Below are 57,496 nucleotides of genomic sequence, written 5' to 3' on the forward strand. Positions count from 1 at the left end.
GAGTGCCGTAAAAATCGAGATAAGCCTTGTCCAGATCTGCCCGTGGAGAGAACTGCAGTCGCGCCCGTAAATGCTCAGCTTCGTCGCCCTCCAGATGGGTGGTCACAGTAAGCGATGCTGGCAACCCCACCCCCTGGCGAGTATCAAGCACGGCATGCACCTTCTTCTTCCAAGTCGCTTCCTGACCGTTGCGCATTGACACAAGTGCCGCTGTCTGCGGTGCAAGCACCAACGCAAAGCCGTAGTCCGGCTGATACACCCTGTCCAACGTACCGAATTGGGTGTTGCGCGTTGGATCCAGCCAGTAGACCTTGCCTCCCAGGGTTACGCGAACCAGCACATGATCGAACGCGCCTGGAGCGGGCAACAAGGTCTCGATGCCGCGCTTGAGCCGCGTATTGACGAGCGCAGCTTCGGCCTTGATCCCCAAACGGTTGAGCATCGTCAGCATCAGCAAGGTCTTGTCCTTGCAGTCTCCAAAGCGTCGCCGAAGCACTAGATCAGGATGGTTGGGAACGTAAGAGCCCGCGCCGACCTCAACGCCAAGGTAGCGGATCCGGGACTGAACGAATCGCAGCACTTCCATCAAGCGCAACTCGGGTTCGGTAAACCTGGAGGCGATATCGGCAACTTCCTTCTCGAGCAATTCCCCAGACCCGGACGGCACCTGATAGTAGGGAATGGCCCATCGCACCAGTTCTGCCCAATCCTGATACTCGGACCACTGCACCATCGAAAACGGAAGATGCCATTCAGGAACATGGTCCTCCACCGGGAATGGAGCAACGTCAAATTGCTCCCAACGGTATTCAACCCATTCGCCTCGAACCTGAACAACCGGGGGCCTGGCGCCGTTGGTATGCGCGGTCTGCAGACTGCGAGCCTCGGGCAGCAGCAGTCTCAACACATGATGACGCAAAGGTACCGCCCACTGCAGCTGCTCGCGACCAAACTGCCTGCCGTCGAACACAGGATTTCGCCCCCGGATACTGTAGGCGTACTCAATCACGTCGCCGACACGAACGTCGTCCAGAACGACATCAATGGTTTTTCTGCCGTCATAGATGCGATGTTCGAGCGACTGCTCTCGATGCAAGACCTTGACGATTGCGCTCCCGAGCCGGGAAGTCCTCCGCCCCTCGCGGACGAGATCAATACCATGCAGGAACACCCTTTCGAAGGACGGATCAAAATCCACTGACAGACGCGAACCCACATCCAACCCCTGCTCGTTCACCACTTTGGCAGCAGAGCGACGAAAACTGACCGTATCGGGCTGGCCAACGTGGATCTGAGTTTCACTCAGCAGATAGTGCAAGCCGTTTCGTATCTCGTCGTGCGGAATGCGCGCATCGAGATCGATTGAGTGTCGCTCGACCCAGGCAGGGACCGGCTCGACGGAGTAACCCTCCGCAGACACTCCACCAGCCACAAGTGCCGCAGATACAAACATCATGAACCGTAGCGCCAACAGCCGGCACCCCGCCCCCCAACCCTGGCCCCAGGCAGCGGCACCAAGAAGATCAACACCCCATTTAAAAATCATGAATGCATACTCATTTTAAGTTTGTCGCATCATACCGACGAATTGTTTCCCTGCGCGACTTGAACCAACCCTTCTCGCTCAGCATTTCCCTCACACACCTGCGCTCGCCCCCCTGCCGAGGGGAACACCGGAACCTGGACCACCAACTGGGCTTCTCCCCCTCCGTATCGGCTAAAATGCTTACTTTGATCGCGCACCCTACTTGATGACCGACCTTGTTTCACGCCCGGCCCGCTCCACCTCCACTCTGCTCTGGATCGTGCTACCCGCGGCAACCTGCGCCCTGATGGCAGGCGTATTGGCCGTCGGCGACCTGAATGAGGCGTGGCTACTGGCCTGGAATCACCTCGCGACGACGCTGCTCCCACCAGCGGCCTGGGCCGGCATCACCAATCTTGGCTCCACCCTTGGCGCATTCGCCCTGCTGACGCCGGCACTGGCCTGGCGTCCACGCTGGGTGGCTGCGGCGCTGCTTGCCGCACCTGCTGCATCGCTATACACCCATGGACTCAAGACCTTGTTTTCCGAGCCCAGACCTGCAGCCGTGATACCGCTCGATCAATTCAACGTGATTGGCCTGCCCTTGCGCACCGACTCCTTCCCCTCCGGCCATAGCCTGACGGCCTTCGTCGTCGCTGGCGTGCTGCTGCTGTCGGCCCCGCTTGAGCAGCGCATGCGAGTGGGCATGCTGGTGCTGGCAGCAGCCTCCTTGATTGCCTTCTCGCGAGTCGCGGTCGGTGCACATTGGCCACTTGACCTGTTTGCAGGCGCAGCCGGAGGATGGCTGTGTGCGGCAATCGGCCATGCGTGGTCGGCACACTGGCGCTTCTGGGAGAGGAAACGAGGTCAGCAAGTGCTTTGCCTGCTGATGATGCTATTCGCTGTGGCCTTTGCATTCGAAGACCTCGGCTATCCGGAAGGGCTGTGGATGCAGTACCTGCTCGTGCTCAGCGGGCTGACCGGCGCTGCCTTTGCGCTGAGCCGCAAGCTGCCGGTGCGGATGCCCGCATGAAAAAACTGCTCGCCATCCTGCTCAGCCTGGCATTGCTTGGCTGGTTTCTGAGCGGCGACCGCTGGCGCACGCTGGGTGAAGCCTTTGCACAGCTCGGCCCAGGTGTGCTTGCTTGGGCAGTGGCGGGGTTCTTTCTCAGTTACCTGTTACGCACATTGCGCGTCTACGAGGAGTTCCGCCACGACACCGGCGGCCGTTTTCTCACCTGCCTGCGCATCGTCCTGATCCACAACGCGATGGTCAATGTCATTCCCTTTCGTGGGGGTGAGGCGGCCTTTCCCTTATTGTTGCAACGCCATTTCGGAACACCTCTGGCACGTGCAATGGCGTCGCTGTTCTGGTTCCGGCTGCAGGATGCGCTTGTTGTCGGCACGGTCGCCATCCTGGTCTGGCCCAGCCTGCCGGTTGTGCTTCGGATCGCGGGGATACTTGCATTGATCGGGCTGGCCTGGGGCTTGCCGCGGTGGGCACGACAACCCCACAACTGGGTAGAGCGCGGCGCCCTGGCCGGAAAACTCGGCAAGCTGCGCGACGCGTTTGCGCAATCCACCCGCCATGCGCGCTTTGGCTGGTTATGGACAATCTCCAACTGGTCGGTGAAACTCGCCGCCCAGGCCTGGCTGCTTGGCGCCGTGCTCGGTGCCGGCATGGCCCTGGGCGCTGCAGGTGCCTTGGGTGCCGAGTTGGCAGCCATCCTGCCCATTCAGGGCGTTGCCGGCTTTGGTACCTACGAGGCGGGTGCTGCCGCAGCATTGCTGCCTGGGGGCATCGCCTTTTCCGAAGGCTTGCGCGCAGCGCTCGTCCTACATCTTTTCGTCATCGCCTGCGCCCTGGGCGCCGGCACGCTGGCGTGGCTGCTGCCCGTCAAGACGCTGCCCGAAACGGCCGCCCCGGACACTGAATCCTCAAAGAGCCTGACCCATTCATGAACAAGTCCCCGCTTCCCCACGCCGAGCCACAGATTCCAGACGGTCTGCCAGAACATACACTTTCGGTCGTCGTACCGATGTACAACGAAGCTGAAAACGTCGAACCCCTGCTCGACCGCATCCATCTGGCGCTCGGCCCCTACCCCTGGCCATGGGAGGTGGTGCTGGTCGACGACGGCAGTTCGGACGCCACGCCGGCAGAGCTTGCACGCTGCGCGACTCAGTTCGGACCGCACGTCCGCGTCGTCGAACTGATGCGCAACTTCAAGCAGACCGCAGCCATGCAAGCCGGCCTGGATGCCGCACGCGGCAGCGTCATCGTGACCATGGATGGTGACCTGCAGAACGACCCAATCGATATCCCGCGCATGGTCAAACGCCTGCTGACCGAAGATCTCGATCTGGTGGCCGGCTGGCGCAAGGATCGCCAGGACGGGCTGCTGTTGCGCAAGATCCCGTCTCGCATTGCCAATCGGCTGATTGCCCGCCTCACCGGCGTGCACTTACGCGACTACGGCTGCAGCCTCAAGGTGTTCCGCGGCAGCGCGATCAAGAACGTACGCCTGTATGGCGAGATGCATCGCTTCATTCCCGCCTGGCTGGCCACGGTCACGACGCCCCGGCGTATCGCACAGGAGGTGGTCACCCACCATGCCCGCGTCTTTGGCCAATCGAAGTACGGTATTTCGCGTACCTTCCGTGTCGTGCTGGACCTGATCTTCGTGTATTTCTTCATGCGTTTCCGCACCCGTCCGGGCCACTTCTTTGGTGGTATTGGCATCGGTCTGGGAGCCATGGGCGGCCTGATCCTGACCTACCTTGCGGCAGTCAAGCTCTTCCTGGGTGAATCCATCGGCACTCGGCCTTTGTTGTTCGGGGGCTTCTTCCTGGTAATTGCGGGCGTGCAGATGGTTACCTCCGGTGTATTGGCCGAGTTGCTGGCCCGGGTGTACTACGAATCCGGCACTTCCCGCCCTTACCTGGCCCGTCCGGTCGCTGATCTCGCCGAGGACGATGGCTGGCGCAAGCCCGGAACATCGACATGAGCAACACGCTGACGCGCAATCCTGCGCTGGTCTTCCTGATCCTGCTATTGCCGCTGGCGAGCTTCTTTCTTCGCCTTGGGGGAGCGCCCCTGTTCGACGTCGACGAGGGCGCCTTCTCGGAAGCCACCCGGGAGATGTTCGAACGCGGCGACTTTCTGTCCACATATCTGAACGGTGAGCACCGCTTCGACAAGCCCATCCTGGTGTATTGGCTGCAGGCAATCGGCTTCCTGCTGTTTGGCGCCACCGAATGGGCCTTCCGTCTCCCCTCGGCGGTGGCTGCTGCAGCCTGGTGTTACGCAACCTGGTACTTTGCCCGCGAGCGTTTCGGCCCGGATACCGCACTTGCGGCACTTGCCATCGCCGCTACCGCTATCGGACCATTCGCCATAGGCCGCGCAGCCACCGCCGACGCCTTGCTCAACCTGTTGCTGGCCCTGGCGCTGTTCGATGCCTGGCGTCACCTCGAATCCGGCCGCCGTGCGCCGCTGCTGCGCAGCTTCGTCTGGATTGGCCTGGGCGCGCTGACCAAAGGGCCGATTGCATTGATCGTGCCCGGTACAGTCAGTTTCCTGTACTGCATCAGCCGCGGTGAATGGCGCCTCTGGCTCCGTACGGTGTTTGATCCGACCGGCTGGATCATCCTCGCCGTACTCGTTGTCCCCTGGTACGCAACTGCGCTGATCATTCACGGCCAGAACTTCATTGACGGCTTCATCCTCAAGCACAACGTCGAGCGCTTTACCGGCACGCTGGAGGGTCATGCCGGTAGCCTGTTCTACTACATCTTTGCCGTGCCGCTGCTGATGCTGCCCTGGACCGCTCCGCTCCTTGCCAGCTTGCGCAACATCCGCACTGACGTGGCAACGGGTGTTCGTCGTTTTCTGTGGATCTGGGCTGGCTTTGTGGTGGTGTTCTTCTCACTGTCGGGCACCAAACTGCCGCATTACGTGCTTTATGGCTCGACACCGCTGTTCCTGCTGGTCGCCGCACACCGCGAACAGTTGCAGCGCGCCTGGTTGCACCTTGCACCGCCTACCGTGCTGCTTGCCGCACTGCCCTTGCTGCCGCTCGTGTTCATGGCGCTTTCTGCCAGCGATGCAGGCAATCCGTACTATCGAGCGCAGCTGGGTGAAGCACTGACGCAGGCCGATGCCCTGTACTACGCGGTGACCATAGGTGGCCTGCTCATCTGGCTGGCGATTGCGCTGCGCCTGTCAGCCACCCCATGGACCAAGCTGCTGTGTGCGGCGGGCATCCAGGTCGGAGTACTGACGACCGTCGTCGTGCCCTGGGTCGGAAATGTGCTGCAAGGCCCGGTCAAGGCAGCCGCAGAGTTTGTCTCACAACGCACGGAGCCGGTCGTCATGTGGCGTATCGCCGTGCCCAGCGTCAGCGTCTATCGCCAGGCCGTGACCCCCGCACGAGCCCCCGAGCCGGGAGAACTCGCCATCACCCGTTACGATCGCGTTCCCGATACCGGCTACGAAACGCTGTTCCGTCAAGGCGGCATCGCTGTGGTACGCCGCCTGCAGGACAACTGACATGACCACCCTCCAGACCATGCAGGAAACGCGTAGCTCACGACACATCAGCCCACTCACTCTGGCCATGCTGTTCAGCATGATCTCCTGTGGCCTGATTTTCTCCCTATGGCCAGGGCTCGACCTCTGGGTCACGAGTCAGTTCTACGACCCCGCGACGGGCTTTTCCGGCGAACGCAGTGCATTTGTGATTGCGCTTTACCGAGGCATTCCGATGATGTCCAAGGCCATCATCCTGGGCCTGTTCATCGCCATGTTTGCCTACGCCTTTCAACGCGGCGCTCAAGGCTTGAAACGCAGGATCCAGGTGGGTTACCTCATTACCGCGCTGGTCCTGGGTCCTGGCCTGCTGATCGATGTCCTGCTAAAGGATTTCTGGGGGCGCGCCCGGCCTGCAAAGGTGGCTGAATTTGGGGGTAGCGCCGTTTTCACTCCTGCGCTGGTGCCCGCCAAACAGTGTGACAACAACTGCTCCTTCGTCAGCGGACATGCGTCGGCCGGCTTCTACGCAGTCAGCCTGGGTTTTCTCGGCGGCGCCGCGGCACGTCGCCGGTGGACATTGATCGGCTTCGCACTTGGCGGTATCGCAGGTTATGGCCGGATTGCCCAAGGCGGACATTTTCTCAGCGATGTCCTGTTCAGCTTCTTTGCCACGTGGTTCGCGGCCTGGTTCGCCTGGGTGATATTCCGTCGTCTGGGATGGCTGACCGAGCCCACAACAGAAAAGAACTGAAGCCAGGACGGTTTACTGTCGCACAGTTTCGGCGCCGCGCGACTTGAGGAACTCCAGCTCAGCCTTGCGCTTCTTTAGCTGGTCATTGATGTCGGCCAGTTGCCGCTCCAGCTCCAACCGGGTTGCACGTTCCACATCCAGTGCAAGCCGGGCTACGCTCAGCTCTTCAACAGCGCGCCGGCTCTCAGCCTGGTTATCTGCCAATTGCTGCTCCAGGTTGCGCGAAGCCTTCTGCATGCCAAAACCATATGCAGCAAGCGCGAACAGCACCAAAACGCCAATACCGCCAAGCAACCAGCGCTTGTGCCGCACACCCGCATCACGGTCACTCACCGCATCCTCGCCCAGACGACTGGGGCGGTAACCACCAAGCCATCTCATCGCGCGCGACCGAACGCTCAGGAGCGCGCAAGATAGCGCGTCGGGTTCACGAACGCACCATTCTTGAGCACTTCGAAATGCAGGTGCGGACCCGTCGACCGCCCGGTCGAGCCGACTGCAGCAATGCGCTGTGACGGCGTCACCAGATCGCCAACCTTGACCAGCAAGCGCGAACAATGCGCGTAACGCGTGCGCAAGCCGTTTCCATGATCGATTTCGACCATGTAACCGTATTCCTTGTGGTAGCCGGAGAACACCACCTTGCCGCCGCCACTGGCATGAATGGGCGTGCCATGGGGCGCCTGAAAATCCAGACCGGAGTGGAAGGCGCTGCGACCGTTGAAGGGGTCAAACCGTGACCCGAACGACGAGTTGCGCTTACCAGCAGGTACCGGGTTGCGGCTTGGGAAAGCCATCAAGGCAAGATCAAGTTCAGTTGCAGCCCGATCCACCTCGAACAATACCCCGCTCAGACGCTCAAGCTCATATTCCAGATCGGACAGGCCTGTGCCCTGATCGTCGAACACTGACGCCCCGACATCAAGCGACACATCCGGTAGTGAAAGTGGAAACATGGGGCCGCCACTCGAACCCGTCTTCTCCGGGGGCGCTGCAGGTTGGAGCGCTGGCGGTTTGACGAATTCCTCTGCCGCAGGAGCCGCCGGGGTTCGCAAAACACCGACACGCTTGGCCAGAGTCAAAGCTTCGCTCTCGAGGCGTGCGAGCTTGCCCGAGATTTCACCCAGACGGTCGGCCAGGAAACGCCCCTCCGGATGATCGACGCTCAGCGGCGCCGGCACCACCTCTGCACCGCTGCGGCCCACCCCCACCCCAATCACAAACGCGCCCGCCGCGACAGTGACCAAACCACCGGCGGCCAGCACGAGCAACGCCCGCGTACTGAGCGTACGCACCTTGGAGCGACCAAACCGCTGCATGGAAAGAATGACGAGCGCCATCCACTTCCTCCACTTGCAACGGGCGACCTCTGGAGGATCGCCCGTCGAATGCATTATCAGGAGCTTCAACCCCGGGGCAACGCTTACACCCCGATACATTGGGTCAAACACAAGGCACGCAGTGTATCATCATTCGACAGAATTGGAAGATTTACGACAATCCGAAAGTCAAGATGTATCCGCATCGATCATCCGATTTCGTCACAATCCCATCGCACCTCGTCGCAGAAACGCAACAGTCAGGACATTAACAGATCGACGCCAGATCAAAAGCGCAAAAAGGGCGGCAACTGCCGCCCTTTTTGGCCATCAAGGCCGGGGTTACCCCGCCTCGAAAATCGCAAGACTCAAGCCTTGCTGTGCGAAGCCAGCTTCAGCCAGGTTGCCACCACGGTATCCGGGTTCAGCGAAATGGTCTGAATTCCCTCGTCCATCAGCCACTCGGCAAAGTCGGCATGGTCCGACGGCCCCTGGCCGCAGATACCCACATACTTGCCCAGACGATTGGCCGACTTGATCGCCATCGACAACAAGGCCTGAACAGCCGGATCGCGCTCGTCAAATGCATGCGCGACCAGTCCGGAATCGCGATCCAGACCCAGGGTGAGCTGGGTCAGGTCGTTGGAGCCGATCGAGAACCCATCGAAATGCTCGAGGAACTGATCCGCCAGTAGTGCGTTGGAAGGAATCTCGCACATCATGATCAGCTTGAGATCGTTGTCGCCACGCTTCAGGCCGTGCTGAGCCAGAAGCTCGACCACACCGGAAGCCTCTTCGACATTACGCACGAACGGAATCATGATCTGGACGTTGGTCAGCCCCAGTTCATTGCGCACCTTGCGCATCGCAGCACATTCCATCTCGAAGCAATCACGGAACGAGTGAGCGATGTAACGCGACGCACCGCGGAAGCCCAGCATCGGGTTTTCTTCCTCCGGCTCGTAGATGTCTCCGCCAAGCAGTTTGCGGTACTCATTGGACTTGAAGTCCGACATGCGCACGATGACGGGCTTCGGATAGAAGGCCGCAGCGATGGTGGCAATCCCTTCGACCAGCTTCTCGATGAAGAACTGCTTGGGCGTGGCATAGCCACGCGAACGACGGGTGATTTCGTCGCGCAGGCTGGCAGGTACTTGCGACAGCTCGAGAATGGCCTTCGGGTGGATGCCAATCATGTTGTTGATGACGAACTCGACACGGGCCAGACCAACGCCGCCATTCGGAATCTGGGCAAATTCGAAGGCGAGTTCCGGATTGCCGACGTTCATCATGATCTTGACCGGAATATCGGGCAGGTTGCCCATATCGGTGGTGATCACTTCAAACTCGAGCTTGCCGCGATACACGTAACCGGTGTCGCCCTCGGCGCAGGACACGGTGACCGAATCACCCTCTTCCAGCACATCGGTGGCATTGCCGCAGCCAACGATGGCAGGGATACCCAGCTCGCGCGCGATGATGGCCGCATGGCAGGTACGACCGCCGCGGTTGGTGACAATGGCACTGGCGCGCTTCATGACCGGCTCCCAGTTGGGGTCGGTCATGTCGGTGACGAGAATGTCGCCAGCCTGTACGCGGTTCATCTCCGACGCATCCTTGACCACGCGCACCGTACCCGCACCAATCTTCTGGCCAATTGCACGACCGTGGGTCAGCGCCTTGCCGTACTGCTTGAGGCGGTACTTTTCCATCACCAAGCCACTGTCCTGGCTCTTCACCGTTTCCGGGCGGGCCTGCAGGATGTAAAGCTTGCCGTCGTTGCCATCCTTGCCCCACTCGATGTCCATCGGGCGGCCGTAGTGCTGCTCGATGATCACCGCGTAGCGGGCCAGTTCCAGCACATCTTCATCGGTCAGGGAGAAGCGGTTGCGGTCGGCTTCCGGCACATCGACGGTACGCACCGAACGGCCAGCCTCTGCCTTGTCGGCAAACACCATCTTGATCAACTTGGAACCGAGGTTGCGGCGCACCACCGACGGACGGCCCTGTGCCAGCGTGGGCTTGTGTACGTAGAACTCGTCCGGATTCACCGCCCCCTGCACCACGGTCTCACCCAGGCCGTAGGACGCAGTGATGAAAACCACATCCTTGAAGCCGGATTCGGTATCGATGGTAAACATCACGCCCGATGCACCAGTATCGGAGCGCACCATGCGCTGCACACCGGCCGACAGGGCGACTTCAGCGTGAGTAAATCCCTTGTGCACGCGGTAAGCGATGGCGCGGTCGTTGTACAGGGAAGCAAACACTTCCTTCATCGCATGAAGGATGTTCTCGTAGCCATGGATGTTCAGGAAGGTTTCCTGCTGGCCGGCAAAAGAGGCATCCGGAAGGTCTTCGGCGGTCGCGGACGAACGCACTGCGAAGCTGCCCTCACCTTCCGAGGTAATCTGCTCGTAAGCGGCCTTGATGTCGGCCTCGAGCTGGGCCGGGAACGGGGTATCGACGATCCATTGACGGATCTCGGCACCGACCTTGAGCAGCGCGTCGACATTGTCAACGTCGAGGGTCTCCAGCGCCTTCTCGATTCGCGCAGCCAATCCGTTGTGGGCGAGGAACTCGCGATAGGCATCTGCCGTGGTGGCAAAGCCGCCCGGGACGCGGACACTGGAGGGCAACTGGCTGATCATCTCGCCAAGCGAGGCGTTCTTGCCGCCGACCTTGTCGACATCGGACATGCGAAGTTCAGCGAAGGGAATGACGTAACGGGTCATGAGTGGCTTCCGGAAACGATAAAGAGAACGCAAAATACAAATTCAGACCGAATTCTATCCAACAATGGTGCCCTGCCGCACGACAGGGTTTGCCCCAATATCCGTAAGCCATAGCCAAGCGAGCCGTCCCACATGAGCAATCTGCCTACGCGTACCGTGTTCTTCATCTCCGACGGTACGGGCATCACCGCGGAAACCCTGGGCCATAGCCTGCTTGCCCAGTTTCCCGACGCGCGCTTCCGCCAGGTGCGGATCCCTTTCGTCGACGACCTGGACAAGGCCATCGACTGCGCCGCGCAGATCCGTGATGCGTTCCGTACCGACGGCACCCGCCCGATCGTGTTCAGCACCCTGGTCAATCCGGACACGGTTGGTGCACTGCGCAAGGCCGATGCATTGTTCCTGGATCTGTTCGAGCGCTTCATCGGCCCGCTGGAAACCGAGCTCGGGCAGCGCTCCACCCACGCCGTCGGTCGTTTTCACGGTATCGCCGACAGCAACGACTACAAGAACCGCATCGAAGCGATCAACTTTGCCATGGCACACGACGACGGCGTCTCCAACGACGGCGAACTGGCCGAGGCCGATGTCGTGCTGGTGGGCGTATCGCGCTCGGGCAAGACACCGACCAGTCTATACCTTGCGATGCAGTTCGGCGTGAAAGCAGCCAACTACCCGCTGATTCCGGAAGATTTCGAGCGCAACAAGCTGCCTGGCGAACTGCATCGCTATCGCGGCAAGTTGTTTGGTCTCACCATTGCCCCGGAGCGTCTGTCGCAGATCCGTCAGGAGCGCCGCCCCAACAGCCGTTACGCCTCGCTGGAGAACTGCAAGTACGAGATCGATGCAGCCCAGAAACTGATGCGTCGTGAAAACATCCGTTGGCTGGACTCCACCACCAAGTCCATCGAAGAAATCTCGGCCACCATCCTCCAGACCGTACGCCTGAACCGCCCCGCATACTGAGTTGGGGCGCCTCCAGCTTTTGTCTGGGCTAGAATTGAATCACGTGACCGGCACAATGCCGGGTCGCAAAACGCATCAACAGGACATCAGATGACAAGACCGCGCATCAAGCGCCGCGGTGGCATTGGCCGCCTCGCCGAACAACTCGTCTGGCTCGCATCGGGCCTGGCCGAATCCGGCAGCCGTGTCGAGGATCGCTATTGGGAAAAGCGCCTGGCTGCGAGCATCGACAGCACGCTGCAAAGCGAGGACGAAAACACGCTCAACGCCGCGCTCGACCAGTTGTTTGCCAACGACACCCCCGGCTATGACGAACTTGCCGACATGATCGAATCGCGCACCGAATCGGTCGCCGGCCTGGCGGAAGACCACGACGTCCTGCTGATCGCAGCGCCGGTGCTGGCGTGGTCACGTTTCCGCATTCCCGCAACCACCCTGCCGCCTGCGGTGCTGACCAATCTGCGGGTGCACCTGCAGGCCCACGTACTGGCCGATGGGGCACGCCTTGCCTTGGCCGATTTTCTGTTCAGTCCGGATCAGCTCCCTCAGGGGTACTGCGCCACGGCCGACTTTGGCCGCACCATGTGCCGGGCCTCACTCGACGGTCAGGACGTCCATATCGAGACCAACGGCTTGCCGGAAACCTCGCAGTTTCTGTCCGACACCCGTTATCTGCTGGCAGCCGTCGCCGCGCCCAAGGGGAACGCATTGTTCCGCTGGCAGGAGCTCGACGGCAGCCGCGAACACGCGCTGTCCCAATGGCGCGCCCAGGGTGGAGCCTGCCTGGCACCACTGCTGCCTGGCTGCACACTGGAGTTCGTGCTGCCCGAAGCGTATTTCGCCGCCTGCCGTGCCGCCGACAAGGCCAGCCGGCCCTACTCCATCCGTGCATCGGTCGCCTTTCTCGGCACTGCGCTCGACGCACCGGCGACCAGCTTGCGCGCCGTGATCGCCCCCTTCTCGGACAATCAGGTCGAGGAGTATCGCATCGGTTTCACGCTGAGCGGGCGGGACGAGGTGGTACATGGGGTGGTCTGGCCATTGCTTGGGGACGAAGGAGATGCGGTGGATACCCCCAGCGAAATCGAAACCGTGCTGCGGGAGTGCGGCGTCACCGACGTCCTGATCCACGAACATCGCTTTCCGCTCGAATACTGTGATGACTGCGGCGCGCCGATGTATCCCTCACCCGAGGGCGAAGTGGCCCATGCCGAGATGCCCGAGACGCACACTGAACAAGTGCCGCGCCACTTGCATTGAACCCGACGTCGTTACCATGAACCGGAGCGCATCATGAGCCGCAGCATTGAGAAATCCGATGCCGAATGGCAGACCCTGCTGACCTCCATCCAGTTTCACGTCACCCGGGAGAAGGGCACCGAGCGGCCCTTTTCCGGTGAATACTGGGACTTCTGGAGTCCCGGTGAATACCACTGCGTTTGTTGTGACGCGCCCCTGTTCGATGCCGAGCACAAGTTCGACGCGGGCTGTGGCTGGCCCAGCTTCTGGACGGCCGCAGCGCCCGAGAACGTCGAGTCAAGGGACGACCACAGTCACTTCATGCACCGTACCGAAGTGCTTTGCCAGCACTGTGGCGCCCACCTTGGCCATGTATTCGAAGATGGTCCCCCACCTACCGGACTGCGCTACTGCATCAATTCCGCCTCAATCCGCCATGTCGCCAGAACAACGGACGACTGAGCCGCCCCGCGACTGGCTGATATTCTGCCTAAAGTAATGCCAGGGCGCTGCCGTTACCCATACATCGAATAGTGCTTGCCGATCTGCGCGCCGACGACGCGCGCAGACGCGGATGACCAAGCATGCAAAGGGGGAGACGCATCATGAACGGGTTTCACAATCTCAGCTTGCGAGGCAAGCTGCTGGTCAACTTCGCCGTATCCGGCGGCATCTTCATTCTGGCGCTGATCTTTCTCAATCTGCAGATTGCCCGCGTTGGCAGCCTGGCCAACGAGGTATCGGACAATGCTCTGCCATCGATCGTTCAGGCAGGCAAGATTGGCGAGTTCCGTTTGCGTTACCGCATCCGCAGTCTCGAGTACATGCTCGAGCAACGGCCCGGCGAGCGCGAGAAACTCGAAGCCTCGATGGCATCGCTCAACAAGAGCCTGATCGAATCCATCGACGCCTATGTTCCACTGATCTCCAGCGACACCGACCGTGCCATTCTTGGCCGGGTCAGGGAAAAAGCGGCCGCCTACGAGGAAAGCGTGCTGCGTGCGGTGGCACTGCTCAAGCAAGGCAGGGGGGACGAGGCGACACAGTTGCAGAACAGTGAGTGGGTGTCGCGAGCCAACCAATTGCGTGACGAAGTCAATGCATTGGTCAAGTTCAACGAGGACGCCGCAGCAGCGCTCAGTACCGAATCCAAAGCTGCGAGGGATCAGGCCACACTTGCCGGCTGGAGTGCCGTAGTCCTTGGGCCGGTGTTGGCGCTTGGCATGTCCATATGGGTTGCCGGCCTGATCAGCAGCCGGCTGCAACAACTGGTGTCGGCTGCCGGCAAGATATCGTCGGGCAATCTTGCCGATGACTCCCTGCCTGAAGCCAGCCGGGACGAAGTCGGACAGTTGGTCGGCGCCATGAAGCAGATGCAGCAAGCGCTGCGCGATACCATTCGTGCCACCCGCGACAACGCCAATGCCCTGATCAGCACCGGGCGCGAACTGGGTGATGGCGTGCAGCAGATGGAGCGCAGTGTCGCGGTTCAAAGCAGCGCCTCATCGGCGATTGCAGCCAACGTCGAAGAGTTGACGGTTTCGATCAATCACGTCTCCGACAACACGGGTGATGCCAGCCGACTCGCTCAGGACTCCGACCGTCAGGCGCGAGAAGGGCGTCGGACGGTCGACCAACTCATCGATGAGATCAATCAGGTCTCCGGCGTCGTCACCACCGCATCCGAGCGCATCGGTGGACTGGCAATCGAATCGGAAAAAATCTCCAACATCGTCCAGGTCATCAAGGACATTGCCGAGCAGACCAACCTGCTTGCCCTCAATGCCGCAATTGAAGCGGCACGTGCAGGGGAACACGGCCGCGGTTTTGCGGTGGTAGCGGATGAGGTTCGCAAGCTGTCCGAACGCACCGCACAATCGACGCGCGAGATCACCGCCATGGTCGAGTCGATCCAGAACTCGACCCAGCAAGTGGTTACCGAAATCGATCGTGGCGTGGGTGCCGTGCAGAACAGCGTCGATCATGCCCGGCAGGCCGGCGACACCATCGGTACGCTGCAGGACATCGCCCGCCAGGTTGCCGAACTGGTCAGCGAAGTCGATGTGGCACTACGCGAACAATCGGCGGCCTCGTCCGAGGTTGCCAAGCGCATAGAAGAGATTGCCACCCATGCTGAAGAAACCAGCGCCGCCACTGCCGAAGCTGCCCGCTCGGCCCAGACGCTCAACAATGTGGCCAGCCAGATGCAGAGTAGCGTCAGCCACTTCCGCATCTGATCGAGCAGCGGGACTCAAACCTCCAGCAGGAAGTCCCGCACGGTTGCGATCTGGCCGGCATCCATCAGCATGGGGGCATGACCGATGCCAGCGAACTCCACCGTACGCGCACAAGGTCCGCGCTTTCCCATCGCCTCGAGCGTGACCTGCTCCAGCAGGTCGGATTCCGCGCCGCGCAGGGCCAGCGTCGGACAGCGGATGCGGTCATAGGTATCCCATAGATCGACATCCATCAGGATGGGCGTCTGCCGGAAGACATCGCCGATACCCGGGTCGTAGACCATGGCAAAGCCGCCCTCGACGGGGCGTACGGTGTACTGGGTCAGATGACGCCACTGTGCATCGGTCAATGGCCCAAAGGGTGCGCTGACTTCACGAATATAGGCTTCGGCATCGGCCATGCTCGCGAACCGCGGTGCAGTGCCCACATACTGGCCGATACGGCGCAAGGATGCCGCAGTGATCACCGGCCCGACGTCATTGAGGACCAGACGACTGATCGGAGCATGTGGTTGACTGGCGATCAGCATGCCGATCAGTCCGCCCATGGATGTCCCGACCCAATGCACCGTCTCGACATCAAGCCGCGCAATCAGCGTGATCATGTCCGCAACGTACACCGGAAACCCGTAGTCACTCTTGACCCCAAGCCAGTCGCTGCGACCACGCCCGACCACATCCGGGCAGATCACCCGGTAGTCTTGTGCCAGCGCCCGGGCCAGATCGTCAAAATCCCGACCGTTGCGCGTCAGCCCATGGACGCAGATGACCACCCGCGGATTGTCCTGCTCGCCCCACTCGGTGTACGCCATCCGGTGCAGGCCATGCGGCCCCAGGCACTGTACGGATCGCTCTCGCAAGCCCTGATAGGGCCGGGCGGGCACCGGCGGCGCCTTGAACAGATTTCGCAGGGCATCGAACAGACTCATTGCGACTCACCGGGATGGAATACGCCGAGTCTAGCACCGACCGGACATTGCCTTCCGATCCGATGACACGGATCAGATCGGATCGAGCCTCAACACCGCGCCATCGGTCTCATCCAGCACCCACAGCTTTCCGTCCGGGCCTTGCCGGACATCGCGGATCCGCTTGCCGGCATCCTGCAGCAGGCGTTCGCGCTCCACCAACTTGTCACCCTGCTCGCTCAGACGTGACACGAGTCGAAACTTCAGCGCCCCGACAAACAGATCCCCCTGCCAGCCCGGATAGACCGACGAGGTACTGAACGCCATACCAGACGGTGCGATGGACGGCGTCCATTGCAATTTGGGTGGCTGCACATCGGCGCGCTCCGTCCCTTCGCCAATCTTCGTCCCGATCACATACTCACGCCCATACGTAATCACCGGCCAGCCGTAATTGCGCCCCGGCAACACCTCATTGACCTCATCGCCCCCCTGCGGACCGTGCTCGTGCGCCCACAGGTTTCCCGTGACCGGATGCAGGGCCGCCCCCTGCACATTCCGATGCCCATACGACCAGATCTCGGGTAGCGCACCAGGTTTAGCGACAAAGGGGTTGTCCGGCGGAACGGAACCATCCGGCGCAATACGGACGATCTTGCCCAGGTGGCTGGACAGATCCTGAGCCTTGTCACGCCCGCTGAAACGGTCACCCAAGGTGACGAAAAGCATACCGTGGCGATCGAACACCAGTCGCGACCCCCAGTGATGTCCTCCCGATGGCTCATCCTTCTGCGCAAAGATGACCTTGACCTCGTTCAAGCGCAGGCCCTGCAGATCGAGCACAGCACGGGCCACTGCGGTACGCGCGCCACCCTCGGTCGGCTGTGCAAACGAGAAGAAGATCGTGCGATCGCGCTCGAACGACGGACTGAGCACCACATCCAGCAAACCACCCTGCCCGCGCGCCTGCACTTCGGGCAGTCCGGCAATCGGCGCAGAGAGCGTGCCATCGGCGGAAACAACACGCATCCGCCCGGGCCGCTCCGTGACCAGCAGACGCCCATCCGGCAAGAAGGCCAGCGCCCACGGCGTATCCAGTCCGCGAGCCACCTGCACGACCCTGACTCCATCGGCTGCAGCAACTGGCATGCCGCCCACCACTCCGGCAATCAATGCAAGCGCCGCAACGGCACCCGACACCCTGCGACGCACCCTGGCGCCTCGCATCATTTCACCCTTGAATCCCGTCAGACGCATGCTGCTGCCTCCATGATCGACAACGATAACTGCAAGCTCTTCCAAGGCTCAGGCAATATGCGACACAATTCGTTCAAGTAAAACGCATTCAAGGCTATTCAAGCCTTCACCGCCCAAAGACCTGCCCCTAACTCCATGCCGAAGCCATCCTCCATGCTCAGCACCGCACCTGACGCCATCTCAACCGAGCATCCTGCCAGTGAAAAGGCCGATCGCCGCGGTATCCAGTCCATCGAAGTTGGGGGCACCCTGCTGCAGGCCCTGGTGCGCAACGGCACGCCGATGATGCTGAAGGACCTCGCCCGCGAGGCCGGAATGCCGCCGGCCAAGGCACACCCCTATCTCGTCAGCTTCGGCAAGCTTGGCCTGATCGAACAGGATGGGCTCACCGGTCGTTATGGCCTGGGGCCGTTCTCCCTGCAGATGGGGCTTACCGCACTTCACGCACTGGATCCTCTGAAAGCTGCCATGCCCGAGGTGGCGAACTTGGCCGACGATATCCAGTTGAATGTGGCGATTGCGGTCTGGGGCAACCAGGGGCCCACCATCATCCGTATCGAGGAATGCCGCAGGCCCATCCACGTCAACATGCGGCCTGGCACCGTCATGACCCCGCTGATGCTGACTGCCACCGGCCGGGTCTTCGCAGCATTCCTGCCAACGCGCATCACCCGTCCACTGGTCGAGGAAGAACTGGCACGACTGACCAGTGGCGAGCAGCCCGCGCTTCGTATGTCACAACGCCATGTCGACGAAACCCTGGAAGAGGTTCGCCAGCATGGTCTGGCGCGCGCACTCGGTCACCCGATTCCCGGTATCAACGCGTTCTCGGCGCCGGTATTCGATAACAGCGGAGCACTGGCACTGGCCATCACCGCGATGGGCCCCGCCGGCGCATTCGACACGGACTGGAACGGCGATACCGCAAGAAAAGTGCTCAACTGCGCCCGGGCCATTTCCGGGCGCCTGGGCCACACGCAGCACACTTGAAAGCGCCTGGACGAAGGTCTCTGCAGACACCTGTTCTGCCAAGCTCGAGACCTCGTCTGGACAAATACCTGGCGACAGCCAGGCCGTGCCGTCCGGCAGGAATCACTTGTTACCGAAGCGACCGCTCAGATAGGCCGAAAAGGCTTCGCCGATTTCATGGTGACGCAGACCCAGCTCGACCGTTGCCTGCAGGTAACCCAGCTTGGAGCCGCAGTCGTAGCGCACGCCATCGAACTGATAGGACAACACGGCCTCCTCCTTGAGCAGCGAGGCAATCGCATCGGTGAGCTGCAACTCGCCACCGGCACCAGGCTTGAGCGCACGGATATGGTCAAAGATGCGCGGGGTCAGGATGTAGCGACCGACGACGGCCTGGGTCGTGGGTGCATCCTCAGGCTTGGGTTTTTCGATGATGCCGGTCACGCGCTGGACGTTGCCACTTTGCCCCTCTGTGCTGACGATACCGTACTGGCGGGTTTCTTCGCGTGGAACGTTCATGGTGCCCAGCACCGAGCAACGGTGATAGTTGTAGACACCCACCATCTGCTCCATGATCGGTGCAGCACCATGGTTGTCCAGCAGGTCGTCGGCCAGAATGACGGCGAAGGCCTCGTCGCTGACGACGTGGCTGGCGCACAACACCGCATGCCCCAGACCCAACGCCTCAGGCTGACGGATGTAGATGCAGTTAACGCCCTTGGGTACGGTCTTCTTGACGATTTCCAGCAGTTCCTTCTTGCCACGGGCTTCGAGTTCGGTCTCGAGTTCGTAGGCCTTGTCGAAGTGATCCTCGATCGAGCGCTTGGTACGTCCGGTGATGAAGATCATGTCGGTGATGCCTGCAGCAACGGCCTCCTCCACCGCATACTGAATCAAGGGCTTGTCGACGATGGGCAGCATTTCCTTCGGGCTGGCCTTGGTCGCGGGCAGGAAGCGAGTACCCATGCCTGCGACAGGGAATACCGCCTTGGTGACTTTCTTCATGTGTTCGACTCCGCTGTTGTTCTGCTCTTTCGAGTAAAAGGGATGCGATGACGCTCAGGCGACCGTTTGCAGCAGGGCTTGCAGGCCAGCCTCGTCGACGATGGTGATACCGAGCTCCTCGGCTTTCACCAGTTTGGAGCCAGCCTCTTCGCCAGCCACCACATAATCGGTCTTCTTCGATACCGAACCGGCCACCTTGCCGCCCTGGGCTTCGATCAGGGCCTTGGCCTGATCCCGGCTCAAGGTGGGCAGCGTACCGGTCAGTACGAAAGTCTTGCCAGCGAGCTCGCCCGACGGGGCCCGGACGGGTTCGCCCTCATCCCAATGCACGCCGGCGGCACGCAGTTGCTCGATGACTTCCCGGTTGTGATCTTCGCCAAAGAACTCGATGATGCTGCGCGCGACGATCGGACCGACATCCGGCACCTGCAGCAAGGCTTCGGCATCGGCGTCGAGCAAGGCGTCGAGTTTGCCGAAATGCCGAGCCAGATCGCGGGCGGTGGTCTCGCCGACATTGCGTATGCCCAATGCAAAGATGAAGCGTGCCAGCGTCGTGTGACGACTCTTGTGGATCGCTGCGAGCAGGTTCTGCGCCGACTTCTCGCCCATGCGCTCGAGGTTGGCCAGCGCCAGGATACCCAGCTTGTAGATGTCGACCGGCGACTTCACGATCCCGACGTCGACCAGCTGATCAACCAGCTTGTCGCCCAGGCCATCAATATCCATGGCCTTGCGCCCGGCAAAATGCAGCAAGGCCTGCTTGCGCTGGGCGGGGCAGTACAAGCCGCCGGTACAGCGGGCCACCGCCTCGTCCTCGCCGCGTACGACGTGGGAGCCACACACCGGACAGTGCGGAAAACGTTCGATCAGATTGAAACGCGGTAGCTCGCCGGTGCGCCGCTCGACCACCGGTGCCACAACCTCGGGGATCACATCGCCGGCACGCCGGACGATCACCCAGTCGCCAATGCGTACGTCCTTGCGGTCTATCTCGTCCTGATTGTGCAGGGTGGCGTTGGTCACGGTGACGCCCCCCACAAACACCGGCTCCAGCCGGGCAACCGGGGTCAGCGCACCGGTACGGCCGACCTGAACCTCGATGTCTCGCAGCTGGGTGACGGCCTCTTGCGCCGGATACTTGTGTGCCACCGCCCAGCGTGGCTCACGGGTGACAAAGCCAAGTTGTGCCTGCAGGGCACGACGGTTGACCTTGTACACCACACCGTCGATATCGAAGGGCAAGCGCTCGCGCAGAACACCGACCTGGGCGTGAAACTGGGCGAGGCCTTCGGCACCACGCAGCACCGCGCGATGCTCGCACACCGGCAGACCAAAGGCCGCCAGCGCATCAAGCACACCCGCGTGGGTATCCGGCACGGCCCAATCGACGGTTTCACCCAACCCATAGGCAAAGAACGACAAGGGGCGCTGTCGCGCGATGGCCGGATCAAGCTGGCGGATGCTGCCAGCCGCCGCATTACGCGGATTGACGAACACCTTCTCGCCTGCAGCCTGCTGCCTGCGGTTGAGTTGTTCGAAGTCGTCGCGGCGCATGTAGACCTCTCCACGCACCTCAAGCACCGGCGGCGCAATGCCGAGCAGACGAAGCGGAATCGCCCGTACCGTTCGGATGTTGTGGGTGACATCCTCGCCGGTTTCGCCATCACCGCGGGTCGCGGCCTGTATCAGCACGCCGTGTTCATAGCGCAGGTTGATCGCCAGGCCGTCGAACTTCAACTCGGCTGCGTACTCGACTGCCGCATCGCCCTCATCCAGACCCAGTTCGCGCCGCACCCGTGCGTCAAACGCCACCGCACCACTGGCTTCGGTATCAGTCTCGGTGCGTATGGACAGCATCGGTACGCGATGACGCACCGAGGCGAACTGCGGCAATGGCTTGCCACCCACCCTCAGCGTGGGCGAATCGGGCTCGCGAAGTTCGGGGTGGTCCCGCTCGAGCGTCTGCAGCTCCCGGAACAGACGGTCATATTCAGCGTCCGGCACCGTCGGCGCATCAAGCACGTAGTAGGCATGATCGTGCCGCACCAGCTCGGCACGCAGTTCTGCCGCACGTGCGGCCAGGGCTCCGTCTGCTGTCATCATGCCGAGAACAGTCGACGCGCCAGCGGGCCTCCCGCGGGAATGCGCTGACTGGCCATATGGTCCTGGAACTGCAGGATCTGCGCCTTGATCAGACCCGCCGCATCCGGCCCGAAGGCCGCACGGTTGTCATCGACCACCACACCGTTGAGCGCACCAGCCAGCTGATTGGCAAAGGTCATCATGCGTTCGAACACGGTGGCGCCATTGGCCACGCAAGGCACGTCGATGACCAGGGTCAGGCCACTGGTCTGCAGATGGCGCATCTCATCCTGCACGAACAAGCCCGGCTCCATGTTGCACAGCGTAAACAGGCTCTTGCCTTCTTCATCGACTGCATGGAAGGCACCATCGCCATTGAGCACCAGACCTTCAACTTCAGCCAGTCCGCGGATCTTGGTACCCGCAAAGGGCTGGCCGTTGGCGGTCACGACGTTGATGCCGATCTGTACATCGACATCTGCGCAGAAGCGGTCGAGTTCAGTCGCATTGCCGAGCGCCTCGGTGCGCGACGGCAACCCTGCCGGCACCGCCAGGAACTGCTCGGCCACACGCTGCACGCCACCGGAGAAACGCAGGTAGTCCGCTTCACCGATCGGACCGCGGCGATCAACCAGTTGCAGCGCGGCGCAGAACCAATGATGGGTACCCGCCGAATGCGCATTCAACGGCTGCCACAGATTGGCCGCATCATCAAAGGCAAACCAGCGCACCGTCTTGCTCAGCCCGTCCAGCGCACCGCGCTGCGCCTCCCACAGCTTTGGAGCGTCCAGCGGTTCGATGGCCTCGATGCGGATGATGCAATCCGCACGCTCATCCAGCACCTCGGGCAGGTCCGGCAAGACCCTGCGCGGCGCAGCAGCGGCAAAAGAGGGTGCCGTGTCGCCGATCACCGGTTCGCGCTCGCCGGGCTCCTTGCGGTCTGCCTTGCGGGCCTCTGCCGGTGCTTCGCCCGGCTCGAGCAACACATCGCGATGGTCGGACTTGAATGCCTTTTCCGCCTGTCTGCGATGCTTGCGCTCCTGCCATTTGTTATAGGCCACGATGGCAACGAAGGCTGCCACGCCGGCCCCGATCAATCCCATCTGCAGTTCGCTGTCCATAAGTCTTCCTGTTGTTACGCTGCGGCCGACTCGGCCAGTCGCAACGCCTCTTCAATATCCACTTCCACAACGCGCGAGACGCCTTGCTCCTGCATGGTCACGCCGACCAGCTGCTGGGCAATCTCCATCGTGATCTTGCTATGGCTGATGAAAATGAATTGCGTCTGCGATGACATACGCTTCACCATCTGCCCATAGCGTTCGGTATTCGTATCGTCCAGCGGTGCGTCGACCTCGTCAAGCATGCAGAATGGTGCCGGATTGAGCTGGAACATCGCAAACACCAGCGCGATCGCTGTCAATGCCTTCTCACCACCAGACAAAAGCTGGATCGACGCGTTCTTCTTGCCTGGCGGCTGTGCCACGATCTGGATACCGGCATCGAGGATTTCGTCGCCGGTCAGCACCAGCTCGGCCCGCCCGCCCCCGAACAACTGCGGGAACAAGGTCGAGAACTGCCGATTGACCGTATTGTAGGTCTCTTGCAGTTGTTCGCGGGTTTCCCGGTCGATGCGCCGGATGGCATCCTCCAGCGTGGAAATCGCCTGCAGCAGGTCATCGGTCTGGGCATCGAGATAGCCCTTGCGCTCGCTCGCCGCACGCAGTTCGTCCAGCGCCGCAAGGTTGACCGCGCCAAGCTCGGCAATCTCGCGCGCCAGTCGGGCCACCTCGCGCTGCAGCGTGGTTTCCTTGGGGTCGGTCGCCAGCAGCGGCGCCAGTGCGTTCTCGTCTGCCCCAGCCTCGACCAGCCGCTCGTCGAACTGGGCCGATGCCATCTCGGCCGCCTGCACCGCAAGCCGCAGCTCGGCCACCCGATTGCGGATCGGCACGGCTTCCTGCTCGGTACGCATGCGCAGCTCTTCCGTCTGGCGCAGGCTGGCGGTGATTTGTTCGAGCGCATCGCGCCGGGCGGCCAGCGCGGTTTCGCGACTGGCGCGCAGACCAAGGGCGGTCTGCAAGGCATCGTGGCTGCGCCCCTCGTCAGTGGCTTCGAGTTCCTGCTCGCGGGCACGACGCTCAGTCTCGATACGCTCCAGCTGCTCGATCGCCAGTTGCAGGTTGCGTGCGATATCGTCGAGCTTGCCCGCGCATTCCCGCTCGGAGAACCGCGCCTCCTGCAGCTCACGCGCGCACGCCTGCTCCAGCGCACGCAACTCACGCAGCGACTGCTCGCGCTCGCGCATCACCTCCATCGCTGCATCGAGTCGATGAGCCTGCAATTCGGCCAATTCAGCGGCACGTCCGTGCTCAAGCTCAGCCCGGGTCTGGTGTTCGCGCTCAGTGGCTTCGAGATGCACCAGATCGCCCAGATCGTGCTCCAGCTGGGCACAGCGTTCATCGGCGCGGCTGCGGGCCTGGCTGAGCTTGAGCACCTCGACCTGCTCGGCATGCACCTGTGCCTGCGCCGTCTGCACTTCACGGCGGAGATGATTGATGCGGTCCTGAAGTTCCGTAGCGGCGGCTTCCGCTACCGTCAACGCTTCATGAGCACGCGCCGCTTCCTCGTCAAGCGCGACGTGTTGTTCGGTCAGCTGATCGATGTCGCGCTGACGCTCCATCACGCCATGGGTACGACTGTCGGGCACGAAGTGCGTCAAGGAGTGGCGGGTCAATACCTGGCCTTGCTGGCTGACAAGGCAAACGCCGACCTGAAGCTGCTCCCGGACAGGCAAATGCTCGTCCAGCCGATCGACCACGAAGCACCCGCTCAGCCAGCCCTCCAGCAGCGGACGCAGCGTCACATCGGTCAGCGTGACCTTGTCGATCAGCGCCTGCGCACTCGCCGGTGCGACGAAGGCGGCAGCCCCATTGGTGCCGTCAATGAAACCCAGCGCCAGCGAGTCGGGCGGCAGCTCATCGAGCATGCTGCGGGCAACACCGTCAGCCTGCGCGCCCTCGACGGTCAGCGCGGCCAGACGCTCGCGCAACACGGCTTCGACGGCCGACTCCCAGCCGGGCGCCACCCGCAGCGCACGCCAGAGCGGTGGAAGGCTGTCGAAGCCCAGGCGTTTGAGCCAGTCACCCAGCTTGCCCTGTGACTGCACCTTGGCCTGAAGCTGCATCAGTGCGTCCCGGCGCGCGCGCAACTCGGTGAGCCGGCGCTGAACCGCGCGCTCAGACTCCATCGCGGCCTTGAGCGCAGCCTGCGCCTCAGGCTGACGCGCCTGCAACACCATCAGTTCATGCTGTTGTGCCTCGAGCGCATCCTTCATGGCTTCGAGTCTGGCCTCGCGTTCGGCCACCATCACTGCGTCCGGCCCCTGGATAGCGCCTCGTTCGGCTTCAAGCCGCGCCCTGCGTTGTTGCAGGGCATCGAGCGCACGGGCCGCACTTGCACGGTTGGCTTCCTCTACCCGCAACTGCTGCTCGGTTTGCGCCAGCTCACGCCGGGCAGTGGTCACCGTCGCCTCGGCGGACTGGCGGGCAGATTCAGCGTCGGGCAAGCGGTCGGCGATCTCGACATGCCGCCCGTCGGCCTGCTCGACCCTCATCGCGGCGTTTTCGGCCAGTTCGTGCCAGCGCGTACGCTCTTCGGTCAGGGAAGACTGTCGTGCCTGCCAGTGCGTCCGATCGATTTCCAGCTGGGTCAGGCGGGCTTCCAGACGTCGCCGCGCCTCGCCCAGGTGCTGCAGCTCGGTTTCCAGACGGGCCACTTCGGCACTGACCGCGAACAGGTCACTTTGCGCACCATGAACGGCCTCTGACGCGCCCAGATGCGCCTCGCGCGCCTGTTCGACCGCAGCCTCGAGCTCCTGCAGACGGGCGCTGTCGGTTTCGATGCGTGAGGTATTGCGGTTAAGCTCGTCCGCCAGGCGCATCTGCTCGGCACGTGCCTCGTTGCGCTTGATCAGCCACAACAGTTGCTGCTTCTCGACGTGCGCGTTGTTCAGCGCATGGAAACGCTCGGCAACTGCAGCCTGGGCCTCGAGATGACCGATGCGCTCACCCAGTTCCATCCGGATGTCGTCAAGCCTGGCCAGGTTGTCACGGGCATCCGACAGGCGGCCTTCGGTTTCCTTACGGCGCTCGCGGTATTTGGTGACGCCCGCAGCCTCCTCCAGGAAACCGCGAATCTCTTCAGGTCGCGCCTCGATGATGCGCGAAATCATGCCCTGCTCGATAATGGCGTAAGCACGCGGCCCCAGCCCGGTACCGAGAAACAGGTCAATCACGTCCTTGCGACGGACGTGGACGTTGTTGATGTAGTAGGTGGACTCACCACTGCGGTCGAGCACGCGCTTGACCGAGATCTCGGCATAACGCGACCACTGTCCGGCCGCACGCCCCTCCTGATTGTCGAACACCAGCTCCACGCTGGCACGCGACACCGGTTTGCGCGTGGTCGACCCATTGAAGATCACGTCCTGCATCGACTCGCCACGCAAGGCGGATGCGCGCGTCTCGCCCAACACCCAGCGCACGGCGTCGATGATGTTCGACTTGCCGCAGCCATTGGGGCCCACCACGCCGACCAGATTGCCTGGCATCTGCACGGTGGTTGGATCGACGAAGGTTTTGAATCCGGCGAGTTTGAGCTTGGAAAGCCGCACGTCAGAGCGCTTGATCGGTAAGGAATACAGATGGAATGCCTGCTGCACCGGGTGATCCGGAGCCGCCGGCAAGGCGTCGCATGATAACATCTTCGGCCTTCATGACCCGTCCGCCGCTTCCGGCAAAAAGTGTTCCAAAGTGAATCCGAACCTGACCCGTCTGCATTCCTATCCGTTCGAGAAATTGCGCCACCTGTTTGATGGCCTGACCCCGCCCGCCGGTTTCAGCCCCATCCGGCTGTCGATCGGCGAACCCCAGCACCCGACACCGGCCTTCATCCGGCAAGCCATCGCTGATCAGCTGGACGGGTTGGCCACCTATCCCACCACCTTGGGGGGTATCGAGGTCCGCCAGGCCATTGCAAGCTGGCTTCAGCGCCGCTACGCACTGCCCGCAATCAATCCCGCGACCCAGGTTTTGCCGGTCAATGGCTCACGCGAAGCCTTGTTTGCCTTCGCCCAATGTGTGGTCGACCCCAGCCGCAACGGCGCCAAGGTACTGTGTCCCAACCCTTTCTACCAGATCTACGAAGGGGCGGCTTTTCTGGCAGGCGCAGAGCCGGTATTCATCAATAATGTTGCGGATAACAACTTCGGCTCCGATTTCGCCGCGGTCACCGAGGACGTCTGGCGCGACGTGCAACTTGTCTATGTCTGCTCGCCCGGCAACCCGACCGGCCGGGTGCTGTCGCTCGACGAGTGGCAGCATCTGTTCGAACTATCGGACCGACATGATTTCGTCATCGCTGCCGACGAATGCTATTCCGAGATTTACTTCGACGATGCGGCACCGCCGATTGGCGCGCTCGAAGCCGCAAGCCGGCTGGGCCGCAGCGACTTCCGCAACATCGTGATGTTCTCCAGCCTGTCCAAACGCTCGAACGTACCCGGACTGCGCTCAGGCTTTGTCGCCGGCGATGCACGCATCCTGAAGGACTTCCTGCTCTACCGCACATACCACGGCTGCGCGATGAGCACCACCGTGCAAGCCGCCTCGGCGCTGGCATGGAACGACGAAGCGCATGTCGTCGAAAACCGCCGCCTCTACCGTGAAAAATTCGCCCGTGTCACCCCGATGCTGGCGCGCTGGCTGGATGTATCCCTGCCCGACGCCGGCTTCTACCTGTGGGCGCGGACACCGATTGCCGACACCGAATTCGCTCGCCGGCTGCAGGCCGAATATAATGTAACCGTCCTGCCCGGCAGCTATCTCGCCCGTGAATCCGGGGGCATCAACCCCGGCGCGGGCTTCGTGCGCATCGCGCTGGTTGCCGACACCCCCGAGTGCGTCGAAGCGGCCGAGCGCATTGTCGCCTTCTGTCAAAAACTGTAAGAGAGTCCCCAATGCAAGACTTGCAAGCCATCATCGATACCGCCTTCGACACCCGCGCCAGCCTGTCGCCCTCTTCCGCCCCCGCCGAAGTACGCAATGCGGTGGAAGCCGTCATTGCCGGCCTCGATGCCGGCACCCTGCGCGTCGCCGAGAAGAAGGACGGCCAGTGGGTGGTGAACCAGTGGATCAAGAAGGCCGTGCTGATCTCCTTCCGCCTGCGTGATAACGAAATCATGCCGGCCGGCAGCCTCAACTTCTTCGACAAGGTGCAAACCAAGTTCGGTGACTACACCCCGGAGCAGTTCCAGCAGGGTGGTTTCCGCGTCGTGCCACCTGCCGTGGCACGCAAGGGCAGCTTCATTGGCAAGAACGTGGTGCTGATGCCGTCCTATGTCAACATCGGCGCTTATGTCGATGAGGGCACCATGGTGGACACCTGGGCTACCGTCGGCTCCTGCGCCCAGATCGGCAAAAATGTGCACCTCTCCGGCGGTGTCGGTATCGGCGGCGTGCTCGAGCCCGTTCAGGCCGGTCCGGTCATCATCGAGGACAACGTCTTCGTCGGTGCCCGCTCGGAAGTGGTCGAAGGCGTGATCATCGAGGAAAACGCCGTGCTGTCGATGGGCGTGTACATCGGCCAGAGCACCAAGATCTACGACCGCGAAACGGGCGAAGTCCACTACGGTCGCGTACCTGCCGGCTCGGTGGTGGTGCCGGGCAGCCTGCCCTCCGCCGATGGCAAGTACAGCCTGTACTGCGCCGTCATCGTCAAGAAGGTTGACGCCCAGACCCGCGCCAAGACCGCGATCAACGACCTGCTGCGCGCCTGATCCTCAACCGCGCCAATGCGGGGCCTTGGCCCCGCCTCATCCTCTCGTAGATGGAGTTCGTCCCGATGATTTTCGACAAGCTGTTCCAGCTCATGGCCGAAAAGGTGGCCTCGGACATCTTCATCACCGCTGGCGCCCCGATCCACATCAAGATCCAGGGGCACACCATGCCGATCAATCAGCAGATCATGGAACCGGCCATGATTCAGAAGATGATCTACGAGATGATGTCGCCCGAACAGATCGAGCGTTTCGAACGCGACAAGGAACTGAACCTGTCCTTCGGGCGCCGGGATGTGGGCAACTTTCGCGTCAACGTGTTCTGGCAGCGCAACTCGGTCGCCATCGTGGTGCGCTTCATCCAGGGCGATATTCCGTCCGTCGCCGAGCTGGGCCTACCGTCCACGCTCAGCGATGTGGTGATGGAAAAGCGCGGTCTGGTGCTGGTCGTCGGTGCCACCGGTTCGGGCAAATCCACCACGCTGGCGTCGATGATCGACCACCGGGTGCGCAATCGCTCGGGACACATCCTGACCGTCGAAGACCCGATCGAATACCTGTTCAAGCATCGCAAATCCATCGTCAACCAGCGCGAGGTCGGCATCGACACGCTGAGCTGGCATGAGGCCCTGCGCAACGCGATGCGGCAAGCACCTGACTGCATCCTGATCGGCGAAATCCGCGATCGCGAAACCATGCAGGCCGCCCTCGCCTATTCGCAGACCGGCCACCTGTGCCTGGCCACCCTGCACGCCAACAATGCCTATCATGCATTGAACCGCATCGTTAACTTCTTCCCGCTGGAAAACCGGCCGCTGCTGTATCTCGACCTCTCGGTCGCCCTGCGCTGCATCATTTCGCAGCGTCTGGTGCGCAAGCCCGATGGCAAACGCACGCCCGCGGTCGAAACCCTGATGAATACCCGCCACATCTCCGAGCTGATCGAGCGTGGCGAGCTCAATGAAATCAAGGAGGCCATGGAACAAAGCCTGGCGCCAGGGTCACAGACCTTCGAACAGGACCTGTTCCGGCTTTACCACGAGAAGATCATCACGCTGGACGAAGCCCTGGCCAATGCCGACTCGCCGACCAATCTGTCGTGGTTGATCAATAATGCCCAACTGGGCAACGACTCGAAGGCAGCAGCCGACACGCGTAACAAACCCACACTCGATTTCGAGAACACCGATCCGGAAGGCGCATCCTTCCGCGAATTTACCTTGCACATCGACGATCACCCACAACGGTGATCCGCTTCCAGAACAAGATGACACCCATCCCCGACACCCCTACCTTCAAGCTTGCCTGCGAGTTGATCGCACGCCATTCGGTGACCCCGGAGGACGCCGGCTGCCTTGATTTGATCGCTTCCCGTCTGGCACCACTGGGTTTCAAGCTCGAGCGTATTGACACTGGCGGCGTCTGCAACCTTTGGGCACGGCGTGGCGATACAGCACCGGTACTGTGCTTCGCCGGTCATACCGACGTCGTTCCCACCGGCCCTGTCGAACGCTGGGATTCCGCTCCTTTCGAGCCGACCGTCCGCGACGGCAGGCTTTATGGACGCGGAGCCGCCGACATGAAGACCTCGCTGGCCGCCTTCGTCACCTCGATCGAGCGCTTCATTGCCGCACACCCCGACCACACCGGCAGCATCGCATTGTTGCTGACCTCCGACGAGGAAGGCATCGCGACCCACGGCACGGTCAAGGTTGTCGAAGCACTCGCGGCTCGCGGCGAGTTGCTCGATTACTGCGTGGTCGGCGAACCGACCTCGGTCGACCGACTGGGCGACATGATCAAGAACGGCCGGCGGGGGTCCTTGTCCGGTACCTTGCGGGTCAAGGGTGTACAAGGCCATGTTGCCTACCCGCATCTGGCACGCAACCCCATTCACGAGCTGGTACCGGCACTGGCCGAACTTGCGGCCGAATGCTGGGACGAAGGCAATGAATTTTTCCCGCCGACCACCTGGCAGGTGTCCAATATCCACGCAGGCACCGGCGCCAATAACATCATCCCTGGTGAATGCGAGGTGTTGTTCAATTTCCGCTTTGGTTCGGTCAGCAGTGCCGACGAACTCAAGGCCCGTGCCGAGGCCATTCTCGACAAACACGGTCTGAACTACGACCTGAGCTGGCACCTGTCGGGCAAGCCGTTCATCACCGGCCGGGGACAACTTGTGGGTGCGTTGAGCACTGCCATCCAGGACACGCTGGGTGTCGAGACCGAGCTGTCCACGACTGGCGGCACCTCTGACGGGCGTTTCATTGCCGACATCTGCAAGGAAGTCGTCGAGTTCGGCCCGGTCAATGCCAGCATTCACAAGATCAACGAGTGTGTCGCGGTTGACGCCGTCGAGCCCCTGTCCGAAATCTATTTCCGCACCCTGCGTACCCTTCTTGCCGCCTGAGGCCCCATGACCCATCACGACCACGAACACCACGAAGACGAGCACGAACACGAGAGCGGCCCACTGGCCGAACTCGTCACCGTGCGCGACTGGCTACGCTATGCCGTAACGCGATTCAATCGTGCCGGCATCTTCTGCGGCCATGGGGTTACCGACGTATTTGACGAAGCTGCCTGGCTGATCCTGTCCTCCCTCGCCCTGCCGCTGGAACGACTGGACCCCTTCCTTGATGCCTGCATTCCCTCGGACGAACGCCAGGCCCTGTTCGACAATATCGAACGGCGAGCCGTTGAGCGCATCCCCACCGCTTATCTTGTCAACGAGGCCTGGCTGGGACAGTATCGTTTTCATGTTGATGAACGCGTGATCGTGCCCAGGTCGTTCTTTGCCGAGCTGCTGGATGACGGTTTTTCGCCCTGGGTCGAAGATCCCCAGACCGTCACCAGTGCCCTGGACCTCTGCACCGGTTCGGGCTGCCTCGCAATCCTGATGGCCCAAGCCTTTCCCAATGCCGATGTGGTCGCCGTCGATCTGTCGGAGGACGCGCTGGCGGTCGCCCGCCGCAATGTCGATGACTACGGGTTGAACGATCAGATTGAACTGGTGCACAGTGATCTGTTCGACGCAATTGGCGACCGTCGTTTTGACCTGATCATCAGCAATCCACCATACGTCACCGCAGACGCAATGGCCGCCTTGCCACCCGAATACCTGCATGAGCCACACATGGCGCTGGCGGCAGGTGAAGACGGGCTGGATATCGTCCGCCGCCTGATTGCCGAAGCCGCGACGCACTTACATCCTGAAGGCATACTTGCGGTCGAAATCGGGCACAATCGCGACCTTGTCGAAAACGCCTTCCCCGATCTACCCTTCAGTTGGCTGTCCACCGAAGGTGGTGAAGACATGGTTTTTCTGCTCAAACGGGAAGACCTGCCGGGCGGCAAGGCTTGAGAAGCGGCGGGCTGATGGCTGCCGCGGTAATAAGAAACTAGCGGACTGAATCAAGAAATGGCCATGGACCGCCCCATCCTGCTCATCGAAGACAACCCCGACGACGAAGCCCTGACACTCAGAGCCTTCGGTAAGAATGGGATCACCAACCCGGTGGTCATCGCGCGTGACGGCGTGGAGGCCATCGACTACCTGAACGGCACCGGTACCCACGCAGGTCGAGACCTGACGGTGATGCCGGTGTTGATCCTGCTCGATCTCAAACTTCCCAGAATCGATGGACTTGAGGTACTCAGGCGGATTCGTGCCGGCGAACATACGGCGTTGCTGCCCGTGGTGGTGTTGACCACCTCACGAGAAACACGCGATCTGCAACAGGCTTATCGCTTGGGTGCGAACAGCTATATCCGCAAGCCGGTTGATTACGAGCGCTTCATCCAGGTGGTTGGGCAGCTGGGGGTGTATTGGCTGACCATCAACGAAACCACTGAAACAGCCGCCCACGGTCCATACTGAAACATTGAGGGGCGCCTCGGCGCCCCTCGGTGGCCCGGGTCTGCACTGGCCGCCTTCCCTTGTGAGCCGCTGGCACGTTCAGGAAACCTCGTCAATCCAGGCTTGCTGGATGGCCTCAAGAATGCGCTCGCCACAATGCTTGGGATCGTCGTCAAACTCGGGCAAGGCCATCACCCATTGCATCAGATCGACAAAATTGAGCTTGAGCGGATCCACCTCAGGATGAGCTTCGCTCAGTTGAATCGCGATTTCCTGCACTTCGGTCCATTTCATCAGTGCTTGCCCTCCCGCGCCATGTTGATGGTGTAGCGTGGGATCTCGACCACCAGCGGCGTCTCTGCCACCAGAGCCTGGCAGGATAGCCGCGATTGAGGCTCCAGCCCCCACGCCTTGTCCAGCAGATCTTCCTCTTCTTCCTCTGCCTCGTTAAGGCTGTCGATACCTTCCCGCACGATCACATGACAGGTGGTGCACGCACAGGACTTCTCGCAGGCGTGCTCAATTTCGATGCCGTTCTCGAGCAAGGCATCACAGATCGAGGTGCCGGCAGCGGCCTCGATCACCGTGCCATCCGGGCACAGCTCGACATGGGGCAGTACTATGATCTGGGTCATACCTGAATCTCGTCTATCTTCTGGCCAGCCAACGCCGCGCGGATGGAGTTGTCCATACGGCGGGCAGCAAATTCGTCGGTTTCGCGCGCAAGCGTCTCGATGCCGGTCTTGAGCGCACGATGATCCTTGCCGTCACGCAATTTGCGCAGCGTGTCGATGGCAGCATCAATTTGCGCACGCTCGCCAGCATCAAGCAAATGTCCGTCGCTTGCCAACGCCTGCTCGGTCGCCTCGATGACCCGATCAGCCTCCACCTGCTGTTCGCGCAAGGCACGCGCCAGCATGTCGTCCTCGGCACGTTCGACGCCCGCCTTCAGCATGCCGGCAATCTCGTCATCCGACAGCCCATAGGACGGCTTGACCAGCACACTGGCCTCAACCCCGGATGACATCTCGCGGGCAGAAACCGACAACAAACCATCGGCGTCAACCTGGAAGGTCACACGAATCCGCGCGGCACCGGCCACCATGGGCGGAATGCCACGCAACTCGAAACGCGCCAGCGAACGACAGTCGGCAACCAGTTCGCGCTCGCCCTGAACCACGTGGAAGGCCATTGCAGTCTGGCCGTCCTTGAACGTGGTGAATTCCTGGGCGCGGGCGATCGGCAGTGTGGCGTTGCGCGGCACCACTTTTTCCACCAGGCCTCCCATGGTCTCGAGTCCCAGCGACAGCGGGATGACGTCCAGCAACAACCAGTCGTCCTCATCCGCCGCCCGGTTGCCGACCAGGGCATTGGCCTGCATCGCGGCACCAAGCGCAACAACCTTGTCGGGGTCGAGATTGGTCAGTGGCTCCTGGCCGAAGTACTCGGCCACCGCACGCTGAATGTGCGGCATCCGGGTGGCACCACCCACCATCACCACACCCTTGATGTCTTCTGGGGCCAGACCCGCGTCGCGCAGGGCCTTGCGCACCGGGCCCAAGGTCTTCTGCACCAGATGCCGGGTCATCTCCGCGAACTGGTCGCGAGTGACGACCAGGTCCACCACTTCGCCAGAGCCAAGCTTCACGTGAATCGGTGCTTCCTCGCAGGAGGTGAGCAACTCCTTGGCTTCCCGCGCCTTGATCTGCAATCGACGACCATCTTCAGAGGAAGGCGGATCAATTGCAGCCTGGTCGAGCATCCAGCAAAACAGGCGATGATCGAAATCATCGCCGCCCAATGCGGCATCGCCATTGGTAGACAGGACTTCGAACACGCCGCGGGTCAGTTTCAGGATCGAGAGGTCGAAGGTCCCTCCGCCCAGGTCGTAGACCGCATAAACACCCTCCGCTGCGTTGTCCAGACCATAGGCCACAGCCGCAGCCGTCGGCTCATTGAGCAGACGCAGTACTTCAAGGCCGGCCAGTCGGGCCGCATCCTTGGTGGCTTGACGCTGGGCCTCATCGAAATAAGCCGGTACGGTGATCACGGCACCCGTCAAGGTGCCGCCCAGGCTGGCCTCGGCACGTTCGCGCAGCGCGCGCAGGATTTCGGCAGACACCTCGACCGGGCTTTTCACCCCCTGAATGGTGCGAAGACGCACCATACCGGGGCTGTCTTCGAAGTCGTAGGGCATGGTCTCGACATGCGCCACATCCTTCAGACCCCGGCCCATGAAACGCTTGACCGAGACAATGGTGTTCTTGGGGTCGGTAGCCTGAGCTTTGGCTGCGGCCAGGCCGACATCGACACTGCCGTCGGCACGATAGCGGACGATGGATGGCAGCATGGCGCGACCAGTGTCATCGGCCAGACAGACAGCGATGCTGTTGCGCACCGTCGCCACCAGCGAATTCGTAGTGCCAAGGTCGATGCCGACGGCAAGCCGGTGCTGGTGCGGCTCGGTCGACATCCCGGGTTCAGCGATCTGCAACAAGGCCATCAGGGCTTTCCAGGTTCAGGTCTCGAGCGCCTCTAGGGCGTCGTCGATCTCGTGTTGTAGTTTCTCGATGAACATCAGGCGGCGCACGGTATCGGCTGCAGCGTCAAAGTCGGCCTTGTCGTCAAGTGCATGTCCAAGTCCGGCCATGACCTCTTTCGAGTGCGTCCGCAGGCGGACATGCAGGCTTTCCAGTGCATCGACATCACCCGCCTGGCGCGCCTCCTCAACGGCTTCACGCCACTCCATCTGCTCCATCAGAAACGCAGGGGACATGGCAGTGTTGGTTTCCAGCCCCGCATCCACACCCGCGAGCTCCAGCAGGTATTGCGCCCTGGGCAAGGGCTTGCGCAAGGTGCGATAGCCCTCGTTCACCCGCGTGGCCCACTGCATCGAAGCGCGCTTTTCGGCATCGGACAGATGGGCGTGACGGTCAGGATGCACCCTGGCCTGCAACTCGTGCCAAGCTTGATCGAGCTTGGCCTCGTCGATTGCGAAGGCGCGCGGCAAGCCGAAAAGACCAAAGAAATCCTGCTTGAGGTCGATGCTCATGCCAGCTTAAACCTGCGCACAGGGATCAGACATTGAAGCTTTCGCCACAACCGCATTGATCCTTGACGTTCGGGTTGTTGAACTTGAAACCTTCGTTCAAGCCCTCGCGGACAAAGTCCAGCTCGGTGCCTTCAAGATAGGGCAAGCTCTTCGGGTCGATGATCACCTTGACGCCATGGCTGTCGAAAACCAGATCTTCGTCCTGCGTTTCGTCGACGAATTCGAGCTTGTAAGCCATCCCGGAACAACCCGACGTCTTCACGCCCAGTCGAATTCCGACACCCTTGCCCCGTTTAGCGATGAAACCGGCAACATGCTTTGCAGCGCTGGCGGACAGCGTAACGCCCATGATCATTCCCCTCGTTCAGAGCTCGTGTTTCTTGCGGTAATCAGCCACCGCCGCCTTGATCGCATCCTCTGCAAGGATGGAGCAATGGATTTTAACCGGCGGCAGTGCCAGTTCTTCGGCAATCTGTGTGTTCTTGATCTCGAGTGCCTGATCCAGGGTCTTGCCCTTGACCCACTCGGTCACCAGCGAGCTGGAAGCAATTGCCGAGCCACAACCATAGGTTTTGAACTTGGCGTCTTCGATCACACCATCCTTGCCGACCTTGATCTGCAGCTTCATCACATCGCCACAGGCCGGGGCGCCCACCATGCCGGTGGCGACGGTATCGTCATCCTTGGCAAAGGCGCCGACGTTGCGGGGATTCTCGTAGTGATCCAGAACTTTTTCGCTGTAAGCCATGATGTTTCTCCTGCCAGATGTTTAGTGAGCCGCCCACTGCACCGTATCGAGATCGATGCCGTCCTTGAACATCTCCCACAGCGGGGACAGTTCGCGCAGCTTGCCGATCTTCTTGTGCAACAGGTCGATGGTGAAGTCGATCTCTTCTTCGGTGGTGAAGCGGCCGATGGTGAAGCGGATCGAGCTGTGTGCAAGTTCGTCGTTGCGGCCCAGGGCGCGCAGCACATAAGAAGGCTCAAGGCTGGCCGAGGTACATGCCGAACCCGACGACACCGCAATATCCTTGATCGCCATGATCAGCGACTCGCCCTCGACGTAAGCGAAGGAGATGTTGAGATTGTGCGGCACGCGATGCTCGAGGTCGCCGTTGATATAGGTGGCCTCGATATCGGTCAAGCCTTTCAGCAGCTTGTCACGCAGACCCCGGACACGCTCGTTCTCGCTCGCCATCTCTTCACGAGCGATGCGGAAGGCCTCGCCCATACCAACGATCTGGTGGGTTGCCAGCGTACCCGAACGCAAGCCGCGCTCGTGACCGCCACCATGCATCTGCGCCTCCAGGCGGACGCGCGGTTTGCGCCGCACATACAGCGCGCCGATGCCCTTGGGACCGTAGGTCTTGTGCGCAGAGAAGCTCATCAGATCGACCTTGAGCTTCTCCAGATCAATTTCGACCTTGCCAGTTGCCTGTGCCGCGTCGACATGGAAGATGATGCCGCGCTCACGGCACAACTCACCGATCTCGGCGATGGGCTGGACCACACCGACTTCGTTGTTGACGAACATCACCGACACCAGGATGGTGTCCGGACGCAAGGCAGCCTTGAACGCTTCGAGGTCGACGAGGCCGTTCTCCTGCACATCGAGGTAAGTCGCTTCGAAGCCCTCACGCTCAAGTTCGCGCACGGTATCGAGTACTGCCTTGTGCTCGGTCTTCAGCGTGATGACGTGCTTGCCCTTCCCCTTGTAGAAGTGCGCAGCACCCTTGATCGCAAGGTTGTTCGACTCGGTCGCGCCGGAGGTCCAGATGATCTCCTTCGAATCGGCATTGACCAACGCGGCGACCTGCTCCCGGGCATCCTCCACGGCTTTTTCCGCCGCCCAGCCAAAGGCATGCGAACGGCTGGCCGGGTTGCCGAACTGCTCGGTCAGCCAGGGAATCATGGCCTGCGCAACGCGCGGATCAACCGGCGTAGTGGCCGAATAATCGAGATAGATCGGAAACTTCAGCATTACGTTTCTCCGCAGATTCGTCGTATCGGTTCAGACTGCCATCGCAGCCAGGTTCTTCAGTTCAGCAACCGTGTGCACCAGCACATCGGCAAAGTGTTCAATCTGTTCGGCGGTGGTATCCCGGCCAAAACTGACCCGGACCGCACCACGGGCAAAATCCGGCTCAACCCCCATCGCAAGCAAGGCATGCGAGGGCTCTGGATTGGCACTCGAGCACGCCGAGCCGCTGGCGCAGGCAAAGCCGGCCCGGTCGAGTTTGCCCACCAGGGTTTCACCATCGATCCCCTCGAAGGCGAAAAAGCTGGTGTTGGGCAGGCGCTCGGCACGTGCCGAAAACACGCAAGCGCCCTCAGCCAGCAGTCGCCCCTCGAGATTCTGCCTTAATTCGCTCAGGCGCTCAGCTTCACTCGCCTGACGGATCACTGCACGCTCGCAGGCAATACCGAAGCCGACGATCGCAGCAATATTCTCGGTACCGGAACGCAAACCGCGCTCCTGCCCGCCACCTGCAATCAAAGGCGCCAACTCCACACGCTTGTCCACAATCAAGGCACCTGCACCGACCGGCCCACCGATCTTGTGAGCCGACAGTGTGATCGCGTTGACACCCAGTGTACGGAAGTCAATCGGCACCTTGCCCAGCGCCTGGACCGCATCGCTGTGCATCCACGCTCCACCCTGGCGGACTTGCGCGGCCAGCGTCGCGACATCCTGCATCACGCCAGTTTCGTTGTTGGCCAACATCACCGACACCAGCGAAGGCCGAGCCTCCAGTGTGGCGCGCCAGTCCGCCTGCTGCAGGCGTCCTTCCTGATCCACCGCGATCTCACGCATCACCCAACCGGAGCGACGCAACTGACGTGCCGGCTCTCGGACACAGGGATGCTCGATCGCGCTGATCGCAATCAACCCCTGCTTCATTGCGGCAGCTGCACCCTTGATGAAAAGGTTGTTGGCTTCCGAGCCGCCGCTGGTAAAGATCACTTCAGTCGGATGCGCGCCGACTGCCGCCGCCACCCGACCACGTGCGTCGTCGACTGCAGCCCGTGCCTGGCGCCCGTACTCATGACGACTGGAGGCATTGCCAAAGCGCGTACCCAGCCAGGGCAACATGGCTTCCAGCACTTCCGGATCAAGCGGTGTGCTGGCATTCCAGTCGAGGTAGATCGGCGCAAACATGGCGTTCATCCGCTCAGGCCGCCGCTGCCTCACGCAGCGAAATGGCTGCACGACGACGTACATCCTTGAGCACATTGACATCCGGATCCGGCTTCACTTCGCGCTCGACCAGCGCACCCAACGTGACCGAGTCGAGATAGGCGTACATGCGCTTGTTGAGATTGGTCCACAGATCGTGTGTCATGCAGCGATGTTCGTCGTGGCAGTTCTGCTTGCCGCCGCACAGCGTGGCATCGAGCGGCTCATCAACGGCAATGATGATGTCGGTCACCGTGATGTCGCGCATGTCACGCGCCAGGCGATAACCACCACCCGGGCCGCGCACGCTGGTCACCAGCTTGTAGCGCCGCAACTTGCCGAACAGCTGCTCCAGATAGGAAAGGGAGATCTTCTGGCGTTCGGCGATACCGGCCAGCGTCACCGGCCCCTCAGCCTGTCGCGAGGCCAGATCGATCATCGCCGTCACGGCGAAACGTCCCTTAGTCGTCAGTCTCATGATGCATCCTCGCAGCAAAGTTGGGGCGCCCAGGCCAATACCCGAACGTTTCACTCAACTATACATATCCCGACAAAAACGGTCAACTAAAGGCCTGATAGCCGTGCCTAATCAACCATTTTCGACAGACGAGAGGCATCAAAGTCATCACTCGACTCGACTGCGGGATCGAGCTTGAAGCCCGCAGCCTCCAGACGCTCGACAATGATCTGGAAGCGCCGGTCAGTCTCCACCGCGTGGTCGAGCAAACCATGCAGCGCTTTTGCGACCGGATCATCCATGTCGCGGGTGACGCCATACGCAGAAAACCCCATCTGTTCGGCTTTCTGCGCCCGTTCGGCGTCGCGCTCCGGATCGAGGATGCGAGCCGGATTGCCCACCGCCGTCGCCCCGGCTGGCACCGGTTTGACAACGACTGCATTGGAGCCGATCTTGGCACCGTCACCCACCTCGAAACCGCCCAGCACCTTGGCACCGGCACCAACCACGACCCCTTTGCCCAATGTCGGGTGACGCTTGGTGCCTCGATACAGCGAGGTCCCCCCCAGCGTCACCGCCTGGTAGATGGTGCAGTCGTCGCCGACCACCGCAGTCTCACCGATCACGACACCCATACCATGATCGATGAACACCCGCCGGCCAATCACCGCCCCCGGGTGAATCTCGATACCGGTCAGGAACCGGCCAACATGACTGATGAAACGCCCCAGCCAGAACAGCTGTCGACGCCAGGCGCCATGAGCAAGACGGTGAAACATCAGCGCATGCACGCCCGGGTAACAGGTCAGCACCTCCAGTGTCGAACGGGCTGCCGGATCGCGCTCACGCACGCTGGCCAGGTCCTCACGAAGATGCTGGAACATGAGATCAAGACTCCTGAAACAAATGAAAAAGGACATTGCCCGCGTCTGGTTCGACACGGGCAATGTCCGAGTATTTTAATCAACTTTACGCTGAAAGCTAGTGAGCATGCCGCGCAGGATGCCGATCTCCTCCTTCTCGAGGCGGACGCGGCCAAACAGGCGACGCAGGCGCGGCATCAAGCGTCGCGGATTGTCGGGCTCGTGAAAGCCACTCTCGGTCACCGCCCGCTCGAGATGCCCGAGAAAACCCTCGACCTCGTCATGCGTCGCCGGCTGTGGTCGCGGATCGTCGTACGCTTCTGCAGGTTCCAACGCTGCCATGCGCATCTCGTAGCACAGCAGTTGCACCGCGGCGCCCAGGTTCAGCGACGAAAAATCCGGGTTGGTCGGAATGGTGACCGGCATCGCGCACAGGCCGACCTCCTCGTTGCTGAGCCCACTGGTCTCGTTACCGAACACCAGCGCAACCTCGCCGCTTCGCCCCCAATCCACCATTTCGACAGCCGCCGCCCGCGCAGACCGCCGTGGTAACGACAGCTCACGCCGACGCGCAGTGACTGCAGCGGCAAGCACCGTGCCCGCAAGCGCATCCTCGAGTCGTTCGACCACGCGCGCGCCGGCAAGAACGTCGCCCGCACCCGAGGCCCGGGCATCGGCTACCGGATCTGGAAAGGAGGCCGGCGAAACCAGCCAGAGTTGCGATAGACCCATGGTCTTCATCGCACGTGCAGCCGCACCAATATTGCCGGGGTGGCTGGGTCGTGACAACACGACACGGATACGGTCAAGCGCAAAGGCGCCGTTCATATTAAAATTCGTCGTTTTTCGTATTTGATCGTGACGGGGCGCACTGCCCTGGACCGCTCCATCTTCCGAGACCGATCCGCATGCATCCCATCCTGAATATCGCCATCAAGGCAGCCCGCCGCGCCGCAACCGTCATCAACCGGGCCTCGACGCAGATTGACCTGCTCACTGTCGAGTCCAAGTCGCCGAACGACTTCGTCACCGAAGTCGACCGCGCCGCCGAAAAAGCCATCATCGAGGTTCTGCAGGAAGCCTATCCGGGGTACGGGATTCTAGCAGAGGAGTCCGGCGAGTCTGGCGCAGACAGCGAATTCGTCTGGATCATTGATCCACTCGACGGCACCACCAACTTCATCCACGGTTTTCCGCAGTACGCCATCTCGATCGCCCTGGCCAAGAACGGCGTGCCCGAGCATGGCCTGGTCTACGATCCGATCCGCAACGAGATGTTCACTGCCTCTCGCGGTGGCGGCGCCTACCTCAACGATCGTCGCATCCGTGTCTCGCGTCGCGTGCGCCTGTCGGATGCCCTGCTGGGTACCGGCTTTCCCTATCGCCAGTTCGACAACGTGGACGCCTATCTCGGAATGTTCCGCGAGCTGACGCAAAAGAGCGCCGGCATCCGGCGCCCTGGTGCTGCTGCACTCGACCTGGCCTATGTCGCGACAGGTCGCCTGGACGGCTTCTGGGAAATCGGCCTGGCGCCCTGGGATATGGCAGCCGGCGTACTGATGATCCAGGAAGCCGGCGGCCTGGTGTCCGATCTGGCAGGTGAGGCCAACTACCTGACCACCGGGAATGTGGTGGCCGGCACGCCCAAGGTGTTCGGCCAGCTACTTCCCATCATTCAGGCCTACCGTGGAGACAAACTGCAGGCCTGATTGATCAACGTGCCGGCGCAAATAAACGCACCGGCACGTCGCTACATTTCGAGTTGGAGAGGCGTGTCAGCCACTACCACGATTCAGCTTGCCCCCTGACAGACGCGAATCGCCTTCACGGTTAACCTGAAAGCCTAATTCCTAATCTGATAAACGTCTCTCCAGGACAAAACGCACTGCGGAGTCAGCGGTCTGCGCGCTTGCCATCCACAGCGTCACCTCAATACGACCTGCCACGAAAGTGGCCGAATAGTGATGAGTACGTGGCTGCGTTGCTCCGTTACTCAGCATCTCCGTGCTACCCACCTTGAAACTGATCCTTCCATCCTCCAGGCTCCCCCCCTCGATCAGTCGCGGTACCCCCAGGAATCCAGCATACCCATCCAGGCGAGAGCCGTTGGTTTCAAACTGGAAGCGCTCATCCACGGTAATCCCCCAGGGGTAGGTCACCTGGCCATGCCACTCGCCGTCGATCACGAAATCTGACGAATCCAGCCAGACCATCCATCCAGCCGCCAGCAGCACAAACAGCGCGGCCACGACACTCAAACCCAGCGTCAAGCGGCGCCTGCCGGCAAGCGCAGGCAAACCGGCACGGTCGGCACTGCGCAAGACCGACCTCACGCCACACTGGCGCTCCAGCGCCTGCTGCAGACGATCGATATCGGCATGCCACGACACATCGCGCAGCGTCGCCGCATGGCGGGCACTCAGCCCCTTGATCGACGGTGGCAGCGCCTTCTCGTCGGGCATCACCGCATCGCCAATCAAGATGGGGAATACCGGCTTTCCGGACGCCAACGCCCACTCGATCTCGCGACGGACAAAGTCATCCGCACGATCCAGGCGTCGATCCTCACCGCCCGCCTCCAGCCAGCCCGGCCCGATCAGTACCAGAACCGCGGCGACTTCCTCCAGCCGGTCGGTGATGACCTGTCCAAAATCCTCCCCGGGCACGATGTCATCCACATCGCGAAAAACCGAATCGTGGCCGAAACGGGTCTCCAGCGCATCGGTCAGCCGTCCGGCATGGCCTGCGCTGTCCTCTCTTCGGTAAGAGACAAAGAACAATGGCACGGATCGCCCTGCTCAGACTTGGTCGATGATCTTCATATCCCCTTCATTCAAGCATGCTGCCCGATGCATCGCCAGCGGACAACGCAGCACGCACGCGCCCACCATTTCCGACAAATCCGCCTCGACACCATGGATATAATGGTGACTCGACAAACCGCAGACGGAATGCCGCCAGATGGCCGAAGAAAACCAGTTTTTCCGCGCAGTCAGGGATTTCTGCCAACGCCAGGTGTTCACCTGCGCACCAGGCGACAAGCTGGTCGACACCGTTGCGGCAATGAGCGAACGCAACATTTCCAGTGCGGTAGTGCTACTGGACGGCGCCCCTCATGGCATCGTCACCGACCGCGACCTGCGCAACAAGGTCGTCGCGCGCGGACGTGTGCCGGCCGAGTTGAAAGTCGCCGACGTCATGCACTCGCCGCTGGCCACCATCGGCGAGGACGATGTCCTGTACGAGGCGCTGTACCGCATGTCGCAACTGAAGATTCACCGGCTGGTCGTGGTCGACGCCGCCGGCCGGCTCAGTGGCATCATCACCGACAGCGACATCGTCCGCCTGCAGTCGCACTCACCACATCAACTGGTGCTGGACATCGAGAAGGCCGCCAATGTCGACGACCTGCGCCATCTGCACACCCGCATCCAGGATCTCGTGCTGCATCTGAGCGGCACCGGCATCGCCATCCGCGACCTGGTCAAGCTGATCGCACACCTCAACGATCAGTTGCTGATCCGCCTCATCCACCTGCTGCGGGCTGAGAAATACCCCGACCTGACCGAACGCTTCGCTTTCGTGGTGATGGGTAGCGAGGGACGCAGCGAACAGACCCTGTCCACCGACCAGGACAACGCAATCGTCTATGACGACGCGCTGACCTCCCGCGAGCTGGAACAACTCGAAGCCTTTTCGGTGGAACTGATCGATACCCTGATTGCAATCGGTGTGCCACCCTGCTCAGGCGGCATCATGGCCAAGAACGTCGAATGGCGCCGCAGCGTGTCGGACTGGGAACTCACCGTCAGCCGCTGGCTGACCACCCCAAAACCCGAAAACGTCATGACCGGCAGCATGTTCATGGACCTGCGCACGCTATACGGCGATGACAGCCTGGTGCGGACACTGCGCGAACATGCTTATGCGGGCATGAGCCAGGATCAGGGCTTCCTGATGCGCATGGCGCAGAACATGACCCGCTTCCAGCCACCACTGGGGTGGTTCGGCAGGATCAAGGTCGAGAAGTCGGGCGAGCACCGCGGCAAGCTCGACATCAAGAAGGCGGGCATCTTCGCGATTACCGACGGGATCAAGAGTCTGGCCATCGAGGCGCGCAAGCTCGACGGCAGCACCCACGACCGCATGGAAGCCCTGGTCGCGGCCGGGGTACTGAAGGCCACCGACGCCCGCGACCTGCAAGCCGCCTTCGACTTCATGGTCAGCCTGCGCCTGCGCGGCCATGTCGACGCAGTGCGCAACGGCAGCAAGCCGGGCAACTACATCTCGCTCGATCAGCTCAACGCCATGGAGCGAGGCGAGCTCAAGCTTGCGCTCGAAGGCGTGGCGCGCTTTCAGGACTTCATCAAGCACCATTTCAAGCTGCATCTGGTGCGCAACTAACCATGGGCGCCCTTGCGGGCGCCCATCAAAGGCAAGGCTCAGACGCGCTCGAGCAGCAGTGCGATCCCCTGCCCCACCCCGATGCACATCGTGCACACTGCATAACGGCCGCCGCTGCGCTGCAGCTGCCAGGTTGCGGTCGTCACCAGGCGCGCGCCGCTCATGCCCAGCGGGTGCCCCAGCGCGATGGCGCCGCCATTCGGGTTCACATGGGCAGCATCATCCGCCAGCCCGAGACCGCGCAGCGTTGCCAAAGCCTGGCTGGCGAATGCCTCGTTAAGCTCGATCAGATCCACCTGATCGATACGCAGGCCAGTCTTCGCCAACAGACGCTGGGTTGCCGGCAAGGGGCCGATACCCATGATCCGCGGCTCAACCCCCGCAGTCGCAGTCGCCACGATACGGGCGCGCGGCGTCAGACCATTGGCCCTGGCAGCCGCCTCGGATGCGATCAAGACCGCACAGGCACCATCGTTGACGCCGGAGGCATTGCCTGCCGTCACACTCAGCTCGGGTCCATTGATACCCTTGAGTTTCGCCAGTCCCTCCAGCTTCGTCTCCGGGCGGGGATGCTCGTCTACGCTCACCTGCTCGACTTCGCCGCGCTTGCGCGGCACTGCCACCGGTACGATCTCGTCGGCGAACAGGCCCGCATCGAAGGCCTGCTTCCAGCGCTGTTGGCTGCGCAGCGCAAACGCGTCCTGGTCGGCGCGGGCAATTCCGTAGTCAGCTGCGACATTGTCAGCGGTCTGCGGCATCGAATCGATGCCATAGCGCGCCTTCATCAGCTTATTGACCAGACGCCAGCCAATGGTTGTGTCCTCGATCGAGCTGCTGCGGCTGAACGCGCTCTCTGCCTTCGGTACAACGAAGGGCGCGCGCGACATCGACTCGACGCCACCGCCAATACCCAGATCGATCTCACCGGCCTTGATCGCCCGCGCGACAAAGGCCACCGCATCCATGCCCGAACCACACAAGCGGTTGATCGTGGTGCCCGGCACACTGACCGGATAGCCGGCCAGCAATGCCGCCATGCGCGCCACGTTGCGATTGTCTTCACCGGCCTGGTTGGCGCAACCCAGCACCACCTCCTCGATCGCAGCCGCATCCAGTCCGGCATTGCGACTGAGCAAGGCCGCCAGCGGCACCGCGGCCAGATCATCCGGACGCACGGAGGACAGTGCCCCACCGTAACGCCCGATCGGGGTACGAACTGCATCGCAGACAAAAGCCTCAGCCATCCCAGCATCCTCGAACAAAAGCTAAAAAAATGCCCGGCGCCATGGCCGGGCAGCCTGTGCCACAGCGACGATTCAACGCCGCGGCACCCATCCATCCCTCAGGCTCAAGCCTCGGGAGTCAGCAGCGACACGCCCAGTCGCGCCCGGCGGATCAGCCAGGGGCTGGGCCGGTAGCGCGGGTCCCGGGTATAAGCCTGCATCCGGTCCAGTATCGCCAGCACACGGGCCGCACCAATGCGATCGCCCATCTCCAGCGGACCGGTGGGGTACCCCAGACCCAGACGCACTGCAGTATCGATGTCCTGCGGGCTGGCCACACGCTGCTGAGCGATGTCGCAACCCAGATTGACCACCATCGCCAGCACGCGCTGGGTAATGAAGCCCGGGCTGTCGTGGATCACCGATACCGCCACCCCATCGGACGCAAACAGGCCATGGGCCGCATCACGGTAGGCGGGATCCGTCAGCGGCGTCGTCATCAGCGTGCGCCGACGGCTGGCGTCGGGCAGCAGATCGATGGCCACCGTACGCTTCGGATCCAGGCCATAGGCCAGGCAGGCGGACGTGGCGTCCTCGCCCCAGGGTGCGGTCAGGCACAGGGAGTCGGCCGCAGGTTCGACACCGGCATCCACCGTCCCACCCAACTTGCGCACCCAGTCGGCAAGACGGGTCCGGGTGGCGACGTCTTCTGCCGCGACGAACACCCGGGTGGGCCGTACAGAAGGTGCCGGTGCCTCCGGCGCCACTTCCTGGATACCATCGCGGTACACATAAAAGCCCTGCCCGCTCTTGCGCCCGAGCAGCCCGGCCGCCAGACGCTGACGGGTGATCGGCGAAGGCCGGTAACGCGGCTCCTGATAGTACTGGCCGAAGATCGACTCCATCACCGGATGCGAGACATCCAGCCCGGTCAGGTCAAGCAGTTCGCACGGGCCCATGCGGAAACCCGCCGCTTCGCGCAGCACCCGATCCAGCGTCACCGGATCGGCAATGCCCTCACCCAGGATGCGCAGCCCCTCGGTCAGATAGGCACGCCCGGCGTGATTGACGATGAAACCCGGCGTATCCTGCGCGCTCACTGGCGCGTGGCCCATGCGTTGCGCCAGCGCCACCAGACGGTCGCACACCGCAGGCTCGGTACGGGCACCGTCGATGACCTCGACGATCTTCATCAACGGCACCGGGCTGAAGAAGTGGAAGCCCGCCACCCGTTGCGGCCGCTCGCACACCGCCGCAATCGCGGTCACCGACAGCGACGAGGTGTTGGTTGCCAGAATGCAGTCCGGCCGCACCACGCTTTCGAGCTCGCGCATCAGACTGCGCTTGGCTTCGAGATCCTCGATGATGGCTTCGACCACGACATCGCACTCGGCCAATGCGGCCAGTGACGGAGCGGCCTGCAGGCGCGCGCGTGCTGCCGCACCCTCAGCCTCGCTCAGCTTGCTCTTGCTGACCAGCTTGTCGACCATGCCGCCGATCGACTCGATCGCCTCGGCGGGCGCACTTGCGCGGGTGTCGTAGAGACGGACTTCCAGACCGCCGATGGCGGCGATCTGGGCGATGCCCCGACCCATCAGGCCGGCACCAATGATACCTATGCAACGATCGCTCATGCTCAACGTCCCTTCCACACCGGTTTGCGTTTCTCGAGGAAGGCTGCCACCCCTTCATTGCGGTCGTCGGTACCGGCGAGAATGACGAAATTGCGCCGCTCCATCGCCATGCCGGCAGAAAGGGGCGTCTCAAAGGACTGCAGCACGGCGTCCTTGGCCAGACGCACGGCCAGCGGCGCCTTGCCGGCAATCTTGCGCGCCAGCTCATGGGCACGGGCAATGCACGCTTCGTCGGCCACCACCTCGGCCACCAGGCCCGCGGTCTGTGCCTCACGTGCGCTGATGAACTCGCCCGCCAGCACCATCTTCATTGCCAGCGACTTACCCACCGCATGCGTCAGACGCTGCGTGCCGCCGGCACCGGGGATGATGCCCAGATTGATCTCAGGCTGGCCAAACTGGGCCGACTCACCCGCCACGATGATGTCGGCGTGCATCACCAGCTCGCAGCCGCCACCCAGGGCGTAGCCGCACACCGCACCGACGATAGGCTTGGGAAAACGACCAATCGCGGCGAACAGGCGAGGACGCTCTTCCAGCAACACGGCCTGCATGTCCTTGGCAGCCATTTCGGCCAGGTCGGCACCCGCGGCAAACACGGTGTCGCCACCGGTCAACACCACGCAGCGCACCTCGTCGTCGCGCTCGGCCTTGTCCAGCAGCGCGGCAATGCCACGCAGGATGGGGGTGGACAGTGCATTACGCGCTGCCGGACGGTCGAGCCGGATCTCCAGCACGCCCGCCTCCGGGCCACTGACCCGCAGCCCCTCGTCCGGGGCAATGTATGTTGTCTCGCTCATCGATAACCTTTGAGAATATGTGGAATGCCGGGTGGGCACAGTCCCGGGTTCATTGCCTCAGGCCAGGTGCCGCACCCGCGTGCATTCTTTCACAGCTTCTCAGTCAGGGATCACCGCAGTGATCTCGATTTCGACCTTGGCTTCGTTCTCGACCAGATCGGCAACCTGCACCGCGGTCATGGCCGGGTAGTTCTTGCCCATGACTTCGCGATATACCGCGCCGATTTCCTTCAGTCGGGCAACGTATTCCTTCTTGTCGACCAGGTACCAGGTCATCCGCACCACGTGCTCCGGACCACCGCCGGCGACACGCACCACGTCCACCGAGTTCTTCAGCGCCTGGTAGATCTGCTGAACCAGGTCGTCGCTCTCGAACTTGCATTCGGCGTTCCAGCCGATCTGACCACCGACGTAGATCTGGCGGCCACGCGCCTCGATACCGTTGGAGTAGCCACGGGGCTTGGCCCAGCCTTCGGGTTGCAGGATAGTGTTCATCATTTTCTCTCCATGAAACGGACAATCGCGGCACGCACATCGTCGGGCCAGACAATCGCCTTGTGGGTATCGAGCGAGGTTGCCACCAGGACCTGGCGGACCCGCATGCGGGCGACGTCGTCGCCGATGACGACGTGACGCAGGGTCAGCGAACTTGCACCAAGCCGCTCGACCGACAGATGGAAACGGATCACCTCCCCCATCTTCGACGGTCGCACAAATTCGGTATCCAGCCGCACCGTGGGCGTACCCATGCGGCGCTCGCCGACAAGCTGGGTCCAGGGGTGGCCGAGCGAAGCCCACCAATCCTCCACCACGCCATTGAGCATGCGGAAGTAGTTGGGGAAGAACACGATGCCTGCGGGGTCGCAGTCCGCAAAGCGGACCATCCGGTCGGCAAGGTACTCCACCGGTTCCGCGTCGACGCTGTCCGGATCGGGATCGGGGAATGGGGTCACGGGCTTGCTCCGTATCGAGGCCGGCCGGTCACACCGGCCGGTATGGGCTTAGTTGCTGAATGCGGCGATGCCGGTGATGGCACGGCCCAGGATCAGCGCATGCACATCGTGGGTGCCTTCGTAGGTGTTGACCACCTCCAGGTTCACCAGATGACGCGCCACGCAGAATTCGTCCGAGATGCCGTTGCCGCCGAGCATGTCGCGCGCCACCCGGGCAATGTCCAGCGCCTTGCCGCAGCTGTTGCGCTTGACGATCGAGGTGATCTCCACCGGCGCAATCCCTTCGTCCTTCATCCGCCCCACGCGCAGCACGCTCTGCAGCCCCAGGGTGATCTCGGTCAGCATGTCGGCCAGCTTCTTCTGCACCAGCTGGTTGGCTGCCAGCGGACGGCCGAACTGCTTGCGGTCCATGGTGTACTGGCGGGCGGTCTCGTAGCAGGCCTCGGCCGCGCCCAGCGCACCCCAGGCAATGCCGTAGCGGGCCGAGTTCAGGCAGGTGAAGGGGCCCTTCAGGCCACGCACCGTCGGGAAGGCGTTCTCTTCCGGGCAGAACACTTCGTCCATGACGATCTCGCCGGTAATCGACGCACGCAGGCCCACCTTGCCGTGGATCGCCGGCGCCGACAGCCCCTTCCAGCCCTTTTCCAGAATGAAGCCGCGAATCTGGCCTTCGTCGTCCTTGGCCCACACCACGAACACGTCGGCGATCGGGCTGTTGGTGATCCACATCTTGCTGCCCGACAGGCTGTAGCCGCCATCGACCTTCTTCGCCCGCGTGATCATGCTGCCCGGATCCGAGCCGTGGTTGGGTTCGGTCAGGCCAAAGCAGCCCACCCATTCGCCAGTGGCGAGCTTGGGCAGGTATTTCTGTTTCTGCGCTTCGGTGCCGAATTCGTTGATCGGCACCATCACCAGCGAGCTCTGCACGCTCATCATCGAGCGGTAGCCGGAGTCGACACGCTCGACTTCACGTGCAATCAGGCCGTAGCAGACGTAGTTCATGCCCGAGCCACCGTATTGCTCGGGGATGGTCGGACCCAGCAGGCCGAGTTCGCCCATCTCGTTGAAGATCTCGCGGTCGGTGCGCTCGTGGCGGAAGGCTTCCTGCACGCGCGGCAGCAGCTTTTCCTGGCAGTAGGCACGGGCGGTGTCGCGCACCATGCGCTCCACGTCGGTCAGCTGTTGATCCAGCAGAAACGGGTCTTCCCAGTTGAAGGTATTCTTGGCTGCACTCATATTCTGTACTCCGTCGGGGTGAGGTTCAGGATGTCGGGATTGGAGGTTGTTCGACGGGGCGCTCAGGCGCCCTTCAGTAGTTCGCGGGCGACGATCAGCTTCTGCACTTCGGTCGCCCCCTCGTAGATGCGCAGGGCGCGGATTTCGCGATACAGCGATTCCACCTTCACCCCCACACGCACGCCTTGGCCGCCATGGATCTGCACCGCGGCGTCAATCACCCGCTGCGCATTCTCGGTGGCGGTCATTTTTGCCATGGCCGCCTCGCGGGTGGTCGGCAGCTTCTGCACGTCACGCCGCCAGGCTGCGCGTGCCGTCAGTAGCGCAGCCGCCTCAATGTCGGTGGCCATGTCGCCGAGCTTGGCCTGGGTCAGCTGGAAATCGGCCAGGCTGTGGCCAAACATCGGCCGGTTACGAGCATGTTGCAAGCCTTCGTCCAGCGCACGGCGGGCAAAGCCCAGTGCCGCCGCAGCAACCGAGGCGCGGAAGATGTCCAGGGTGCGCATCGCCACCTTGAAGCCCTCGCCGGGCGCCCCCAGGCGGTTGGCCACGGGCACCTTCATGTCGGTGAAGCGCAGGCGGGCGAGCGGATGCGGTGCGATGGTATCGAGTCGTTCGGCCACCTCGAAACCAGGCATGTCCGGATAGACCACGAAGGCAGAGATTCCGCGCGTGCCCGGGGCCTCGCCGGTGCGGGCAAACAGGCAATACACATCGGCAATGCCACCGTTGGAAATCCAGGTCTTCTCGCCATTGATGACGTAGTGGTCGCCTTCAAGACGCGCATCACAGGCCATCGCGCCGACATCGGAGCCTGCCAGGGGCTCGGTCAGCGCAAAGGCGGAAATCCATTCGCCGGCCGCCACCTTGGGCAACACATGGCGCTTGATCTCTTCGCTGCCCGACAGCGTGATTGCGCCCGTTCCCAGGCCTTGCATGGCAAAGGCAAAATCGGCCAGGCCGTCGTGGTAGGCGAGTGTTTCGCGGGCGATGCACAGCGAGCGCGAGTCAAGCTCGTCCAGTGCGCCACCGTAGGCTGCCGGCACCGCGTAGCGCAGGAAGCCGGCCTTGCCCAGCGCGGCGACCAGTTGGCGGCAAGCGTTGTCGGTGTCGTGATGATCGATGGCGGGCATCGCAGTCGATGCCCAGTCGAAGATGGCGTCCGACAGCTGGCGATGTTCCACGCCGTAAAACGGCAGATCGAGAATGGAGCGATCCATGGCGGCGTCCTCAGTTGCCTTCGAACTTGGGTTTCTGCTTGGCGGCGAAGGCTTCGAAGGCACGGCGGAAGTCGCCGGTCATCATGCAGATGGCCTGGGCCTGCGCTTCGGATTCGACCATTTCCTCGATGCCCATCGCCCATTCCTGGTTGAGCATGGTCTTGGTCATGGTGTGGGCGAACCAGGGGCCATCGGCCAGGTTGCGGGCCAGCTTCTCCGCTTCGGCGCCGAGTTCGGCATTGGCATGCAGGGCACTGAAGAAACCCCACGACAGACCTTCTTCGGCGGTCATCACGCGACCGGTCATCAGCAGCTCGGTGGCGCGCCCCTGGCCGATCATGCGCGGCAACAGGCCGCAGGCGCCCATGTCCGCACCTGCCAGACCCACACGGGTGAACAGGTAGGCGGTCTTGGTCTCGGGGGTACCGAGGCGGAAATCCGCAGCCAGCGCGACCATTGCACCGGCGCCCGCGCAGAAGCCGTCGATGGCGGCGATGACCGGTTGCGGCGCACGGCGCATGGTCTTGACCAGGTCGCCGGTCATGCGAGTGAATTCGAGCAGTTCGGGCATGCTCATCTTGGTCAGCGGTTCGATGATCTCGAACACATCGCCGCCAGAGCAGAAGTTGCCGCCTTCGCCACGGATGATGATCGTACGGACGTCGCTGGCGTATTTCAGGTTGTGGAACAGGTCACGCAGTTCGGCGTAGGAGTCGAAGGTCAGCGGATTCTTCTTTTCGGGGCGATTCAGCGTGATCGTCGCGACCCGCCCATCGTCAGAGCACGACCACTTGAAGTGGCGTGCCACATAGTCCTTGAACGGACGCTTGTGATCGTTCATCGAAAGTTCTGCCATGGCCTCTCTCCTTCTTTCTCGTCGTCTTGCGAGACCCGCATTCAGGCGGGTCGTGCTGTGTTCGTAAGGTTTTCGGTATTGCGCATCACTGCCCTGGATCCCGGTAAGCCACCCGGATATTCCCTCCGGGGCTGCGGAACTCGCCCTGCGGGCTCGGACAGTCCTCGCCCCTGCAGGAACACCCGGACGACTCACCTGGCTGCAGAGGTGTCCGTGAGTCCGAGCATCCAGTTACACTGCCGTGCCAACTCACCCCGCCATCACCTCACCACCCGCCACCGGAATGGACTGGCCATGGATGGCTTCCGAGCCGGGCAGGCACAGCCAGCCCACCGCACGCGCCACATCCTCGGGCTGCACCAGGCGGCCCTGCGGGTTGCTGGCAGCCAGCGTGGTCTTGGCGTCGTCACTGCTGCGACCGGTCTTGGCAACGATGTTGTCCACCGCGCCGCCCAGCAGCGGGGTGTCGGTATATCCAGGGCACACCGCATTGACGGTGATGCCATGCTTGGCCACTTCCAGCGCCAGCGCACGGGTAAAGCCGATCACGCCGTGTTTGGCGGCACAGTAGGCCGATACGTAGGCGTAGCCGACCAGACCGGCGGTGCTGGCGATATTGACGATCCGCCCCCAGCGCGCGGCCTGCATCGTCGGCAGTACGGCGCGGGTACAGTTGAAGGTGCCGGTCAGATTTACCGTCAGCATCTCGTTCCACAGTTCGATCGAGGTCTTGCCTGCCGGCGCACTCTTGGCGGCTCCGGCGTTGTTGATCAGGATCGCAATCGGCCCGCGTATCTTGGCCGCCGCATCCAGCGCCTGGGCAATCCCGTCGTGGTCGGTAATGTCGGCCACCACATGCCCGTGACCGCTGCCGGTCAGCTTCGCGCAGGTCGCCTGCAAGGGAGCCTCACGCCGGCCGACCAGGGTCAGTGTCGCGCCCAGGCGTGCCAGCTCGAGTGCAATCGCCTCGCCGATACCGCTGCCCGCACCGGTCACCACCGCATGGCGGCCACTGAGCGGCAAGCCGGTTTCTGTCTTGGAATCCAGGGTCAGACTCATCACGCACCCGATCTGTTGTCGTCTTGCTCTTGATTACTAAACGTCACTGCCAAAACAAACGATGCCGGACTGAAAACGTCCACCGGGCACCTTGACCGCCCGAGCCGCTCCGGCCTCGGGAATGCGCCACAGCCCGACATCCCGGCATGCGCGGCGGGTCTGATCGACGCCGCCGCACACCCCGGCCCTGCTGCTTACTTGCCCGGCGCGGTGTAGCTACGCTTCAGGTTGGCTTCGTACTGACCACGGCCCGACAGATACTGCTTGGGCCAGGCAATGCCCTTGTACTCGATCTTGGCCGCTTCGTGCAGCGTCCAGGCCGGATCCGCCAGATGGGGACGGGCCACCGCGCACAGGTCGGCACGACCGGCACCGATGATGCTGTTGACATGGTCGGCTTCAAAGATCGCGCCCACTGCAATGGTCGGAATACCGACTTCGTTGCGGATGCGATCGGCGAACGGGGTCTGGAACATGCGACCGAACACCGGCTTCTCACCCTTCCACACCTGACCGGACGAGCAGTCGATGATGTCGGCGCCCGCTTCCTTGAACAGACGCGCAATCGCCACTGCATCGTCAGCGGTGTTACCACCCGGGAACCAGTCGTGGCACGACAGACGCACCGACATCGGCTTGTCCGCCGGCCATACTTCACGCATGGCACGGAACACTTCCAGCGGGTAACGGGCACGGTTTTCGATACTGCCACCGTACTCGTCGCTGCGCTGGTTGGTCAGCGGCGACAGGAAGCTGGACATCAGGTAGCCGTGGGCGCAGTGGAACTCGAGGATGTCGAAGCCCGCTTCGACCGCCATCTGGGTGGAGCGCACGAAGTCCGCCTTGACCCGTTCCATGTCGGCACGGGTGGCTTCGCGCGGCACCTGCGAGTTCGGCAGATACGGCAGCGGCGAGGCCGAGATCAGTTCCCAGGCACCGGATTCCAGCGGCTGGTCGATGCCTTCCCAAGCCACTTTGGTCGCACCCTTGCGGCCGGCGTGACCCAACTGGATACCCATCTTGGCGCCAGAATTGGCATGGACGAAATCAACGATGCGCTTCCACGCGGTGACGTGCTCGGGCTTGTACATGCCGGCACATCCCGGGGTGATGCGGGCATCGGCCGACACGCAGGCCATTTCGGTATAGAGCAGACCGGTACCGCCCAGGGCACGCGAACCGAAGTGCACCAGATGGAAGTCACCCGCCACGCCATCCTCGGCCGAGTACATCGCCATCGGCGACATGATGGTGCGGTTGGGCAGGGTCAGGCCGCGCAGCTTGAACGGGGTGAACATCGGCGGCGGCGGCGCCTTGTCGGCCGGCACCGGCACACCGGCCTTCTCGGCCAGCCAGCGCTCATAGCCTTCCAGCCACTTGGCGTCGCGCAGGCGCAGGTTCTCGTGCGAGATGCGCTGCGAGCGGGTCAGCATCGAGTACATGAACTGCTCCGGCTCCAGCGTATCGCAGTAGCGGGCGTCGCACACCTCGAACCACTCCATTGCGTTCCAGGCCGCGTTCTGCAGGCGCAGCACGTCAATGCCACGCACTTCCTGGTACCGCGACAGCACGGCAGGAATGTTTTCGCGGGTATCGCCCTCTTCCTTGAACAGGCGGGTCAGGTCGATGGCATCTTCCAGCGCCAGCTTGGTGCCGGAACCGATGGCGAAGTGGGCGGTATGCACCGCATCGCCCATCAGCACCACATGACTGTTGCCGTTGTAGTGATGCCACTGCTCGCACTTGACGCGCTGGAAGTTCAGCCAGGCCGAGCCACGCAGGTGGCGTGCATTGGTCATCAGCGGGAAGCCATCCAGATGCTTCTCGAACAGCTTTTCGCAGAACTCGATGGACTGCGCCTGATCAGCCTTGTCCAGCCCATGAGCCAGCCACACATGTTCGGGACACTCGACGATGAAGGTCGTGGTGGTGTCGTCGAACTTGTAGATGTGGGCCTGGAACCAGCCGTGCTCGGTCTTCTCGAAAATGAAGTTGAAGGCGTCGAACAGCTTGTTGGTACCGAGCCAGATGTAGCGATTGGGGCGACCGACGATGTCCGGCTTGAACACGTCTTCGTAGCGACTGCGGATCTTCGAGTTGATGCCATCGGAGGCGATGATCAGGTCGGCGTCCGGGTATTCCAGATCCGAATCCACATCCTTCTCGAACACCAGCTCCACGCCCAGCTCGACGCAGCGGTCTTGCAGGATGTTGAGCATCTTCTTGCGGCCGATACCCACAAAACCATGGCCGCCCGAACGGATGGTGCGACCCTTGAAGTGCAGCTCGATGTCGTCCCAGTGGTTGAACGCCACCTGAATGGCATCGGCAGTCACCGGATCCCACTCACGCATGTTGTCCATGGTCGCGTCCGAGAACACCACACCCCAACCAAAGGTGTCGTAAGGCTTGTTGCGTTCGACCACGGTGATCTGATGAGCCGGATTCAACTTCTTCATCAGGATTGCGAAATACAGCCCGGCGGGACCGCCGCCGATACACACGATGCGCATGCTGTTGCTCCTTCAGGTATGACCACCCTCAAGCTCGAGGGCGAAGAGTCTGGGGGCTGGTGGATATTGACTGCTTGTTTAGTGACAAATATTTCATAACTAAACTATCAAGTCAACAAGGACCGCAATCTTCCGTTCATATCCGGATTCAATCCTGGCTGTTGTCGCTGGCGACCGGCGGCAATGGGGGGTGCAGGGCGAGCAGATCGATCAGCATCGAAATCAACAAGGTCGCCTTCTCGCGCCCGAAAGGTTCCAGTACCCGCTCCTGGTGCGCAATTGCGCGATCACGCAGCGCGTCAGTCAGGCGGTGCCCCTTGGGCGTGATCCGCACCACCGTCTGGCGACGGTCGGCACGCACCCGGGTGCGTGCGACGATGCCCTCGTTCTCCATGCGCTGCACCACCTTGGATAGCGTCGGCTGCTTGGTCAGCGTCAGTTGGCTCAAGGTACCGATGCTCTCGCCCTCGCTTCCTTCCAGACTCGCCAGCACCCGCCATTCGGTCACCGACAAGCCCGCCGCCTCGACTTCGCGATGGAACTCCCGCGAGATACGACTGCTGGCCTGTGCCAGCAGGAAGGCCAGGTAGTGATCGACGAAGCGGCCCATCTCAGCCGGCTCGGAATTTGCTTGAAGCGCCTGTACTGTCTGTTCAGTCATGACCCTGATTTCCCGAGTATTTCGCTTCCGTGAAACATGAACCTTGCGAAACGCGCATCTTTGCTTATAAATTGTTTATAACTATACGTTGTTTGCGCGTTGAGCATCGAACCCGACCGGAGAGTCCCCGATGACCCAGCGTTCCTCAGTAGCTCGCACCCATTCGCAGGAGACCGGTATGAGTGCACCAAATTTGTGCGGCACCATCGAGCCGCTGGCGGCTTATCCCTTTTTTAGTTCGCGGGACGCCGACGAAGCTCGCCACAAGGTGGCCCGCGTGTTCTGCCCGCACGAACTGCGCCAGGTCAACACCCGTACGCCGTTTTCGTCGCGCCACAATCTGGTGCGTCTGGGCGAGACCGCGCTCAACTACCTGACCTATGGTACCGACGTCGATATCAACCCGGGATATCTTGACAGCTTTTATCTGGTGCAGATGCCACTGGAAGGCACTGCGGAGATCCGCTGCGGGCAACAGGCGGTGCACTCCACCCCTGACACCGCCACGATCCTGAATCCGCACGAAGCCACACGCATGCACTGGCGCCACGACAACCGCCAGCTGATGCTGTGGATCCCCAAGGAATCCGTCGAGCGCCGGCTGGCCGAGCACCTGGGCGAACCCGTGAACGAGCCTCTGACCTTCGACGTGGCCCTGTCGCAGCGTGAGGGCATGACACGCAGCTGGTGCCGCATGCTGGGCGACCTGGCCGACAACATCGACCACTGCGGCGCCGACTGGCTGCGTTTCCGCCCTACCGTCGCCGGGCTGGAAGACTGCCTGATCCGCGGCCTGCTGCAACTCCACCGCCACAACTACAGCGCCCGTCTGGAACAACCGCAGGACAACGCCCGCCCCCGCCACCTGCAGCGCGCCATCGACTACATCCATGCGCATATCGAAGATGCGATCACGGTCGGCGACATTGCACGCGCCGCCTGTGTCAGCGTACGAGCGCTGGAAGAAGGCTTCCGCAAGCACTGCGACACCTCACCGCTGGTCTATCTGCGCGATGCCCGTCTCGACTGCGTGCGCAAGGCCTTGACCAGCGCCCACCCGGCCACCGACAAAGTCGCGGTACTGGCGCACCGCTACGGCTTTGCCCACCTTGGCCGCTTCTCTGCCTACTACAAGGCGCGTTTTGGCGAAACGCCGTCGCAGA

At 62.1% G+C, this 57,496-nt stretch carries 52 protein-coding genes (2 of these 52 only partly in view); 19 read left to right on the plus strand and 33 right to left on the minus strand.

The window, feature by feature from the left end:
* Positions 1-1,546, minus strand: the 5' portion of a protein-coding gene (locus tag DNK49_RS14240) for a DUF3857 domain-containing protein (protein WP_110525790.1). It extends 1,127 nt beyond the left edge of the window; 1,546 of the gene's 2,673 nt are visible here — the first part of the coding sequence; it begins with the start codon at positions 1,544-1,546; the stop codon falls past the left edge of the window.
* A 205-nt stretch (positions 1,547-1,751) separates the two neighbouring features.
* Between DNK49_RS14240 and DNK49_RS14245 the strand changes: the two genes are divergently transcribed.
* From DNK49_RS14245 to DNK49_RS14265, 5 genes are read left to right on the plus strand one after another with little or no spacing between them, the layout of a single operon-like run.
* The gene (locus DNK49_RS14245; protein WP_110525793.1) at positions 1,752-2,558 is read left to right on the plus strand and encodes a phosphatase PAP2 family protein; all 807 of its coding nucleotides are present in this window, start codon (positions 1,752-1,754) and stop codon (positions 2,556-2,558) included.
* On the plus strand, positions 2,555-3,487 hold the full coding sequence (locus tag DNK49_RS14250; protein WP_110525796.1) for a lysylphosphatidylglycerol synthase domain-containing protein: 933 nt from the start codon (positions 2,555-2,557) through the stop codon (positions 3,485-3,487). Before DNK49_RS14245 ends, DNK49_RS14250 begins: the two co-directional genes overlap by 4 nt.
* Positions 3,484-4,533 carry a glycosyltransferase family 2 protein gene (locus DNK49_RS14255; RefSeq protein WP_110525799.1) on the plus strand — a complete coding sequence of 350 codons (1,050 nt, stop codon included), beginning with the start codon at positions 3,484-3,486 and terminating at the stop codon, positions 4,531-4,533. Before DNK49_RS14250 ends, DNK49_RS14255 begins: the two co-directional genes overlap by 4 nt.
* Positions 4,530-6,077, plus strand: coding sequence for an ArnT family glycosyltransferase (locus DNK49_RS14260; RefSeq protein WP_110525802.1), 1,548 nt, complete (start codon positions 4,530-4,532; stop codon positions 6,075-6,077). Before DNK49_RS14255 ends, DNK49_RS14260 begins: the two co-directional genes overlap by 4 nt.
* A gap of 1 nt (position 6,078) precedes the next feature.
* Positions 6,079-6,810 carry a phosphatase PAP2 family protein gene (locus DNK49_RS14265; protein ID WP_243632374.1) on the plus strand — a complete coding sequence of 244 codons (732 nt, stop codon included), beginning with the start codon at positions 6,079-6,081 and terminating at the stop codon, positions 6,808-6,810.
* A gap of 12 nt (positions 6,811-6,822) precedes the next feature.
* On the opposite strand, the gene DNK49_RS14270 is transcribed toward DNK49_RS14265, so the two are convergent.
* The 3 genes from DNK49_RS14270 to ppsA form a co-directional block, all read right to left on the minus strand.
* A complete protein-coding gene (locus DNK49_RS14270; protein WP_110525805.1) occupies positions 6,823-7,191 on the minus strand; it encodes a hypothetical protein in 369 nt (122 codons plus the stop codon).
* 17 nt (positions 7,192-7,208) lie between these two features.
* Positions 7,209-8,150 carry a M23 family metallopeptidase gene (locus DNK49_RS14275; RefSeq protein WP_110525808.1) on the minus strand — a complete coding sequence of 314 codons (942 nt, stop codon included), beginning with the start codon at positions 8,148-8,150 and terminating at the stop codon, positions 7,209-7,211.
* Positions 8,151-8,497: 347 nt separating this feature from the next.
* Positions 8,498-10,864, minus strand: a complete 2,367-nt coding sequence (ppsA, locus tag DNK49_RS14280) for a phosphoenolpyruvate synthase (protein ID WP_110525811.1) — start codon at positions 10,862-10,864, stop codon at positions 8,498-8,500.
* Positions 10,865-10,996: 132 nt separating this feature from the next.
* Between ppsA and ppsR the strand changes: the two genes are divergently transcribed.
* The 4 genes from ppsR (at position 10,997) to DNK49_RS14300 (ending at position 15,306) form a co-directional block, all read left to right on the plus strand.
* Complete coding sequence (ppsR, locus tag DNK49_RS14285) at positions 10,997-11,830, plus strand: posphoenolpyruvate synthetase regulatory kinase/phosphorylase PpsR (RefSeq protein WP_110525814.1); 834 nt, start codon at positions 10,997-10,999, stop codon at positions 11,828-11,830.
* 90 nt (positions 11,831-11,920) lie between these two features.
* Positions 11,921-13,090, plus strand: a complete 1,170-nt coding sequence (locus tag DNK49_RS14290) for a DUF2863 family protein (RefSeq protein ID WP_110525817.1) — start codon at positions 11,921-11,923, stop codon at positions 13,088-13,090.
* Between the two features lie 33 nt (positions 13,091-13,123).
* Positions 13,124-13,531 carry a peptide-methionine (R)-S-oxide reductase MsrB gene (gene msrB, locus DNK49_RS14295; protein ID WP_110525820.1) on the plus strand — a complete coding sequence of 136 codons (408 nt, stop codon included), beginning with the start codon at positions 13,124-13,126 and terminating at the stop codon, positions 13,529-13,531.
* A gap of 143 nt (positions 13,532-13,674) precedes the next feature.
* A complete protein-coding gene (locus tag DNK49_RS14300; protein WP_110525823.1) occupies positions 13,675-15,306 on the plus strand; it encodes a methyl-accepting chemotaxis protein in 1,632 nt (543 codons plus the stop codon).
* 14 nt (positions 15,307-15,320) lie between these two features.
* On the opposite strand, the gene DNK49_RS14305 is transcribed toward DNK49_RS14300, so the two are convergent.
* Both DNK49_RS14305 and DNK49_RS14310 read right to left on the minus strand, forming a co-directional pair.
* Positions 15,321-16,235: an alpha/beta fold hydrolase gene (locus DNK49_RS14305; protein WP_110525826.1), complete on the minus strand. Its 915-nt coding sequence runs from the start codon at positions 16,233-16,235 to the stop codon at positions 15,321-15,323.
* A 72-nt stretch (positions 16,236-16,307) separates the two neighbouring features.
* On the minus strand, positions 16,308-17,363 hold the full coding sequence (locus DNK49_RS14310; RefSeq protein ID WP_243632378.1) for a PQQ-dependent sugar dehydrogenase: 1,056 nt from the start codon (positions 17,361-17,363) through the stop codon (positions 16,308-16,310).
* Positions 17,364-17,624: 261 nt separating this feature from the next.
* On the opposite strand from DNK49_RS14310, the gene DNK49_RS14315 reads away from it, so the two are divergent.
* Complete coding sequence (locus tag DNK49_RS14315) at positions 17,625-18,461, plus strand: IclR family transcriptional regulator (RefSeq protein WP_243632375.1); 837 nt, start codon at positions 17,625-17,627, stop codon at positions 18,459-18,461.
* Positions 18,462-18,563: 102 nt separating this feature from the next.
* Here DNK49_RS14315 and galU read toward each other — a convergent pair whose 3' ends face one another.
* From galU to smc, 4 genes are read right to left on the minus strand one after another with little or no spacing between them, the layout of a single operon-like run.
* The gene (gene galU / locus DNK49_RS14320) at positions 18,564-19,445 is read right to left on the minus strand and encodes a UTP--glucose-1-phosphate uridylyltransferase GalU (RefSeq protein WP_110525832.1); all 882 of its coding nucleotides are present in this window, start codon (positions 19,443-19,445) and stop codon (positions 18,564-18,566) included.
* A 54-nt stretch (positions 19,446-19,499) separates the two neighbouring features.
* On the minus strand, positions 19,500-21,545 hold the full coding sequence (gene ligA, locus DNK49_RS14325; protein ID WP_110525835.1) for an NAD-dependent DNA ligase LigA: 2,046 nt from the start codon (positions 21,543-21,545) through the stop codon (positions 19,500-19,502).
* Entirely contained in the window at positions 21,545-22,648 is a 1,104-nt protein-coding gene (locus DNK49_RS14330) for a cell division protein ZipA (RefSeq protein ID WP_110525837.1), read from the minus strand. The genes ligA and DNK49_RS14330 overlap by 1 nt, the downstream gene beginning before the upstream one ends.
* Before the next feature lie 14 nt (positions 22,649-22,662).
* Positions 22,663-26,199 carry a chromosome segregation protein SMC gene (gene smc / locus DNK49_RS14335; protein ID WP_207806991.1) on the minus strand — a complete coding sequence of 1,179 codons (3,537 nt, stop codon included), beginning with the start codon at positions 26,197-26,199 and terminating at the stop codon, positions 22,663-22,665.
* A gap of 139 nt (positions 26,200-26,338) precedes the next feature.
* Here smc and dapC point away from each other — a divergent pair, with 139 nt between their 5' ends.
* The 6 genes from dapC (at position 26,339) to DNK49_RS14365 (ending at position 32,245) form a co-directional block, all read left to right on the plus strand.
* Positions 26,339-27,532: a succinyldiaminopimelate transaminase gene (gene dapC, locus DNK49_RS14340; protein ID WP_110525844.1), complete on the plus strand. Its 1,194-nt coding sequence runs from the start codon at positions 26,339-26,341 to the stop codon at positions 27,530-27,532.
* An 11-nt stretch (positions 27,533-27,543) separates the two neighbouring features.
* Entirely contained in the window at positions 27,544-28,362 is an 819-nt protein-coding gene (dapD, locus tag DNK49_RS14345; RefSeq protein WP_110525847.1) for a 2,3,4,5-tetrahydropyridine-2,6-dicarboxylate N-succinyltransferase, read from the plus strand.
* Between the two features lie 65 nt (positions 28,363-28,427).
* Entirely contained in the window at positions 28,428-29,612 is a 1,185-nt protein-coding gene (locus DNK49_RS14350; RefSeq protein WP_110525851.1) for a PilT/PilU family type 4a pilus ATPase, read from the plus strand.
* Positions 29,613-29,629: 17 nt separating this feature from the next.
* A complete protein-coding gene (gene dapE, locus DNK49_RS14355) occupies positions 29,630-30,775 on the plus strand; it encodes a succinyl-diaminopimelate desuccinylase (protein ID WP_110526023.1) in 1,146 nt (381 codons plus the stop codon).
* 6 nt (positions 30,776-30,781) lie between these two features.
* Positions 30,782-31,729 carry a 50S ribosomal protein L3 N(5)-glutamine methyltransferase gene (gene prmB / locus DNK49_RS14360; RefSeq protein ID WP_110525854.1) on the plus strand — a complete coding sequence of 316 codons (948 nt, stop codon included), beginning with the start codon at positions 30,782-30,784 and terminating at the stop codon, positions 31,727-31,729.
* A 57-nt stretch (positions 31,730-31,786) separates the two neighbouring features.
* Entirely contained in the window at positions 31,787-32,245 is a 459-nt protein-coding gene (locus DNK49_RS14365; protein WP_110525857.1) for a response regulator, read from the plus strand.
* A gap of 78 nt (positions 32,246-32,323) precedes the next feature.
* Here the strand turns inward: DNK49_RS14365 and iscX are convergent, their stop codons facing one another.
* The 11 genes from iscX to DNK49_RS14420 form a co-directional block, all read right to left on the minus strand.
* A complete protein-coding gene (iscX, locus tag DNK49_RS14370; protein ID WP_110525860.1) occupies positions 32,324-32,518 on the minus strand; it encodes a Fe-S cluster assembly protein IscX in 195 nt (64 codons plus the stop codon).
* The gene (gene fdx, locus DNK49_RS14375; protein ID WP_110525863.1) at positions 32,518-32,859 is read right to left on the minus strand and encodes an ISC system 2Fe-2S type ferredoxin; all 342 of its coding nucleotides are present in this window, start codon (positions 32,857-32,859) and stop codon (positions 32,518-32,520) included. Before fdx ends, iscX begins: the two co-directional genes overlap by 1 nt.
* Positions 32,856-34,727, minus strand: a complete 1,872-nt coding sequence (gene hscA / locus DNK49_RS14380; protein WP_110525866.1) for a Fe-S protein assembly chaperone HscA — start codon at positions 34,725-34,727, stop codon at positions 32,856-32,858. The genes fdx and hscA overlap by 4 nt, the downstream gene beginning before the upstream one ends.
* A 15-nt stretch (positions 34,728-34,742) precedes the next feature.
* A complete protein-coding gene (gene hscB, locus DNK49_RS14385) occupies positions 34,743-35,276 on the minus strand; it encodes a Fe-S protein assembly co-chaperone HscB (protein WP_110525869.1) in 534 nt (177 codons plus the stop codon).
* A gap of 25 nt (positions 35,277-35,301) precedes the next feature.
* The gene (iscA, locus tag DNK49_RS14390) at positions 35,302-35,625 is read right to left on the minus strand and encodes an iron-sulfur cluster assembly protein IscA (RefSeq protein WP_110526026.1); all 324 of its coding nucleotides are present in this window, start codon (positions 35,623-35,625) and stop codon (positions 35,302-35,304) included.
* Positions 35,626-35,640: 15 nt separating this feature from the next.
* Positions 35,641-36,024, minus strand: coding sequence for a Fe-S cluster assembly scaffold IscU (iscU, locus tag DNK49_RS14395; protein ID WP_110525873.1), 384 nt, complete (start codon positions 36,022-36,024; stop codon positions 35,641-35,643).
* A 21-nt stretch (positions 36,025-36,045) separates the two neighbouring features.
* A complete protein-coding gene (locus DNK49_RS14400) occupies positions 36,046-37,257 on the minus strand; it encodes an IscS subfamily cysteine desulfurase (protein WP_110525876.1) in 1,212 nt (403 codons plus the stop codon).
* Between the two features lie 30 nt (positions 37,258-37,287).
* Positions 37,288-38,436, minus strand: a complete 1,149-nt coding sequence (locus DNK49_RS14405; RefSeq protein WP_110525879.1) for a cysteine desulfurase family protein — start codon at positions 38,434-38,436, stop codon at positions 37,288-37,290.
* Between the two features lie 13 nt (positions 38,437-38,449).
* A complete protein-coding gene (gene iscR / locus DNK49_RS14410) occupies positions 38,450-38,932 on the minus strand; it encodes a Fe-S cluster assembly transcriptional regulator IscR (protein WP_110525882.1) in 483 nt (160 codons plus the stop codon).
* A gap of 107 nt (positions 38,933-39,039) precedes the next feature.
* Positions 39,040-39,795: a serine O-acetyltransferase gene (cysE, locus tag DNK49_RS14415; protein WP_110525885.1), complete on the minus strand. Its 756-nt coding sequence runs from the start codon at positions 39,793-39,795 to the stop codon at positions 39,040-39,042.
* A gap of 75 nt (positions 39,796-39,870) precedes the next feature.
* Positions 39,871-40,602, minus strand: a complete 732-nt coding sequence (locus DNK49_RS14420; RefSeq protein ID WP_110525888.1) for an RNA methyltransferase — start codon at positions 40,600-40,602, stop codon at positions 39,871-39,873.
* 80 nt (positions 40,603-40,682) lie between these two features.
* On the opposite strand from DNK49_RS14420, the gene DNK49_RS14425 reads away from it, so the two are divergent.
* On the plus strand, positions 40,683-41,483 hold the full coding sequence (locus DNK49_RS14425; RefSeq protein WP_110525890.1) for an inositol monophosphatase family protein: 801 nt from the start codon (positions 40,683-40,685) through the stop codon (positions 41,481-41,483).
* Positions 41,484-41,624: 141 nt separating this feature from the next.
* On the opposite strand, the gene DNK49_RS14430 is transcribed toward DNK49_RS14425, so the two are convergent.
* Complete coding sequence (locus DNK49_RS14430) at positions 41,625-42,560, minus strand: toll/interleukin-1 receptor domain-containing protein (RefSeq protein ID WP_110525893.1); 936 nt, start codon at positions 42,558-42,560, stop codon at positions 41,625-41,627.
* Positions 42,561-42,735: 175 nt separating this feature from the next.
* Here DNK49_RS14430 and DNK49_RS14435 point away from each other — a divergent pair, with 175 nt between their 5' ends.
* The gene (locus tag DNK49_RS14435; RefSeq protein WP_110525895.1) at positions 42,736-44,178 is read left to right on the plus strand and encodes a putative nucleotidyltransferase substrate binding domain-containing protein; all 1,443 of its coding nucleotides are present in this window, start codon (positions 42,736-42,738) and stop codon (positions 44,176-44,178) included.
* A gap of 38 nt (positions 44,179-44,216) precedes the next feature.
* Here the strand turns inward: DNK49_RS14435 and pcaF are convergent, their stop codons facing one another.
* The 11 genes from pcaF to DNK49_RS14490 form a co-directional block, all read right to left on the minus strand.
* Entirely contained in the window at positions 44,217-45,422 is a 1,206-nt protein-coding gene (gene pcaF, locus DNK49_RS14440; protein ID WP_110525898.1) for a 3-oxoadipyl-CoA thiolase, read from the minus strand.
* 104 nt (positions 45,423-45,526) lie between these two features.
* On the minus strand, positions 45,527-47,035 hold the full coding sequence (locus DNK49_RS14445) for a 3-hydroxyacyl-CoA dehydrogenase (RefSeq protein WP_110525901.1): 1,509 nt from the start codon (positions 47,033-47,035) through the stop codon (positions 45,527-45,529).
* Between the two features lie 2 nt (positions 47,036-47,037).
* Positions 47,038-47,835 (minus strand): enoyl-CoA hydratase-related protein, encoded by a 798-nt coding sequence (locus DNK49_RS14450; RefSeq protein ID WP_110525904.1) that lies wholly within the window; start codon positions 47,833-47,835, stop codon positions 47,038-47,040.
* A 99-nt stretch (positions 47,836-47,934) separates the two neighbouring features.
* On the minus strand, positions 47,935-48,333 hold the full coding sequence (locus DNK49_RS14455; RefSeq protein WP_207806989.1) for a RidA family protein: 399 nt from the start codon (positions 48,331-48,333) through the stop codon (positions 47,935-47,937).
* Positions 48,330-48,788: an acyl-CoA thioesterase gene (locus tag DNK49_RS14460; RefSeq protein ID WP_243632376.1), complete on the minus strand. Its 459-nt coding sequence runs from the start codon at positions 48,786-48,788 to the stop codon at positions 48,330-48,332. Before DNK49_RS14460 ends, DNK49_RS14455 begins: the two co-directional genes overlap by 4 nt.
* Positions 48,789-48,836: 48 nt before the next feature.
* Positions 48,837-50,024: an acyl-CoA dehydrogenase gene (locus DNK49_RS14465; protein ID WP_110525909.1), complete on the minus strand. Its 1,188-nt coding sequence runs from the start codon at positions 50,022-50,024 to the stop codon at positions 48,837-48,839.
* A gap of 62 nt (positions 50,025-50,086) precedes the next feature.
* Complete coding sequence (locus tag DNK49_RS14470; RefSeq protein ID WP_110525912.1) at positions 50,087-51,244, minus strand: acyl-CoA dehydrogenase family protein; 1,158 nt, start codon at positions 51,242-51,244, stop codon at positions 50,087-50,089.
* A gap of 10 nt (positions 51,245-51,254) precedes the next feature.
* On the minus strand, positions 51,255-52,100 hold the full coding sequence (locus tag DNK49_RS14475; protein WP_110525915.1) for an enoyl-CoA hydratase family protein: 846 nt from the start codon (positions 52,098-52,100) through the stop codon (positions 51,255-51,257).
* 249 nt (positions 52,101-52,349) lie between these two features.
* Positions 52,350-53,159, minus strand: coding sequence for an SDR family NAD(P)-dependent oxidoreductase (locus DNK49_RS14480; RefSeq protein ID WP_110525918.1), 810 nt, complete (start codon positions 53,157-53,159; stop codon positions 52,350-52,352).
* 194 nt (positions 53,160-53,353) lie between these two features.
* Positions 53,354-55,672: a bifunctional salicylyl-CoA 5-hydroxylase/oxidoreductase gene (locus DNK49_RS14485; RefSeq protein WP_110525921.1), complete on the minus strand. Its 2,319-nt coding sequence runs from the start codon at positions 55,670-55,672 to the stop codon at positions 53,354-53,356.
* A gap of 148 nt (positions 55,673-55,820) precedes the next feature.
* On the minus strand, positions 55,821-56,333 hold the full coding sequence (locus tag DNK49_RS14490) for a MarR family winged helix-turn-helix transcriptional regulator (RefSeq protein WP_110525924.1): 513 nt from the start codon (positions 56,331-56,333) through the stop codon (positions 55,821-55,823).
* A 178-nt stretch (positions 56,334-56,511) separates the two neighbouring features.
* Between DNK49_RS14490 and DNK49_RS14495 the strand changes: the two genes are divergently transcribed.
* Positions 56,512-57,496, plus strand: partial view of an AraC family transcriptional regulator gene (locus tag DNK49_RS14495; RefSeq protein WP_110525927.1) — the 5' portion only. Its footprint extends 26 nt past the window's final position; 985 of the gene's 1,011 nt are visible here — the first part of the coding sequence; its start codon is at positions 56,512-56,514; the stop codon falls past the right edge of the window.

The sequence above is a fragment of the Parazoarcus communis SWub3 = DSM 12120 genome (assembly GCF_003226565.1).
Taxonomy (GTDB): Bacteria; Pseudomonadota; Gammaproteobacteria; order Burkholderiales; family Rhodocyclaceae; genus Parazoarcus; species Parazoarcus communis.

Coding starts and splice junctions, on each gene's coding strand:
- DNK49_RS14420 (WP_110525888.1), bottom strand. CDS start 40,602: ATGAACGGCGCCTTTGCGCTTGACCGTATCCGTGTCGTGTTGTCACGA.
- DNK49_RS14450 (WP_110525904.1), bottom strand. CDS start 47,835: ATGAGCGAGACAACATACATTGCCCCGGACGAGGGGCTGCGGGTCAGT.
- iscR (WP_110525882.1), bottom strand. CDS start 38,932: ATGAGACTGACGACTAAGGGACGTTTCGCCGTGACGGCGATGATCGAT.
- DNK49_RS14310 (WP_243632378.1), bottom strand. CDS start 17,363: ATGCCAGTTGCTGCAGCCGATGGAGTCAGGGTCGTGCAGGTGGCTCGC.
- fdx (WP_110525863.1), bottom strand. CDS start 32,859: ATGACCCAGATCATAGTACTGCCCCATGTCGAGCTGTGCCCGGATGGC.
- DNK49_RS14365 (WP_110525857.1), top strand. CDS start 31,787: ATGGCCATGGACCGCCCCATCCTGCTCATCGAAGACAACCCCGACGAC.
- iscX (WP_110525860.1), bottom strand. CDS start 32,518: ATGAAATGGACCGAAGTGCAGGAAATCGCGATTCAACTGAGCGAAGCT.
- DNK49_RS14250 (WP_110525796.1), top strand. CDS start 2,555: ATGAAAAAACTGCTCGCCATCCTGCTCAGCCTGGCATTGCTTGGCTGG.
- DNK49_RS14305 (WP_110525826.1), bottom strand. CDS start 16,235: ATGAGTCTGTTCGATGCCCTGCGAAATCTGTTCAAGGCGCCGCCGGTG.
- DNK49_RS14330 (WP_110525837.1), bottom strand. CDS start 22,648: ATGGACAGCGAACTGCAGATGGGATTGATCGGGGCCGGCGTGGCAGCC.
- DNK49_RS14485 (WP_110525921.1), bottom strand. CDS start 55,672: ATGCGCATCGTGTGTATCGGCGGCGGTCCCGCCGGGCTGTATTTCGCA.
- prmB (WP_110525854.1), top strand. CDS start 30,782: ATGACCCATCACGACCACGAACACCACGAAGACGAGCACGAACACGAG.
- DNK49_RS14455 (WP_207806989.1), bottom strand. CDS start 48,333: ATGATGAACACTATCCTGCAACCCGAAGGCTGGGCCAAGCCCCGTGGC.
- DNK49_RS14435 (WP_110525895.1), top strand. CDS start 42,736: ATGGCCGAAGAAAACCAGTTTTTCCGCGCAGTCAGGGATTTCTGCCAA.
- DNK49_RS14490 (WP_110525924.1), bottom strand. CDS start 56,333: ATGACTGAACAGACAGTACAGGCGCTTCAAGCAAATTCCGAGCCGGCT.
- msrB (WP_110525820.1), top strand. CDS start 13,124: ATGAGCCGCAGCATTGAGAAATCCGATGCCGAATGGCAGACCCTGCTG.
- DNK49_RS14260 (WP_110525802.1), top strand. CDS start 4,530: ATGAGCAACACGCTGACGCGCAATCCTGCGCTGGTCTTCCTGATCCTG.
- DNK49_RS14255 (WP_110525799.1), top strand. CDS start 3,484: ATGAACAAGTCCCCGCTTCCCCACGCCGAGCCACAGATTCCAGACGGT.
- dapE (WP_110526023.1), top strand. CDS start 29,630: ATGACACCCATCCCCGACACCCCTACCTTCAAGCTTGCCTGCGAGTTG.
- DNK49_RS14300 (WP_110525823.1), top strand. CDS start 13,675: ATGAACGGGTTTCACAATCTCAGCTTGCGAGGCAAGCTGCTGGTCAAC.
- DNK49_RS14465 (WP_110525909.1), bottom strand. CDS start 50,024: ATGAGTGCAGCCAAGAATACCTTCAACTGGGAAGACCCGTTTCTGCTG.
- ligA (WP_110525835.1), bottom strand. CDS start 21,545: ATGACAGCAGACGGAGCCCTGGCCGCACGTGCGGCAGAACTGCGTGCC.
- DNK49_RS14445 (WP_110525901.1), bottom strand. CDS start 47,035: ATGAGCGATCGTTGCATAGGTATCATTGGTGCCGGCCTGATGGGTCGG.
- DNK49_RS14245 (WP_110525793.1), top strand. CDS start 1,752: ATGACCGACCTTGTTTCACGCCCGGCCCGCTCCACCTCCACTCTGCTC.
- DNK49_RS14270 (WP_110525805.1), bottom strand. CDS start 7,191: ATGAGATGGCTTGGTGGTTACCGCCCCAGTCGTCTGGGCGAGGATGCG.
- DNK49_RS14475 (WP_110525915.1), bottom strand. CDS start 52,100: ATGGCAGAACTTTCGATGAACGATCACAAGCGTCCGTTCAAGGACTAT.
- galU (WP_110525832.1), bottom strand. CDS start 19,445: ATGAAGAAAGTCACCAAGGCGGTATTCCCTGTCGCAGGCATGGGTACT.
- DNK49_RS14290 (WP_110525817.1), top strand. CDS start 11,921: ATGACAAGACCGCGCATCAAGCGCCGCGGTGGCATTGGCCGCCTCGCC.
- dapD (WP_110525847.1), top strand. CDS start 27,544: ATGCAAGACTTGCAAGCCATCATCGATACCGCCTTCGACACCCGCGCC.
- iscU (WP_110525873.1), bottom strand. CDS start 36,024: ATGGCTTACAGCGAAAAAGTTCTGGATCACTACGAGAATCCCCGCAAC.
- DNK49_RS14350 (WP_110525851.1), top strand. CDS start 28,428: ATGATTTTCGACAAGCTGTTCCAGCTCATGGCCGAAAAGGTGGCCTCG.
- pcaF (WP_110525898.1), bottom strand. CDS start 45,422: ATGGCTGAGGCTTTTGTCTGCGATGCAGTTCGTACCCCGATCGGGCGT.
- DNK49_RS14480 (WP_110525918.1), bottom strand. CDS start 53,159: ATGAGTCTGACCCTGGATTCCAAGACAGAAACCGGCTTGCCGCTCAGT.
- DNK49_RS14400 (WP_110525876.1), bottom strand. CDS start 37,257: ATGCTGAAGTTTCCGATCTATCTCGATTATTCGGCCACTACGCCGGTT.
- iscA (WP_110526026.1), bottom strand. CDS start 35,625: ATGGGCGTTACGCTGTCCGCCAGCGCTGCAAAGCATGTTGCCGGTTTC.
- hscA (WP_110525866.1), bottom strand. CDS start 34,727: ATGGCCTTGTTGCAGATCGCTGAACCCGGGATGTCGACCGAGCCGCAC.
- DNK49_RS14275 (WP_110525808.1), bottom strand. CDS start 8,150: ATGGCGCTCGTCATTCTTTCCATGCAGCGGTTTGGTCGCTCCAAGGTG.
- DNK49_RS14405 (WP_110525879.1), bottom strand. CDS start 38,436: ATGTTTGCGCCGATCTACCTCGACTGGAATGCCAGCACACCGCTTGAT.
- ppsA (WP_110525811.1), bottom strand. CDS start 10,864: ATGACCCGTTACGTCATTCCCTTCGCTGAACTTCGCATGTCCGATGTC.
- cysE (WP_110525885.1), bottom strand. CDS start 39,795: ATGTTCCAGCATCTTCGTGAGGACCTGGCCAGCGTGCGTGAGCGCGAT.
- DNK49_RS14425 (WP_110525890.1), top strand. CDS start 40,683: ATGCATCCCATCCTGAATATCGCCATCAAGGCAGCCCGCCGCGCCGCA.
- DNK49_RS14265 (WP_243632374.1), top strand. CDS start 6,079: ATGACCACCCTCCAGACCATGCAGGAAACGCGTAGCTCACGACACATC.
- DNK49_RS14470 (WP_110525912.1), bottom strand. CDS start 51,244: ATGGATCGCTCCATTCTCGATCTGCCGTTTTACGGCGTGGAACATCGC.
- hscB (WP_110525869.1), bottom strand. CDS start 35,276: ATGAGCATCGACCTCAAGCAGGATTTCTTTGGTCTTTTCGGCTTGCCG.
- DNK49_RS14315 (WP_243632375.1), top strand. CDS start 17,625: ATGCTCAGCACCGCACCTGACGCCATCTCAACCGAGCATCCTGCCAGT.
- ppsR (WP_110525814.1), top strand. CDS start 10,997: ATGAGCAATCTGCCTACGCGTACCGTGTTCTTCATCTCCGACGGTACG.